This is a genomic window from Ensifer sp. NM-2, from assembly GCF_003024455.1.
Classification (GTDB): domain Bacteria; phylum Pseudomonadota; class Alphaproteobacteria; order Rhizobiales; family Rhizobiaceae; genus Ensifer; species Ensifer canadensis.
Map to the genome: position 1 here is coordinate 401576 of NZ_PVZR01000002.1, position 57671 is coordinate 459246.

Sequence of the window (57671 nt, forward strand, 5' to 3'; positions counted from 1 at the left end):
TCAGGGTGACCGGGCGTATCGATGAGGTTCACCACCGTGTCGCCGATCGTGAATGAAACAACGGCAGCTCGGATCGTGATCCCACGCTGCCGCTCCAGCGCGAGGCTATCTGTCTGTGTATTGCCTGCGTCGACGCTGCCTAGCTTGTCGATGACACTGGCGTCAAAAAGGAGTCGTTCGGTAAGGCTAGTTTTGCCTGCATCCACATGGGCCAGGACGCCCAGATTTAAGGTGCGCATGAATCCTCAACTTCTCAGAAATTCCAACGTGATTTTCGTGAGAAGGGACTCGGCGCATTGGGACCTCTAAGAGCTGATGCCGCATGTTTTGATCCTTGAATCGGATAGGATTTAAGGAACCATGCAGTAGGGTTTCCGCACAACTCTGCTGCTTTGCAGAGCCGCCAGCAAACTTAAAAGCCGTATCTGAATACATGTCAAGAACCGCCATACCTCCCGTTGTGTCGGCAATTCACAGACAACGGTTGATTATCCGAATGCCGGATGGATGCGCGCTTGCTGTGTTGTGCCGCCGGCGGCTTTGCGTAGTAGCGCCTCGGCGGTCCGTCGATCTGTTCGTCGTTGAAGACACCGCCTGATGGTGCACTGGTTACTTGTGGGCCAAACACTCCACAAGGGCGACCTCGGGCTCGGTCAGGCGCATACGTCACCGTACGGATAGCGTCGGCCGGCCGGGCCAACAGGAAACGCCATAGCGGACGCACGTCGGCCCTAAGTAGCCAGCGTGCGTCAATTCATCGGCCCGCAGGACCCATTTTTCTACCGCTTTGGAAAAACGAACTCGACGCGCCGGTTGAGAGCGCGCCCTTGGGGATTGTCCGCTCCGTTTTTCGTATTGGGTTCGATCGGACGGCTATCACCTAGCCCTTCCACCGATAGCCGCGCTTTATCTGCTCCATGTTTCACAAGCCATTGCATGACGGCACTAGCTCGCTGAAGGGACAGTTCCTTATTGTACTGAGCCGACCCTTTGGAATCGGTATGACCCTCGATAATGATCGTGCCGGCGGGGACGGATGTGATGAGACGCGCGATGTCCATGAGTGTCGGTTCGGCGGCCGATTGGATGTCGGCCTTGTCGAAATCGAACAGCACATCGCCCGTCATGGACACCCTGACGGTCGTTGCGTCTTGTCTTACGGAAAGACCACCGTGCTGAGCGGTAAGCCCATCGGCTTTCGCAGACAGATCAAACACGGCGCTGTTTAGATCGGAGGGTAGCCCCTTCAAATCAAGAACCGTGGCCTTAAGATCACGTATTTCGCGATGGTAAGGTGACACCTGCGCATAAGAACCGCTGGCCGCTATCATGATCACGACCATCGCGAGGGAACATTTCGCTGCACCAGCCATGGCTATCGGTCGGTAAGTTTGATCGCGTCGAGTGTCTCGACGCCCGGGATCGTCAGTGACACCTCGGTGACGTCCTTTGGCGGAGCAGGGAACCTACCATGCCAGGAACCCGCGATCGGAGAATCCTTGTTAGCTTTGATAACGAGGTTTGGATTTGTCAGCGGCTTATCACTGCTGTCCGTAAGCAGCAGGTATTTCTTATTGCCAGCAAGAACGTAGAAGCTGTTTTCATATGCGTCCTGGCTAATCGAATCATATATTCGTTCCAGCTGGTTCGTCGCCAGCGGCTTGAAGCGGAGTTTGATTGTTAAAACGTCCCCGGCGCGGACAGCTTCGACGACCTGCGCTTCCGCGGCCCCGCCATCGGTCAAGCCTGTGGCTAAGGGTGCGACAGAAGTGGTTTCAGCCTGAGTTTGTGCGAAGGCCGTTTGAGCCAATCCAGTTGTTGTCAGGAGGGCACCAAGAGCACAGACAGTCGTGGCAATTCTGGTCACTTTTACCATATCAATCCTCGATTTTTCAAAATTGCAGGCAGTGCATACGAATCACAAAACAACCTCCAGTAACTTTCTCGCATGGGAGAAATGTGGCGAAGTCTTGAAATTCCCACATTTTCGCCCGCTTGCATTCGCTGCAGGACCGAGGGCCTGTTCTCTTTCACTGATGAACTGTTGCGATCCCACGCACAGTTTCCCTGCAATTCGGTGATGTCATCGCTGGTCTGTCAAACCGCTTACGGAATTGTGATCGGAACCATTACTTTTCCCTGCGGTTGGTCAATCAACCAAGGGAGTTGCGCAGAGTTCGTTCGTTGAAGTGCAGCGCTACTCTGTCCCGGTGTCAGGCTCACAGGCACCAGGTGAACGTATTGGCTATTCTCACAGCTGCGCACGCGACCCTGGCGCACAATGGAGACAAGCAATGTCCATAACCGCGATCCTGATCGGTGCTGCCCTCGTGATCGCCGGTGTACTCGATTTGTTTTGGGGTGCGCTCAGGCGTCGACCTCTCAGCGATCCTCACCGATCCATTTCAGATGCCAAGCCGACCCTGGAGCCCAGAGGACAAGGGCTTAGATTTCTTGGTTTGGTGAGGAACTGGCTCGGTATAGGCATGATCGCGATCGGCATGGCAATATTGATCGCCTACGCATAGGATTTGACCTGCAACGGAGAGTTTCCTCCGAAATGAGCCGGCCCATAGAAGGACGGATCGATAAAAGAATAGAGGTTTACGGCAGAGCAGATCGTTGCGGGTTAAAGTAGCTCGATCCAAACCGGCGCGTGGTCACTCGTGTGATCCCAACCTCGCACTGACTTGTCCACCTTGGCCCGCTTGAGATCGCCAGCAAGCGCCGGGCTTAACAGGAAATGATCGATGCGAAGCCCGGCGTCTCGGGCAAATGCGTTTCGGAAATACTTCCAGAATGTATAGATCCGCTCATTCGGATGGAGATGCCTCACCGCATCCGTCCAGCCCTGATCAAGAAGTGCGGCGTAGGCCGCCTTCACCTCCGGTCTGAAGAGCGCATCGTCTCGCCACCGCTCCGGCTTGTAAACATCCAGATCGGTTGGCATGACATTGAAGTCGCCAGCCAAGACAACCGGGATCTCCAGGTCTATCAGTTGCGCCGCATAGTGCTGTAGCCGGTCAAACCAACGCAGCTTGTAGTCAAACCTGGGTCCAGGGGCGGGATTGCCATTCGGCAGATAAAGGCATCCGACGATTATTCCCTCGATTGCCGCCTCGATGTAGCGGCTGTGGCTGTCATCAGGATCGCCCGGCAAACCGCGACGCGTCTCCATTGGGGTCCGTCCTCGAGCCAGGATGGCCACCCCATTCCATGATTTCTGTCCGTGCCAGATCGCGCCATAGCCGGCTTTCTCGATTTCCCGATGAGGAAACCTGCTGTCGGGCGCTTTCAGTTCCTGCAGGCACACGACGTCCGGCTGCCTCTCCTCGAGCCACCGCAGCAGCACGTCGAGGCGACCGTTGATGCCGTTGACATTGTAGGTGGCGAGTTTCACCAGAATGATCTGCGCTGCCGGCATGCGATGGGCAGCGACGACGAAGCTTCGTTGCCCTTCTTGGCCTCGCGATCCTCCTCGCGCCGCCGACGGCGTTCACCGCTGCCGGTATCGATTGGCTCGCGCATTCTCATGGCAGACCTCCCTTGTGATTTTCCCCTCCACAAACGGCGGCGCAAAAGATGCATTCGATTGAGACCGGTCGGGAACGAAACGCCGGCTGAGCGGTTGAGTTCCTTTGGCCGCGTCAGGAGAACTTGTATCATGGTTGCCCCAAGAGCGAATTGGAAAGGCTACATCAAGTTCGGCGAGGTGACCTGTCCCGTGGCGCTCTATACGGCGGCATCAACTTCTGACCGCATCGCCTTCAACACTCTCAATCGCAAGACGGGAAACCGAGTCAAACGCGAATTCGTCGATGGCGAGACGGGAGATGCGGTTGAGCGTGACGACCAGGTCAAAGGCTATGAGATGGAGAATGGCCAGTACGTCGTCCTGGAACCCGAGGAAATGGCCGAAGCCGTTCCCGACAGTGACAAGACCCTGAAGATAGAGGCCTTCATCCCCTGCTCCCAGATCGACACAATCTACTTCGACAAGCCCTATTATCTCGCTCCCGACAAGCTGGGCACCGATGCCTTCGTGCTGCTGCGCGACGGGATGAAACAGGAAAAGGTCGCCGCGATTGCGCGAACGGTGCTGTTCCGACGGGTGCGCACCGTCCTTATCCGAGTGCATGGCAATGGGCTGATCGCCTCCACGCTCAACTTTGATTACGAGGTCCGTTCGGCCGACAAGGCTTTCGAGGATCTCCCCGACCTCAAGATCGAAGGCGAGATGCTCGATCTTGCCGAACATATCATCGAAACCAAGAAGGGTAGCTTCGACGCCAGCAGCTTCGACGATCGATATGAGGCTGCCGTGGCCGAACTGGTCAAAGCCAAAATCGAAGGACGCTCGCTTCCCAAAAGGAAGGCGCCCGCTGCGTCGAAGCCTGGAGATCTGCTGCAGGCACTGCGCGAAAGTGCGGGCATGAGTGCGAAGAAAACAAAAGCAAAGCGCACCGCAGCGAATGTCAACAAGGGCGCCGCTCGCAAGCCAGCTGCAAAATCTGCAACTGCCAAATCCAAGCCCGCTACCGCGCAAAAACGGCGCGCCAGCTAGTCGGAGGACGCTTTCATGGCCGTTCGGCCCTACTGGAAAGGTTATCTCAAGCTGTCGCTGGTCACCTGCCCCGTGCAGATGATGCCGGCAACGTCCGACGAAGAAAAGGTCCGTTTTCATACGCTCAACCGCGCGACACAGAACCGCGTTATCAGCCACTACGTGGATGCGGTCACCGGGCACGAAGTCAAGGAGGACGACCAGGTCAAGGGCTATCAACGCGCCGAAGACGAGTACGTCATGCTCGAGGACGACGAACTCGAAAATGTCGCGCTGAACAGCACCAAAACCATCGACATATCCACCTTCGCACCCCGCGACAGCGTCGAATGGATCTGGTTCGATACTCCGTACTATCTCTCCCCGAACGACCCTGTCGGTCAGGAAGCCTTTTCCGTCATTCGTGAAGCGATGGAGGCCAAGCGGGTGGTTGGCATTTCGCGACTGGTCATCTCGCGTCGCGAACGCGCCGTCTTGCTGGAGCCGCGTGGTAAAGGCATCATCCTGTGGACTTTGCGCTACGGGGACGAGGTCAGGGACGAGAAAGCCTATTTTGAGGATATCGGCAACGAGAAAGCGGATTCCGACATGATGCCGCTCGTCCAGCAATTGATCGAAAAGAAGACCCAGGACTGGAACCCGAAGATGGTCGTCGACCCGGTCCAGGATCGGCTGCTCGACATCATCAACACGAGGAAGAAACAGGCGAAAAAACCCCAGAACGGCAAAGCGAAATCGCCAGCGTCGGAACCGAGCAATGTCATCAACATCATGGATGCGCTGCGCAAATCTGTGGCCGCCGAAACCCGACCCCGCAAATGAGCCGCGCACCATTGCCGAGGCTTCCGGTCCGCTACAGCCATCGCCCACGATCCATGTCCAGGTGAAAAGCATCCGCATTTTCGGCGGATGACTACGCCGCAGCCCTGTTCGTTTTGCTCAGGCGCTTGATTGCCTGCTCCAGCGAGCGCTGGCTTTCACAATAATCCTGCCAAGCGGTCCCCGCTCTCAGAAGCTCCGGCACGGTCCGGATCGTGAAGCGTTTGGGATCGAGACCCTTTTTGACCTGCGTCCAGTTGAGCGGCATCGACACCGGGGCGCCGGGGCGCGCCCGCGGCGACAGGGGCGCAACAGCGGTCGACATTCTGTCGTTGCGCAAGTAGTCGAGGAAGATGCGGCCCTCGCGCTGGTTCTTCGCCATCCTGATCAGGTAAAGATCTGGATTGTCGCGGGCCATCCGCTGACAGACATCATGGGCAAAAGCCTTCGCCTCTTCCCAACTCAATTTCTTCCGTCGCGACACGGCAAGCGGCGTCACGACGTGCAGTCCCTTGCCACCCGTCGTCTTGCAGAAGCTTACCAGCCCGAGTTCTGCCAACCGGTCGCGAATTTCCCGAGCCGCGTCAATGACGGTGGAAAACTCGACTTCGGGGCCCGGGTCCAGATCGAACACCAGGCGGCCGGGCACCTCCGGTCGCCCGGGCTCGCAATTCCAGGGATGCAGTTCGACACCACCGATCTGGGCGATCGCCGCAAGCCCCTCGACGCGGTCGATCTGCAGGTAAGGCTTCTTGTCCCCGAATACGGTGACCAGCTCGAGCAGGTTCGATGTTCCCGGCATGGCATGTCGCTGGAAGAATTGCTCGCCGCCAATGCCGTCGGGAGTGCGAATGATCGAACAGGGCCGACCTTTGATATGATCGATCAGCCAGGACCCGACCGCCTCATAATATTGGGCAAGCTCAACCTTGGTCACCGGCTTCCCATCGCCACCATCCGGCCATAGAGGTTTTTCCGGGCTGGAAATCAGCACGCCCATGACCTCGGCCTTCCCGCCCTTGCGGATACGATTTGGTACTGGCTTTACTGTCGATGGATCGGACACGGCAGCCTTTGAAGGTGACGCCGGTTTTTCCGCTTTCACCTCGCCCGCCGGTTTGTCTTCCCTCAAGCCCTTGAATGCCGCCTGCCGCACCTGGCCATCAGTCGTCCAGCCGGCGAACTCGATCTCGGCAACGAGATCCGGCTTGAGCCAAACGATATTCCGATCCTTCTTTGGCGCCCCGATCCCCGTAAAGGGTGACCGGGAGGCCTCGCGCTTTTGCAGCTTTGGCAACAGTGTTTCGACGGTCTTTGCGCCATAGCCTGTCCCGACCCGGCCGACATAGACGAAATGCTCGCCACGATTGACGCCAACAAGGAGAGATCGGAATTTGCCGTTGGTCGTTGCATAGGCGCCGATGACGACTTCATGACCTGCGCGGCATTTGGATTTCGCCCACGTGTCGGAGCGGCCGGACTGGTACGGCGCATCCGCTTTCTTGGAAACGATGCCCTCAAGCGAAAGACGGCGGGCCGATCGCAGCACGGCGTCACCGTCGGTTTCAAAATGCTCGGCGAAGCGCAGATGCGGATCGTCGCCCGCATCCTCCAGCATCGCTGCGAGCCGTTCTTTCCGCTCTGTCAGCGCAAGCTCTCGCAGGTCCTCATCGCCGGTAAACAGGAGATCGAATGCAAAGTAGACCAAGGCATCAGTCTCGCCTTCGGAAAGTGCTGCCTGAAGGGCGGCAAAATCAGGTGCTCCTTTTTCGTCAAGAGCACAGATCTCACCATCGATGATGGCATCAGGCAGAGCTGCTGCCGACTTGGCGATGGCGGCAAATTTGGCTGCCCAGTCGAGACCTTTGCGGGTTTTCAAAGTCGCCTTGCCATTCTCGACCCGCATCTGAATGCGATAGCCATCAAATTTGATCTCATGGATCCAGCCACCGCCGTTCGGAGGGCGGTCCAGTGTTTCGCATAACTGCGGTGGGATGAAATCAGGTATTCTGGATTTCGGGCGTCTGGCGGACACAGACTTTTTTCGGCTCCCCGCTCCCGCCTGGCGTTCCTCGGCGGCAAGACCGTGGTTGCTGTCCCACACCGCGTCGGCCCCAATAGCGCCGCCCTCCACCATGAAGGGCTTTGGCTTTCTGCCTTTGCCCGACGCGATCGCCTCCATCGAGCGTCCGGAGGCGACTGAGGTGTCGTTTTCCTCAAGGACAGCCGCTCCGTTCTCATCGACCGAAAAATCGTCACGATGTTTGATCAGGAGCCAATTCGTTCGTTTTCCACCATCGCGATCATGACGCATGCGCACGAGCACGAAACTGCCGTGGAGCCGTTTGCCCTCAAGTGTGAACTTGAAATCACCTTTGGCCAGCGCCTCTTCCGGCGTCCGATTTCCTTCCGGCTCCCAATAACCGCGATCCCACAGCATGACAGTGCCCCCGCCATACTGGCCTTTCGGAATGGTGCCTTCGAAATCGCCATAGTCGAGCGGGTGATCCTCGACCTCCACCGCAAGGCGCTTGTCTTGGGGATCGAGCGATGGCCCCTTGGTCACGGCCCAGGATTTGAAGACACCGTCGAGCTCCAAACGAAGATCGTAGTGCAGCTGGGTGGCGTCATGTTTCTGAATGACGAAGCGACGTCGATTGGAAGGGCTGAGCTTGCCCGCTCCGCTTGGTTCCTTGGTGACCTTGAAATCGCGCTTCTGTTTGTAGGTCGAAAGCTTGTCGCTGGCCATCGCTGTCCCCGGTACTCGTCCGCCATCCGCACCGACTTCCTTGAGTGTAGATCAGGTGCGTGCAGGCTCGCCTGCCAATTCGTTGCTCATGGCAACACAAGGATAACGCGCCCGTGTTCACCGTGCTGTCACGTGCTGGAACGGCTCGCATCCTCGCGAGACAAAACAATTTTCGGGTGCGTTTGGTTCCTCTCGCGGTTGATCGATGTCGGCGGGTGGGGGGAAGCTGCGGAGTTTCGATCTTCAGCAAGCCGCTACCCTGTCAGCCGGACTTTGCACACTGCCCGAACGTCAGACAGCAGGTCTGGATAACGATCAAGGTGCAGAGCAGCTTTACCAGTGGCACTGACGGCTTCGCCCTGCCTGCTTGTGGGTGGCCACTTTGGAGTTTCTTAAGCGTCCCGTCCGGCGACAGACGGTCATCCCAAGGATGTCGCGGAAACAGCCCTGGGATGACCCGTTCGCGCACGAGGCACGCCACGCCTCGGTACGAAAGATCGGAAATTGTTCACTGTTCTCGAAAGGCCCGGCTGAATTGGTCGGTAAGCGGCTTCGATAGGAACGACAGTGCTGTTCTTTGCTCCGTTGAAACGAAGACCTCCACCGGCATGCCGGGCAAGAGTTTATTGTCACCGAGCTTGGCCAACTCCACTTGGGCAACCCCGATATCCGCCAAGTAGTATGTCTCGCCGGAACTTGGGTCGTTGCTCGTTGCGGCCGACACATAGGTGACGTGTCCGGAGAGTTCGGGAGTAGTGCGCTGATTGAAAGCCGAAAAGCGAAGCTTGGCCACCTGACCGGAGAACACCTGATCGATATCGGTGGGAGAAAGCCGGGCCTGGATCTTAAGTGCAGCGTCGGTCGGGACAAGGGTGACCAGCTTTTCCGCCGGCGTGATCACCCCACCAATCGTGTGGACGAAAAGCTCGTTCACGGTTCCCGACAAAGGGGCGCGTATATCGGTGCGTTGCAATCGATCTTCGACAGCCACCTTTCGTTCACTCAACTCCGAGATCTTCTGTTCGACGGTCGTTAGATCACGCTGTGCTTCGGTCCGAGCGGCCTCGTCGATGGCGATGATCTGAAGCTCGATTTCGCTTGTTCGGGCCTTGGACCGCGCGATGTTGGCTTGTATCTCGCCGTACTCGCCGGTGATCTTCGCCATTTCGCGATCAATGATGTACTTGCGGGAGGTCTCGAGCAGGTTCTTGTCGGTGAGGCGCTTGATCTTCTTGTGCTCGGTTTTGATCAGCGCCAGTTCGTCCTGCTTTGCGGTGAGCTGAACCTTCAAGCCATTGACCTCCTCTTCCAATTGGGAAATTCCCAATTGGAGCTGTTGCTTCTGGCTTTCCCGGTTCTGGCGGTTCCCGTAGAAAAGCCGCGCCTCGCCCATGAAGACCGTAGGAACCACAGTCATTGCCTCACTGAGTTCTGCTCCAAACTGCAATTCCGCCGCGTTGTCCCGTTCGGCGACAAGCCTCGTTTTTCGCGCCGCCAGTTCGACGAGCTGGTTCTTGACGATGGACAGTTCCGCTCGGGTTTGCACGTCGTCAAGCCGCAGCATGATGTCGCCTTTTCTGACGGCGTCGCCTTCCTTGACCAGGATCTCGCTGACGATGCCGCCGTCACGATGCTGGATTGCCTTCAGGTTCTGATCGACCTTGACCATTCCCGCCGCAACGATCGCGCCCGTAAGCTGGGCCGTGGCAGCCCATCCGCCGGCGCCGGCAAAAAGCAGAACGCCAAGCATGGCGCCGACGATAACCCGGAAGGTTACCGGGAACGCGGCGTCTGCCTCATCGTCGCCGATGGCTGGAGGATTTCGTTGTGATTTGAGCATTTTGTTTCCCTCCCCAGATTATATTTGAGCGGTCTCGACGACCACCAACATGTGATGACCGCTCAAAGTGACAGCCACCTCGTATTCCTGGTCGTTGTCGGTATCGAATTCGATCCGCGTTACGCCATGTTCCTCTGTCCCCTCATGCCGCATCCTGATGGGAAGCGCGTCTTCATCGACATCTCCGCCATAGACAGCCTCGAAATGGTCCTCGAGGTTATCGACGATCTCCTCGAAGATCTGATACCTCGACATCTCGATGCGGTCCCCGACCATGAAATCGAGGATGTGATGGATGGCGTCGCTGGTCGACGAGCCGGCCGGCATATTGAAACGGAAGACGTCATCGCCGCTGCCTCCCTCAAGGATCAACGCGGTTTGACCGACGTGGAAGACATCCGCCTGGGCGCTGCCCACGATCTGTTCAAAGCTCGTGACAATGTCGGTTCCGATATCGACACCGGTCGCGATGCCGGTCTCAAGGTCGATGACAACCCCATGCGTTGCCGCAGAATAATCCAGGGTGTCCAGACCCGATTGGCCATCATAATGATCATCGGCGCTGTCGGCCGCGGCCATGACGGTATCGTTTCCCACTCCGGCCGAAACGACATCCGCGCCTGCTCCATCCTCAATCGTGTCGTCGCCGGCTCCGGTCACGATCGTCTCGGCGTGATCGCTGCCGATGACGCTGTCATCGCCTTGGCCGGTCAGGACCACCTCGAAATTCGCGACGGTGTCCTCGCCGATTTCTGCGCCCGAGGCTTGGCCTTCGCTGAGGTCGATCTCGATCGACCGTGACAAGCTGGAATAATCGAGCGTGTCGGTGCCATCTCCGCCATCGTAAAGATCGGGGAGAAGATCCCCTCCTGCATCTTTAACCGTATCGTCGCCGGCTCCGGTGGCGATTGTCTCGGCCCCAAGGCTGGCGGTCACGCTGTCATCCCCCTGACCGGTCATGACCACCTCAAAATTCGTGATGGTATCGTCGCCAATCTCTTCACCTGAGGCTTTGCCTTCGCTGAGGTCGATGGTGATCGATCGTGACACGCTGGAATAATCGAGCGTGTCCAAACCGTCGCCGCCGTCATATTGGTCCGATACGAGATCCCCTTCGCCCGCAATCGTGTCGTTACCAGCACCTCCCATGACGATATCCTTGTCGCCGCCCCCCACCAGAACATCCGCGCCTTCGTCCCCGACAAGATGATCCTTGCCCGCTTGCCCGAGCAAAGTATCGTTGCCGCTACCGCCGGACAGGCGATCGTCGCCGCTGCCGCCGTCGATGGCGTCGTTGCCTTCATCGCCGGCAACCAAATCGTTGCCGTCGCCGCCGAAGGCCAGATCGTCGTCAGCGCCTCCATGCAGGGCGTCGTCTCCTTCATCCCCAGACAGAATATCGCGCCCCTCCTCGCCAAACAGGCGGTCGTTGCCGCTGCCGCCATGGATCTGATCGTCACCGGTTCCGCCAAAGACGACATCGTTGCCGATCCCCGCGAAAATGACGTCGTTGCCCCCGCCCCCGACGATGTTGTCGTTGCCTTCGCCACCGTCCACGGTGTCGGCACCACCTCGGGCATCGATGCTGTCATCGCCTGCCCTGCCGTCGATAGCATCGCCGCAATTGGTGCCGAGCAACAGATCGTCACCCATAGTCCCGACGATCGGCGGGGCGTTGACCACGGAAAAAGACGCAGTCTGGGTAATCGAAAGCTGGCCATCCGTGACCTGGTAGGTAATCGTGACCGGACCAAGCTCTGTCCAGTCGTAAAGCCAACCTTCTGCGGTCGCCGTGATCGTGCCGGATGTCACCGTGATATCCCTGACGGAAAGCACGTTGCCGTCCGGATCGGATGCACCGCGCAATAGATCCGTAAGGCCGATGACGACCGCAGCACAACCGGAAACATCCTTCAGCGTGACTGAGCCGTTCACGCGCGGTGCGCGGTTAACAGGGTCGTTATCATCGTTGTCGTCATCATCGTCATCGTCGTCATCGCCCGGCTTGTCGTCTTCCCCATGCTTTACCGGGAAAGATTTGACGGGAGAGCCGGCAACAGACGGCGCCGACGCGACATTGTCGTTCGATGCCCTCAAGGTAGGCGACGGACTTTCCAGCTCCCACCGTTCAGACATCGAGGTCGAGAAATCGTCCGGTTGGAATGAGGGCGATCGAATATCGACGGCATCCATTTCTTCGTTCTGGCTATTGTAGTTTCGCATGGCGCCGCCAGCCTTCTTTTTGGCAGGCGCTTCCTCTTCCTTGACTTCTTCCGGCTTGTTCTCCGCCACCAACTGCGGAGGGGCTAGATCTTCCTGCGGCTCCCTCGCTTGCGGAGGCTCCTCCGCCGGCTCCGACGCCGTGCTGAAGGCGCTCTTCAGATAAAGCGCAAAGCCCGTCAACAACATCGCGATAACAGCCGGCGCTCTTGACGGCGCTTCCTCGTTCTTCAGGCTGTAGCGCTGGTGCGGGTCTTCCTCTTTGACCGTTTTTGTTCCCTTCGCCTCGATCATTCCGACACCTTTGACGTCATGCGCGCGGGCAGTGCGGGTCGGCCAACGGCGTCCCCGATCGCGGCTGGTTTCAGGATTTCGTTCTTGGGCCCAAACGCGACCAGCTTGCCGCCTTGAACCACGGCAATCAGGTCGCAGGCGGTAAGCGCGCTCGGGCGATGGGCAATGACAATGGCAATGCCATTGCGGGCGCGAACGGCTTGTATGGCCTGGGTCAGTGCGGACTCGCCCTCTCCGTCGAGATTGGAGTTGGGCTCGTCCATGACGACGATGAACGGATTGCGGTACAACGCCCGTGCAAGCGCGATCCGCTGCCTCTGACCGGCAGACAGGGATGCTCCCTGGGGACCAAGTGCGGTGCGGTAGCCGTCCGGCAAACGCACGATCATTTCGTGAATGCCGGTGGTTTGTGCCGCTTCCACGATTGCCCGAGCTTCGACATCAGGATCAAGGCGGGAAATGTTTTCCTCGACCGTGGCATCCAGGAGTGCCACGTCCTGCGGGAGATATCCGATGTGCTGTCCGAGACAGCTGTCTGACCATTGCGTCAGCTCAGCATCATCCAACCGAACACCACCGCGAAGCGGCGGCCAGATCCCGGTCAGCGCGCGCGCAAGTGTTGTCTTGCCGCCGCCGCTTGGACCGATAATGCCCAGCACCTGGCCGGCTTCGATCTCGAAACTGACGTCGCTCAGAAGAACGCGGCCGGAACCGGGGGCTGCGACCGTGAGCTTTTCGACCTTCAAGGTCTTGGCGGGCGCAGGAAGGTCCATTGGCGCAACGGTACTCGTCAATGCGACCACCGTTTCCTTGAGGCGAGCGAAGGCGGTTCGTGCCGTGACGAAGCTCTTCCAGTTGCCGACAGCTAGATCGACCGGGGCAAGAGCACGCGCCGAAGCAACGGATGCAGCGATGATGGCGCCGGCAGACATTTCCCCCTGGATCGTCAACCACGCCCCCAGCCCCAGAACCGCAGACTGCAACACCATCCGAAGCACCCGGGAAATCGCTCCAAAGGTGCCGCTGATGTCGTTTGTCCGGGTTTGAAGCGCCAGATGTTCCTTGTTGGCAACATTGAACCGGCTCACCGCACGCGGCGCAAAGCCCATGGCCTTCAACACCTCGGCATTGCGGGTGTTTGAATCGGCAATGGCATTTCGCTCAATACCGGCCTTGTGGGTGGCGGCGGCCCATCTGCGCGTCATCACCTCGGTCAGGATCGCGAGAATCGTGAGGACAAAGGCGCCGCCAAATGTCAGGGCGCCGAGATAGGGATGCAGCATGTAGACGAAGATCAGGTAGAGCGGCATCCAGGGAAGGTCGAAAAAGGCGATCGGCCCCTGGCTGCCGAGAAATCCCCTGACCGTATCAACGTCACGGCCGCGCTCGAGGGCCTCTGCCGTGGAGAAGCCGAAACGGGGCATGTCGATCGCAACTTCATGCGCCAGCGGGGCGATCTTTGCATCCAGCCTTGCGCCGACGCGCACCAGTATCTGTGAGCGGATGATGTCGAAGAGCCCTTGAAACAGATAGAGCCCGATCGCAAGGATCGAGAGCCCGAGCAGGGTCGGGATGCTGCCGCTGGTCAAAGCCCGGTCGTAGATCTGCAGCATGTAGAAGGAGCCGGTCAGCGCCAGAATGTTGATTATTCCGGAGGTGATGAAAAGAAAGAGGAATATTCCTTTAAATCTCTGCGTAAGCTTCTCAGCGTTCTTACGTTTCGTGCCAGTCAGTGGGGTCTTGCGCATGATACTCACCAATCCGCGTTTGATGGAGTAAGGCCGGCGCGCCTTGGTCGGCGCGCCGGAAAACGCTGGTTACAAGTTGAAGTCAGAACCGGTGAGGTTGTGGTTCCCCTTGATGTTCAGGCGGAACTCTGCGGCTCCGTCACTGTCGACGCTACCCGAGACGACGGTGTAATCGCCATCGGCCCTGGCTTCATGGGTCACGGCGAGTTGTGCCGGGCCACTTAAGCTCGATCCCGAGACCAGGGTGAAGGACTGGTTTCCCGCCACCCCGTTGTTGGCATCGGTGCCACTGAGATCGATCTTGTCACCGGCCTGGAAGCTGGTGATCGTATCGCCATCGGCATTGGCTTCCGAAGTGAACCGGAAGGTATCGTTGCCGGCCCCGCCTTCGATGACGTTGACGAAGGCATTGGCGACAATCGTGTCATTACCCGAACCGGTCACGACATTTTCGATCCCCCACAGGGTATCCTGCCCGGTCTGACTGCTGGACACGCTCCCCTGGTTCATGAACCCGGAGCCGATATCGACGGTCAGATTGGCGGTTATGGCCGACATGTCCAAAGTGTCGTTGCCGGCATCGCCGTAGTAGATGTCGTCACCATCATCCTTGGCGGCGACAATGATATCGTCGCCGGATCCCCCGGATACGAAGTCGCTGCCGGCACCGGTCTGGATCATGTCATTGCCGGCATCGGCAAAGATACGGTCCGATCCGGCATCGCCGTAGAGCATGTCGTTGCCCTCACCGCCGAGAATGTCGTCGTTGCCATCGCCGCCGAAGACCAGGTCGTTGCCGCCACCGGACGTGATGAAGTCGTTGCCGTCATCACCTCTGATGACGTCTGCACCCTCGCCACCGATGACGGTGTCATTGCCCCCAAGGGCAACGATCGTTTCGGCATTTGCCGTACCAAGCAGGACGTCTGCACTGGCTGTGCCGGCGATCGGCGATCCAGCGGACGGAGCAGGAGTGTTCGGCGTTTCACCGGTATCGTCGTCCGTCCCGGTAATCTGCGGTCCGCCGCCTTCGTATTTCTTGAACGTGACGGAGTTCGTGCCGTTGCTGACCGTGACGTTGCCGTTAGCCTCGGTGGTCACGAAGTCCGTCAGCGTGCCCCCGAGCTCGATCACGTCCTGCGGACGCAATTGGCCAACAAGCGTGTCGTTGCCACCGTTGGACCGGAAGACGATCCGGTGTTCGGAGCTCAGTCCGGTTATGTCGACCGTATCGTCGCCGGCGTTACCGTCGATGGTGATCGTGCTGAAGTTGAGGCTGGTGAACGGCGCATTGAAGTTGCCGATCACCTGGATGGTGTCACCAGAGAAAGGTCCCCCGCCGTCAGGCTGGTTTGGATTGTTGCCGTTGTTGGCGGTCGTATTGAATGCGTTGACCGTGATCTCTTCGATATTGTCGAGCTCGGCGATGACGGTGGTGTTCAGCCCGACCGTGCGGGTGATGATGATCTCGGCATCCGCCCCGGTGACAGGAACCCCGGCAGCGATTGCCGCGGCTCTTGCATAGATCCGGAAGGTTTCCGCATCAGTATTGCCCGTAAGCTGGAAGGTGTCGGTGCCGGCGCCGCCGTCAACCCGATCGAACCCTTCGGTGGAACTCATGTTGATGATGTCGTTGCCGGTCCCTGCGTTGATGATGTCACTGCCGGTGCCGCCATTGATGGTGTCACCACCGTCGCCGGCATCGATATTGTCATTGCCGCCGCCGCCGGTGATCGTCGTTCCCGCGGTATTGCCGATGATGATTTCAGCAGCCGCGCCGCCGGTGATGTTGCCGATCACGCGGTTGATGTTGACCTGGGCCGTATCCGTCAGGCCGCCGTCGGTTGCGGTGTAGACGAACGAGCCGCCTGCGCCGCCTGTGTCATTGAGGGTAAGGACGCCCGCCCCGATCACCGGAGTAGTGACGCCATCCGGGCTGCTGACGGCTGTGATCGTAAGGGCACCGCCTTCCGGGTCGGTATCGTTGGCGAGCAGGGCCGCGTGCGAGATGGTGAAGTTCACCCCTTGCGCAACGTTGGTGATGACGGTGTCGGTGTTGACGGACGGAGCATCGTTGATGGCGTTCACGCTAACGGTCGTGGTCGCGATTGCGCTGGTCAAAAGCCCGTCATTGACGGTGACCTGAATGCTGCGGGCGGCCGTGCTCGGGTTCTCCGAGGTGTTGGCGTAGCGCACCTGCTGGATCGCCGTGCGATAGTTTGCAATCGAGCTTGTGCCGGAGAGCGTCAGGGTAATCTGACCTGCAACGGAATTGTCTACCGCTGCGGTAATGCCTCCCGGCAAGCCGCCCTGCACCGTCAGGGCATCGCCGGCGCTGGCATTGGTCAGAACCACCCGGGCAGAAGCCAGGGTCGTACCATCGTCGGTAATGACAGGGCCAAGCGCAATGGCAACGGCAGGGGCATTTTCGGTATAGGTCGTCTGGTAGTTATTGCCGGGCGCGCCAGGCACAGGCGTGATCGTATCGACCTCGGTCTGGATATTGACGTTGTCGATGTAGAGGTTTTCACCGCCGTCGAAAGTCCCTGCGGCTCTGAAGCGGATTTGAGTATTCGCGCCGATCAAGCCTTGGGGGATTGGTGCCGTAAAGACATTCGTTTGATTGCCGCCGACGGTGCCAAGCTCCGTCCACGCGCCGTTGGTGGTGTTACGAACTTCGACCACGACATTCTCGCCGCCATCCAGTTCGTCTGCGACATAGTTGAAGCTTAGGGTCGCCCTGGTAATGCCTGTCAGATTGACAGCACGCGCAAGGGTCTCATTGCCATCGGTGCCTTCGATGAATTGCAGTCTGCCAGCGGCGAGACTGACACTGACATCACCCCCTGTGGCCCCGCCGGTATCGTTGCCTTCGACCCACGGGCCTCCCCAGTTCGAAGCGCCGTTGTTATTCGTATAGGCGGCGGCGGTGAACGTATCGCGATAGGCCTGCGCGACCGTCGCTGTCGTCGTGGTGGTCGAGGGGCCGTGCAGATCCAGCGTCGGCGCCTGCAGCGAGATATCCTGGTCGGTGAAATCCAGAAGCTCGACGTTTCGGATCGTGTCGGTGCCGTCGGTCGCCAACCCGCCGACATGGGCGACTGTGACCGTGCCGTTTGTGTTGAACGTAATGTCATATTCGGCACGGGCACCCGAGAACACGGCCGTGTCGATGTCGCCAATCCCGTCGCTATCCACCTGGTCGTTGCTGTCGCGGATTGTCCGCACGATTGCCAGCTGACCCGGATTGATGGTGCCGTTGAACATGGCGGCGGCAAGCGTCGTCATGCTGTTGTGCAGTACAGGCGTGCCCGTATGTTCAGGATCGTTGGCGGCATAGACGCCGATCTGCACGTCCAGCCATTTGTCGCCGTCGATGATGTCGTCACCGGCGTTGCCGATGATACGGTCGCTGCCGTCGCCGCCGAGGATGATGTCGCCGCCGTCGAAGGAGGTGACGCCGGCGCCAAGCAGCGCCTGCAGGCCATTGACAAGCGCAATGCCTTCAGCGTCGAGCACGCTGCCGAGATACCCTGTGGTCCCGCCTTGGGTCAGAGGCGCCCTATCGGCCGCCACGTCTTCGGTGCCGGCCAACACGTCGTTGAACCTCGTCCCGGAGAGACCTTCCATGGATTCGTATTCGTCGAGTGCAGCGTTCTCCGGCAGCACCGGAGCTTCGTCGAACACGATCGGGATCGACAGGTCGGCATTTACCCCACGGGCGTTGTCCTTGTAGGTCGCCCAGTCGAAGCCGGACATGCCCACCATTTTTCCGCGGCCGGCGCTGCCGACCATGATGTCGTCGCCACCTTCGCCGATGAACTCGTCAAAGCCGCCATCGCCGAGGAACACGTCATGTCCGTCAACGCCGTCATGGGCAAAGACTTCATCGAAGTTGTCGCCAGGCGCACCGTCGAATGTACCGGTTTCAATCCAGTCGTTGCCCTCGTTGCCGAGGATGCGTTCGGCGTTCTTGTTGCCGTAGATGAAGTCGTTGCCGGTTCCGGCGAAGACTTCCGATCCCATGTCGGTACCGAGGAAGATGAAGTCCTGGCCGTCATTGCCCATGACCAGGTCGAGGCCGGGTCCTGCATGGACGACGTCATTGCCGGCACCCGCCTTGATGTTGTCGTCACCGCCGGAGTCGACGATGATATCGTCGCCTGCGCCAGCATTGATGATATCGTTGCCGAACCCACCTTCCAGCCGGTCGTTGCCGCCGTCGCCATAAAGTGTGTCGTCACCGATCCCGGCGATCAGGATATCGTTCTGCTCAGTGCCGCCAAGGACCACGTGGTCGCCGCCGGTATATTTGAGATAGTTGGTATCCGCGCCCGGTGTCGCCGGGTTGTTGCGTTGGACGAGTGGTGTGAGAATACCACCGCCGAGAGGGTCATTGCCCAGATTGTCGGCACTTTCGTCGACGCCGGTCCCGGGATTGTCATCCATGATGCCGTCTGCACCGGCCGTTTCGCCGAGACCGGGATTATACTGCTTGGTCCGGTCGATCTCGAGAATGAGACCGGGTGTCGAGAAGACATCGGAAGGAAGATGCGTCGCATCGGTATTGCGCATGATCATGGCTGCGAAGGAGTTGTTCTCCATCTCGCCGAAGAGGTGCAGGCCATCGAGGCGCTGCAGGTAGTAGAACCGATCGCCGCTTTGCAGTTTCTCCATCTGGGTTTCGAAGACGAAGTTGAAGGTCGAGCCGAGCATGCCGCCGAACGGCATGATCTGTTCGGCAAGACCGCCGATCCACAGATCGACATCGTTGAGGCCACCGAGCGAGCCGCCGGCAAAGGCGCCGGTGGCATTGAGAAAGTCCTCGGCGTTCGCCTGCACCAGCAATCCGCCGAAGGACTGGTTGAAGATCAGGGTCATTGCGGCGTCGCGCTTGCCTTCGATCGTCGTCTGGCCGGTGATCAGCGGATGCGTGCCGTAGGCGGCGATGAAGTTGATGATCGAGGCTTCGTGTTTGAGATGGCTAGCGAAGTCGACCCAGCTCTCATAGGGCTTGAGCAGGGCATCCTGGTTTGTCGCCGCATAGAACTGAGCGCGCGCTTCATTCAAGGTCGGCACACCCGTGTCACGACCGCGAGCCAGGTTGATGGTCGCCAGATCGAGCGGCAGGCCCAAGAGATTGTTGCGAAGCGCGCTCGTGACGAACTCGTCGATCTCGTTGCCCACCTGCCGTGTCATGCCACGGATAATGGCGCCGGCGGCGACATCGGCATCAACCACACCGGCCGTACCATTGTTCTTGAACTGGATCGGATTGAGAAAGCCCTCGATCAAGCCGATATGGTCGGCATTGAAGCTTTCGTCGAAGCGGTCGATGGACTCAGTCAGCATCGAGTGACCGAAGCGATAGACCACGTGAGCGAACTCCGCCACGATCGACGGGTCGATGGTGACGTCGAAACCGTCCGGCACCAGGAACACGTTGATATTGGGCTGGATCTTGCGTGCAAATTCTTCAAAAACAAGATGCTGATACTGCATTTCGGTGCCGAACTTGGCAGCCTGGAATAGGCGTTCGCCGTCCCAGATGAGCCCGGTTGCGCTTGCCGGTACTTCTGTGACGTCGACAGCCAGCCATTCGTTCAGAAATGCAACGGCCTCCGCTTGCGAAGCACCATTGGTGAGCATGGCAGCGGCGTCGGCCAACACCACGTCCTTGGTGTGCTGCACCAGGCGATTGTGTTCGGAGTGGAAGACGTGGTGGACGGCCGTCAGACCGATATTCTCGTTTGCACGGCCGTCACCGGCGATAAAGTGGGCGTCAAGCAACTCGTTGTCATACTGACCATCGGTCGGCGTTTGGTCCGGATTGCCGAGCCCGATTTCTAGATCGCCGTCGGCAAGACCCGTGGGGACCGCATTGTGGGCGATGTCGGCCAGGAAAGCGTGGCCGGTCCGCACGGCCAGATGCTGTACATCGGGAAGCGTATCCGCGTCGGGACCGTCTACGACAAGATTAAACAGGCTGAGTGGAGCGGTTGGCGTGCCCGATTGCAGTGACTGCGGTGGCCCGGCCATGACAACCTGCGGGAAGCCCGTTGTCGGGTTGGGGATGAAGTTGCCATAGGCGTCGGTCGCCAGCAGCGGCAGGTTGCCGACATGAAAGTCGGTCAGTTCGATGCCGAGGATCGTTCTTGCCTGGGCCTTGACGTCGGCCCAGGTCGCCATCCCGCCATTGACGCCTTCAATCAGCCGTCCGGTTGCAACTGGCACACCATCCGCATTGAGCACATACTGGCGCAAAAATACCTGATGGGATGGATGCGAGGTATAGGTCTGGTTCTGGTCGACGAACGCGGTCGTGTTGTTGACCGGGCGGTCCGTATCGTCTGGGGTCCCCATCACGCCATCGGCGCCCGGTCCGGCCAAGGTCGCGCGGGTCAGCACCATGAAGTTGGTCGTGCTGCCTTCGACATAAAGCGGGTCGTCAGGCATCAGCGGTATGAACACGGTGCCATTGCCGCCTTTGGCGACGAGATCAAGACCGTGGTCGAAGAACTGGCCGAAGAGCGTGAACCAGGAGTTGAACGATGCAGATAGACCTTCGTCCGGCGCCAGGTTGGTGATTTTGACGTTCGCGCCTTCAAGTTCGATGCCGTTGTCTGTGAGAAGTGTCATCAGAGCATCGTCGACGGCATCAAGTGCTGCGCGTGCCGCGTTCAGCTCCACTAGCGCATCGGCTGCCGTCTGTTGCAGGGCGGCGTTGCCGGGACTGGCCGATGCCGCCGCCGCCGCTTCCGCATATTCGCGCTCTTCTGTTGCGACCGCTCTGAACTGCGGGATCAACGGTGCATAGGCCGCCGAAATCGCTGCCGTGACGGCCATCTGCTGGTCTGGGGGAACGATGCCTGCCCTCTGCAGGCCGGTCAAAATGGCCGACGGATTGCCAAGGGTCTGGTCGACGAGCAGGTTGGAAATGGTACGCACGTAGGGGTCGAACACGTCACCGGGGCCGGCTGTTCCGGGGCCGTCATTGTCGATGCCTGGCTGGTAGGTAACCGGAACCATCGGTGCCGGACCGGGACCGTCGGGGTCGACCATGATCGTGCGGAAATCGGTACCCAAAGGCTCTGGGAATTCATTGTCGGCCGCACCCCATTCCGGGTGAAGCGGGTTGTTATAGGTGCCGTCAACCGTTCGCAGGCCCCAAGAAACATTGTAGCTTGGAACCGAACCGTTCGGGCCGAACAGCGACTTGCCCTGCGTACCACCCGACTGCTCGAAGAGCGCGTGATCCTCTGCGATTTTGATCTGCTTCAAGATGAAATCGAGGTCAGAACGAATATAGGCAACCATTTCTACTCTCCCCTTGAAGCCGGCAAATGCGGCTTGGCGTGACCGGTGAAATATTATTGATGACGTCGATCGTCCGCTGCGCGGAGTGTTGCCCGCACATCGTCGACAGAAACATTCGTTTTATCTAATTTGCTTATAATCAACTGGTCCGATGCCTCTTGGCCAGTTGCCTAAGTCCAGTCATTTTTCAGACTTTGGTGCCTAAAGCGCGCATGACATTGGTCGCCTAACCCCCGGGACTAAGGTCTTAATCACAGGGCGCAGCATCATTGCTGTTCTGGAGGCAAACGGTTCAGGCGATGGTTTGCTAACAGACGGCTCCAGACCGTTGGGGCACTACAGATTTAGGCTTACCTACATAAGCGCATGGACAGGAAATGGGCGCAGGCGTATATCTCCGGTCAGAGGGTGGGAGATCAAATATGAGATCAATTGCGCTGGCTCTGGCCGATGATCATCCATTGATGCTCGCGGGTCTTGTAGATCTGTTTAGATCCAAGGAAGAGTTTGTAGTCGTCGCGACTGGGTCTTCCGCCGACGAAGTACTTGAGATCGGGTTACAAACAGCACCGGATGTTTTCATCGTCGACATTATGATGCCTGGCAACATCTTCAATACTATACTGGACCTGATGAAACGCGGTTGCAGGACGAGGTTCCTCGCATTTAGCGCCATGTCGAAATCTGACATCGCAGTCAATGCGCTCAAGGCCGGCGCCAGCGGCTACGTCGTCAAGGGGACCAGTCCACAGGAGCTCATCGATGCGGTTAAGGCCGTTCAGCGAGGTGAGATTTTCATAAGCCGGGATCTCGCCTGCAAGTTGATTGAACACCACAGAATGGCTTCGCTCCGCGCCGCAGCCGGGCCACCCGTCAAGTTCAGCCTCAGGGAAGGCCAAATCATCGCCATGCTGACGCGGGGATGCACCAACCGCCAGATCGCCGTGGAATTGAAGATTGGGGAAAAAACCGTTAAGAATCATATGACCGCGCTCATGCAAAAGTTAAATGTCCGCAATCGCCTCGAAGTGCTGATTGCGACACAGAAACTTGATCGGGATGAGCTGGCCGCGCCACGCCACTGATGGTGATCTCACAAGGCCTTGCCTGATCTGATACCCGCTGCCTGCCGTTAGGCGCCTCAATTAATAGCTGTATTTCGAAACGTTTCTGAGGCGCTAACTCGCTCTATCTCTCCAACGGATTCACCCGATCCGCAAAGACACCACGCTCACCGATTGCGCGCGCCGGAAGCGTCGGGTCTCACTCTGCCCTACCACTATTGACGAATGCCCAGTCAGAGCAGCTCACTGCAAGTCGCACACAGCAGCCGATCGTTTGAGGATTGTACCGCAAACGGACGGATTGCAGAGAATTGTGCGCAACAGCACGCTCAATTCAGACATTCGTCGCTGGAGGTGCAGTGCCATGCCAACACGCGTCAACACAACAGCTGCGCTTGCGGAAGAACTTGGCGAACGCCTACGGGCCGTGCGGCTTGATCACCGGTTCTCGCGGGATAGGCTTGCCGCCGCGCTTGGCGTCACGCTCCACCAAGTCCAGAAATATGAGAATGGCAAGAGTAATATCTCCGTGCCGATGCTTATTCTCATGTGCGAGGCGCTCGGCGCTCATCCAATGGAGTTGATCGGCACGATGGTTGAGGCACGAGTGACCGTTTGCAAGACACAGGATATCGCGCACGAGCGTCTCGTGATGGCCCAGCTGAAACTCGAGGAGATCTGCAGGGAGATCGCCGCGGGGATGTGATTGGTCGTTGATCGCTGCAACCGTTGTCAATGGAACCTGACCATGGCCCTAAGCGACGGGTTCGTTCGCCCAATGTCAAGGCTTTGCAGGATTGCTTAGATGACGCTGCGCCATCAGGGCCGCCTCGACCCGGTTTTTGGTTCCGAGCTTCACCAGCAGCCGACTGACATGGAACTTGATGGTCTTGATTTGAACGCCCATTTCGTCGGCAATCGCCCGATTGGTATAGCCGCGACCGAGCAGGCGAAATACGATTTCTTCCTTGGGCGAAAGCGCGTCGATCAGCTTCTCGACCTTGTGCTCTTGCGTTCTGTTGCGGATGACGCCGAACAATCGCATGCCGAGGTTGGGCGACATGTAGGAACGGCCCTCGGCGACGGCGACGATCGCCGCGACCAGCTCTGGTGCCGGCGTACCCTTCAGCACATAGCCGGCGGCCCCGGCGTCGAGTGCCTCAAGTACGTCGTCGTCTTCCTCCGAGACGGTCAGCATCACGACTTTGGTGCCGGGCCACCGGCTGGTAATATCGCGCGCGGCATCAATGCCGTTGCCGGGCATGGATATGTCAAGCAACGCCACATCGGGCGACAAGCGCTCGACAAGACCAAGCGCTTCCGCCTTCGAGCCGCCCTCGCCAATCACCGAGAGCCCCTCCTCCAGCCGCAAAGCCTGCAACACGCCCATGCGAAACAGGGAATGATCGTCGACGACGATGACTGAGGTTGTTTCACTCATCGAGCATGCCTCCTCCAAGATCCAACGTCATCGTCAATGTCGCGCCTTCCGCCCCGGGCTCGAATTGAAGCGTGCCGCCCAGGCTCTCGACCCTCTGGCGAAGCCCGTGAATGCCGAGCCCGCCCTCGTTCTTTCTGTCAGGGGTCGGTTCACCCGCGCGTCTGCCTCCATCACGTACACTGAGCGTCAACAGCGCACCATTGATACGACAGTTGATCTTTTGGTCATTGCCGTCGGCATGCCGGTGGGCATTGTTGAGGCCCTCCTGCACGAAACGATAGACACAGGTCTTGATGACGGTCGGAAGCGGAATTCGTGTGCTAATCGTTGTGACCCGTACGCTGGTTCCTGTGCGCGCTTCATGCAGTTTTACAGCGCGCGCAACCACCTGCTCCAGGTTGAGCCGATCGATGTCGGGCAGCAGCAGCGAGCGGGCGATCATCCGGATTTCGCACAGCGCCTCATCTAGCGTCCGGCCGATCGCTTCCAGCGATTGCTCGCGCTCGCTTTTGTTCTTGGCGCGACGCGCCGGTTCGAGCTGTAGGACTGCAAAGCCGATGAGCTGGGCCGGCCCATCATGAAGATCGGCGCCGATGCCCCGGGTCAGCTTCTCGTTGAAATCAGTCAACCGCATTGACGCCAAGCGCGATCGGTCGCGCAGGATGCGGATCTCTTCCGACACCCGCTCCGCCTCGTCAGCGCGCTGCTCAAGTCTCTGGCGCTGGCGCTCAATCGTGGCACTGCCCCGATGCACGATGCCGAACAGCCCAAGCATGATCAATACGGAGGCCCCAGCGACGGTGATCCAGCTGCTGACCCGCACCTCGAAGATCTCCCGATGCAGAAGCTCCGTATCCTCTTGCACTTCGGCGACGGCGACGATCGCCGCGCTGTCCGCTCGCCGGACCGGACTATAGATTTCCAGATAGCGTGTACTGAAATGGCGAAGGGTGTGCTCGCCGGCGTTCAGATCGGCATACTCGGAAGCGACCTCGCCGCTCAGCGCGCGAACGAGGCTCGCAGGTGGGTTGAACCGACGGCCGATCAATTGTCGCGACGTGGAATAAGCCACCGTACCGTCCGGTCGCCAAAGCTCGAAATAGGGAAAGCGGCTCCGGAAATGCTCGTCGCCGAAAAGATGGTCGAGCCTTGCAATCGTCGCCGGCGAGAGTTCCTTGGCCTCGTCCAACTCCTGGGCCATCGGTTCAAGGATGCTCTGCATGAAAAGCGCGGTGGATGCCGCCCGATCATGAGCGGCGTTCTTGGAAACCTCTTCTGATATCAGATAACCGGCAATCGCTGCGGCAAGAAGGATCAGGACGCTACTCGCCAGAAGAAACTGGACCGACAATGTCTGGCGGTGGAACCAAACTGCTGGCGACGACCACCATCCGCCTTGTGGCGGATCAAGGCGTTCGTCCAGTGCCGGAACATCTCCCGGTATGCCACCCATAAGATCAGTCAAATTGCGCCGGTCCCTCCTTCGGGCCACGCGCAAAATCGAAATTGCCCGCGGGCCGAACTCTAAGCGCTGCCTTGCCGCGTGATGATCGCAGTATTTTCATAAATTGAAAGAGCGTCCGCGAACAACATCTTTGGGTCAGACTATATCTGGACCTAAGTCCAGTATCCCTTGCGGTCCTATTCTCCCTGTCGCACCGACAGTGGTCGGATTGACCGTCCGACATTCGTCGGCAAATTCGTCCGACTTTGCGACGTTTCTTTCTTCGCTGTTTCCTCCGAACATCGAAGCATGAACAGAAGATCCTGATCGAGGGATCGGACAATCAGACGATGTTGCAGCCGACGGGTGCGGGCGATGCCTACCCGCCGGACGGTGAAACTTTGGCAAAAACCGGCGGGCGCCGCTGCGTTCCGGCCGACGGAGGGGAAAATGGTACAGCTCAACCGAAATGACCTCGACTTCATCCTGAAGCAGATCAAGATTGCAGAGGCCCACACAGCGGCCATCGAAAGTGGCGTCGACCCTCGGATCGCTCTCGAACAGCTGGTATCAAGCCCGCTACTTCCCTACGGCCTGCGCACGGTTGATGGCTCGTTCAACAACTTCCAGCCGAACATGACCCATTTTGGCTCTTCCGATCAGGTGATGAGCCGGCTCCTGACACCAAACTACGCTGCCGCCGAAACCAACATCCGCAACGGGTTGCCGACCAGCTACGCAGATCTCAGCGGCTCCGTCTACGACAGTCAGCCGCGCCTGATCTCGAACATCGTGGCAGACCAATCCCTGAACAACCCGGCCGCCATTTCCGGCGCACTTGCCTCCGTAGGCATCACCGGCTCGCAGGCGCTGCAGATCATTGGCGAGGTGATGCAGTTGCAGGCGGCAGCTCGCGCAGCGCACGAAGCGGTCGCCGATGCCGCAGCGGCTGCCGACGCAGCCGTGGCGGCAGCCAATGTCATCGTCGCGAATGCCGAGACAGCACAAACGACGGCGCAGACGGCCTACGACGCGGCTGCTGCCGGACAGGCTGGCGCGGTGCAAGGTCTCGATGCCGCCAACACGGCATTGGCGTCAGCCGTCGCGGCTCGCGATGCTCATGTATCGGTTGTCACGGCAGCTCAGTCTGCAGCAGCGGCGGCGCTCGTCGCCAGCCAGTCCGCAGCAACGGCAGCAGCTGCGGCCGAGGCAGCCAAGAATATCGCTTTTGCCAATCTGGGACTTGCTCAGCAGACCGAAGCGAATGCGCTCACCGCATTCCAGAGCGATCCGAACCCAGCAAATGCCGCCGCCTATGCGGCTGCCGTCGATGCTCGTGAGGAAGCACAGTTAGTGCATGCCCAGGCTGTCGAAGACCAGGAAGACGCGGTCACAGCCCTTAATGCGGCCCAGGCTCAGCATGCCGGTGCGATTTCGGCACTGCAGGATGTGGTCGCTGAGCAACAGGTATTGGCCGGCGCCGTGAGCTCGGCACAGGCAGAGGTGGCTGATGCGGCCCCGGTCCTGGCCAATGCCGATGCGGCATTGAGCGCCGCAAACACCGACCTCGCCCAGGCAACCGAGGCGCTCACCGATGCGGTCGAGGCCCGCGATGCCATTCCGACCGGGGGTGCGGCGACCGCGGCAGCGGTTGCAGCCGCTGCGGCTGCCGATGCAGCCGTGATTGCCGAGGTCACCTCGCATGGCGTAACGATGGATGGCGATAACGTCTTCATCAAGAACATTGCGGCCGACCTTGGCGACACTGCCTCCTTCAACGGGTTCATGACGATCTTCGGCCAGTTCTTCGATCACGGTCTCGATCTGACCGCCAAGGGCGGCAGCGGCAACGTCATCATTCCGCTGCAACCTGACGACCCGCTCTACGTGCCAGGAAGCCCGACCAATTTCATGGTGCTCACGCGCGCGACTAACGATGCCGTCCATCCCGGCGCCGACGGCCAGCTCGGAACGTCCGACGATATCCGCGATCACCGCAACGAAACCACGCCCTGGATCGACCTCAACCAGGTCTACACCTCGAACCCGTCACACCAGGTCTTCCTGCGGGCATATGTGTTGGTGGATGGCAAGCCTGTCGCAACGGGTCAAATGCTCGAAGGCGCCAATGGCGGCCCCCCGACCTGGGCGGACATCAAGGCTCAGGCAAGAGACCTGTTCGGTATCGACCTCAGCGATCTCAACGTGCATAGCGTTCCGCTTCTGGTCACGGATCTCTACGGCGAATTCGTGCGCGGAGATAATGGTCTGCCCTTGATGGTAACTGCCTCGGGGCCTGTCGAAGGCAATCTGCAGGTTCCGATCTCTGCCTTGACCAGCCTGAGCGCTGGCCGGGCCTTCCTCAACGATATCGCCCACAACGCTGTTCCAAGCGCACCGATCGACCACGACCGAAACCCAGCGACCGCACCGGTCGCCGTTCTCCCGGACACCGACGATGTTGTCGGCAACCCCACCATCCCGAACGAGTACGGCGTCAATGTCACTTACGACAACGAACTGCTGAACGCCCACTTCATTGTCGGCGACGGCCGCGGCAATGAGAACATCGCGCTGACAGCGACCCATTCGATCTTCCACAGTGAGCACAATCGCCAGGTGGATGCCATCAAAGCGACGCTTTTGGCCGAAGGCGATCTGGCACTGCTCAACGAGTGGCTCCTGGTCGATGTGGCAACGATGCCGACAGATCTGTCCGGTCTGGTCTGGGACGGCGAGCGCCTCTTCCAGGCAGCCCGTTTCTCGACGGAGATGGTCTACCAGCACCTCGTCTTCGAAGAATTTGTCCGCGCGGTCGCGCCACAGATCGATCCCTTTGTTTTCTCAAATTCGGTCGAGATCGACGCAGTGATCTACGAGGAGTTCGCTCAGGTCGTCTATCGCTTCGGCCATTCGATGCTTAACGAGAACGTCGAAATGCTGAAGCTCGCCAACAATGCGGCGAGCCCGGAAGAAGTCGGACTGATCGACGCCTTCCTCAACCCGGTCGTCTTCAACAGCGCAGGCGTGGATGCGCATGCCGCCTCCGGTGCCATTCTTCGCGGCATGACCCGGCAGGCAGGCAACGAGATCGACGAATTCGTGACCAGCGCGTTGCGCAATAACCTCGTTGGTCTGCCACTTGACTTGGCCGCATTGAACTTGGCTCGAGCCCGCGAAACCGGCGTGCCTTCTCTCAACGAAGCCCGGCGCCAGATCTACGAACAGACGAACGATACCTACCTCAAGCCCTATACCAGCTGGGCGGACTTCGCCCAGCACATCAAGAACCCACTTTCGATCGTCAACTTCATTGCGGCCTATGGCACCCATGATGCGATCACCGCAGCCACGACCGCGGAGACCAAGCGCGACGCCGCCTGGGATCTGGTCTTTGGGGTTGCCGGGGAGACGGCCGGGGAGCGTCAGGCGCGTCTAGATTATCTGAACTCGACTGGAAGCTGGGCCGCCCGGGAAACCGGCCTCAACAAGGTCGACTTCTGGATCGGCGGGCTTGCCGAAGCATTGATGCCCTTTGGCGGCATGCTTGGCTCGACCTTCACCTACGTGTTCGAACTGCAGATCCAGAATCTGCAGAATGGCGACCGCTTCTACTACCTGAGCCGCACACAGGGCCAGAACCTGCTGAACGAACTGGAAAGCGATAGCTTCGCCGATCTGATCCGGCGCAACACCGACACCGAAGACTCCGGCATGCATACCAATGGGGCTGCGTTCCAGACGGCCGACTACATCATCGAGATGGATCAGTCCAAGCAGTACAACAAGGGGCTCGGCAATACCGACCCGACAGGCGATGCCGACGTCATCTCCGCGATCACGGGCACCGCGTCCCTGGTTGTGCGCGCAGCCAACTACCTCAGATTTACCGGCGAAGAGCATGTCGTCCTTGGCGGCACGAACGCCTCCGAAACGCTCATCGGTGGCGATGGCGACGACACGATTTGGGGAGATGGAGGCGACGACCGCATCGAGGGAGGCTTTGGCGTCGACCATCTGCATGGCGGCGACGGCAACGACATCATCACCGATAGCGGTACGGATGTGGGCGCGGCCGATGTGATCAAGGGCGAAGGCGGCGACGACGTTATCAACGGCGGCATGGGTCTTGACCTCATCTTCGGCGGCGATGGCAATGACGTGCTCACAGGCGGCGAGGACCAGAAGGGTCTGTCCGGCGGCGAAGGCGACGACTTCATCCGATCGCCCACGGGCGGGGGCGCCATTCTCGGCAACGAGGGCAACGACTGGATGGAAGCCCAGGGCAATATGACCACCCTGACCGGCGACAACTCCGAACTGTTCTTCAATTCACGCATCATCGGCCATGACGTGATGATCGCCGGCGAGAACGACACGGATTTCGACGCTGAATCCGGCGACGATATCATGGTCCAGGGCATCGGCATCAACCGCAGCAACGGCATGGCTGGCTTCGACTGGACCACGTTCCAGAACAACCACTATGACGCCAACGCCAATATGAACATCAGCATCTTCGTCAACCAGCAGAACAATATCCTCAGAGACCGCTACGATCTGGTCGAAGGGCTCTCCGGCTGGAACCACAACGACCAGCTCATCGGCCGCGATGTGGTGATCGGCGGCTATGATGCTGATGGCAACGCCGCGCAGATCGATGCCGATGCGCCGTTGGATTCTTACTCGAACGCGCTGCTGGAAAAGAACCTCAACCTCGTCTCCGGGCTTGCGGCGCTGACGAACCACCTGACGCGCACGACGGTCACTGTGGCCGGGCGAACCGAGACCATCGTCATGGGCACGGGCGATGCCTCCGACATCCTGCTCGGCGGCGGCGGAAGCGACTTGATCGAGGGGATGGGCGGCAACGACATCATCGATGGCGACAAGTGGCTGAACGTGCGCATTAAAGTCTCGCCTGACCTTTCCCGCGGACAGATCTGGGCGCCCTTCAGCGTCGACTCGATCGCCGACATCCAGACACGCATGTTCTCCGGAGAAATCAAACCGGCTCAGTTGCAGGTCGTCCGCGAGATCGTCGCCACCGGCAGCAGCAGCGCGGATGTCGACACGGCCGCCTATTGGGACGTACGTGCCAACTATACGATCAACGCCAATGAGGATGGCAGCCTTACAGTCTCCCATACCACTGTCGGTGCGGCGATCGTCGATCCGACGACCGGGCGCAACCGCGAGGCCGACGGAACCGACCGTCTGTTCAACATCGAGCAGCTGAAGTTCGCCGACGGCATCTTCAACACGGCAAGCTTCTTCAACCAGCCGGCAACCGGTGCGCCTGTGATCAGCGACCTGACGCCGACGGAGGGACAAGCGCTGACCGTCAACGTCTCGTCAATCCAGGACGCCAACGGCCTTGGGCCGCTCTCCTACCAATGGCAGGCGCTCGTCGATGGCAGCTGGCAGAATGTCGCCGGCGCGACGGCGGCAACCTTTACGCCACAGGATCTCTCCGGTACTCAAATTGGTCCTCAGGCGGGGCTGCAGCTGCGGGTCGTCGTCAGCTTCGCCGATGGCAACGGCCATATCGAAACACTCGCCTCGCAGCCCACAGTGCCAGTTGGAGCCAACTGGAGCGCCGTGATCGGCAGTACATTTAATGGCACGGCCGGCGATGACATCGCGAATGGTGCAAGTGGCCTGTTCGGAATCGGCGGTGCTGACACCTTGAACGGGAATGCCGGAAACGACCTTCTCAACGGCAATGCCGGCAACGACACGCTGAATGGCGGTGCCGGTAATGACACACTGAACGGCGGCGCCAATACGGATACGGCCGTCTATGCCGGCGCGATCAGCAATTTCGCCATCACCAGCAACGGCACGAACATAACTGTTACCGACCTTAGCGGCGCCGAAGGCACCGACACGCTGAACGGCGTGGAGACAATGCGCGTTAATGGAACAGACTACGCCATCACGACAGGAACCGGCGGCAACAACACCCTCAGCGGTGGCAACGGTTCCCAAGCGATCTTCGGGCTCGGTGGCGTTGACAACATCGACGGCGGTGCGGGCAACGACTATATCGATGCGGGTGATGGCAACGATACCATCACCCAGGTCGGCGGCACAGGTGGACGCGACATCGTCAATGGTGGCGGCGGCGTCGATACCTATCAGCTGAACGGCAACGCAGCAGCAGAGAATTTCGCGGTCTATGCCAGAGCTGCAGCACTCTCGGCCCTTCCCGGGCTCATCCTCAACGGCAATACCGAAATCGTCATCACCCGCAACGGTGCTGTTATCGCCGAGCTCGACAATATCGAGGAGATCCGCGTCAACACCCTGCAGGTCACATCACCCGGCGGTGCCGGCGGCGGCAATAACGGCGGCGACACGATCCAGGTCATCGGCGATTTGACCGGCACCAGCCTCAACTTCTCGACCATCACCATCGATGGAACCGCAGGCGACGACGTGATCGACATCACCGGTCTGCAGTCGGCACATCGCATCGTCTTCCGCTCGAATGGCGGCAACGACACGCTTGTCGGGGCGCTTCGGCCACAGGACGTGATCGAGCTGATGGAGGGCGCGAGCCTTGAGGACTACGAGGCGAGTGAAGTTGGCGGCGTGACCACGCTTTCGAACGGCTCGCATACGATCTCGTTTGCCTCAGGCAGTGCGCCCGAGGTTAGGACCTGGTCGGGCGACGATCATCACGATGACGATGATGACGACGATGACGATGACACTTGCGGCTCTGGGGACGGCGACGGCAATGGCTCGGGCGATGGCGATGGTGGCCAGACACCGTTGCCGGTTGCGGCACGCACGCTGATCGGCACGTCTGCTGCGGATGTGCTTCTGGGTGGTGGTCTTGCCGACGTGTTTCTGGGCGGCGGCGGTGGCGACATCCTGTCGGGGGATGCGGGCAGCGACGTGCTGCGCGGCGAGGACGGCGAGGATGTGCTTTCCGGCGGTGACGGCGACGACGTTGCCTCGGGTGGGTCGGGCAATGACGAGATCCACGGCGGTGCCGGTGCCGACATGCTGTTCGGCAATGGCGGCGACGACCTGATCTACGGCGACGCCGGCAACGACGTCATCGAAGGTGGGGCGGGCTCGGACAAGGCCTGGGGCGGTGCCGGCGACGACATGGTGCTGGCCACCAAGGGCGACGGCGACGACAGCTACTGGGGCGACGGTGGCGTCGACACGCTCAACTACTCGACGGCGACCGGCAACCTGACGGTCGACATGGGCACCGGCTTCATGGGCCGCGGCCAGGTCTCAGGCGTCGAGGTGGGAACCGACACGGTCTACGGCTTCGAGAACTTCATCGGTGGTTCGGGCCATGACGTGATCACCGCGTCGAATGCCGTCAACGTCATCGACGGCGGCCTTGGCGAGGACGTCTTCCGCTTCACCTCGGGGGCCGCGGCCAACGGCGACACGATCTACAGCTTTACGCCGGGAGACCGGATCGACTTCTCCTCGATCGATGCCAACACCGGACAGGCGGGTGTGCAGGGCTTCACGCTTTCGGCCGGTACGACGCTTTCAGGCGCCGGCCAGATCGTGGTGACCCATGAGACACGCGACGGCGCCGACGTCACCGTGATCCACGGCAGTGTCGATGCGGACCCGGATGCCGACTTCGAACTTTCGATCGCAGGCACGCACAACCTCAAGGTCGCCGACTTCGACGGTGTCTCCTGAGCATGAACGGACTGTCCCGACCGGTCGGTGACCGGCCGGGACATCATGCGGGCGGACAAAAGGGGATCTCATCATGAGCAAGAAGAAAGAGCCGCAACACAAGATCGGCGGCATGCGCGGTATCCTGGTCTATCTCTTCGGCCTTTCCGGCCTGATCAACATTCTGGCGCTGACCGGCGCCTTCTACATGCTGCAGATCTACGATCGGGCGCTGACCAGCGGCAGCATCTCCACCCTGGTGGCGCTGTCGGTGCTGGCGGTCGGGCTCTATCTGTTCCAGGGACTGTTCGACATCATCCGCTCGCAGATCCTGGTCAGGCTCGGTTCAAGACTCGATGCCGAGCTGGCGCCGCTTACCCACAAGGTGGTGATCGAGATGCCGCGCTTCGGCTATTCGACGGCGGAGGCAACCGAACGCGGCCGCGACGTCGACACGCTGCGCGGGTTCCTGGCAAGCCAGGGACCGGTGGCGCTGTTCGACCTGCCGTGGATCCCGATCTATCTCGTCTTCGTCTGGCTGCTGCACCCGGTACTCGGTTACCTGACGCTTGGCGGCGCGCTGGTGCTGGCGGTGCTGACGATCATTGCCGAGGTGCTGACGCGGCGCCATTCGCACACGATGATCAAGGCCTTGGTGGCGCGCAGTTCGGTGGCCGAGAGCAATGCTCGCAACAGCGACGTGCTGCACGCCATGGGCATGACCGGCCGAGCGGTCGACCGCTTCGAGAAGGCCAATCGCCGTCACCTCGACTGTCAGACTAAGACGTCGGACATCGGCGGCACGCTGTCGGGCCTGTCGAAGGTGCTGCGCATGATCCTGCAGTCGGCGATCCTCGGGCTTGGCGCCTATCTGGCGATCCGCGGACAAATGTCGGCGGGCTCGATCATAGCCTCGTCGATTGTCACGGCAAGGGCGCTGGCGCCGGTCGACATGGCGATCGCGCAATGGAAGGGCGTGGTGGCGGCGAGACGCAGCTATCATCGCCTCAACGAGACGCTCGGTGTGCTCGACGAGCGCTCCGGCAGCCTCGATCTGCCGGTGCCGACGACAAGCCTCTCCCTCGACAAGGTGACAACGGTGGCGCCGTCGACCGGGGCGGTGCTGTTGAGCGAAGTGAGCCTGGAGCTCAAGGCCGGGCAGGCGCTGGGTCTGATCGGGCCATCCGGCGGCGGCAAGACGACGCTGGCACGCGCTATGCTCGGCATCTGGCCGGTGCTGCGCGGGGCTGTGCGCATCGACGGCGCCGATCTCAACCAATGGCCCGAGTCACTGTTCAACCAGCATATCGGCTACCTGCCGCAGGACGTGGCGCTGATGGACGGCACGGTGTCGGACAACATCTCGCGGTTTGCCGAGGCGCCGAATGCGCGCGCCATCATCCTCGCCGCCAAGGCCGCCGGCATCCACGAGATGATCGTGCACCTGCCGAACGGCTACCAGACCGAACTTGGTCCTCATGGAACCGCACTGTCCGCAGGCCAGCGGCAACGCATTGCCCTGGCGCGTGCTCTCTACGGGGACCCTTTTCTTGTGGTGCTCGACGAGCCGAACTCAAACCTCGACGCGGAAGGGGAAGAGGCGCTCTCTCAGGCCATCTTCCAAGTGCGCGAGCGCGGCGGCATCGTCGTCATCGTCGCCCATCGCCCAAGCGCACTGCAGGCGGTCGACATGATCGGCCTGGTGCAGGCCGGCCGGCTGGTCGCCTTCGGACCGAAGGAACAGATCCTGTCCTCGCAGAAGATGCGGCCGTTCGTGGTGGAGAAGAACCGCAGGCCAGATGCCGCCGGCAGGGCGGATCCCGGCGCGGGCCAGGGAATGGCTCACGGCATGGCACAGGCCATGGGCCAGCCGCAACGGGTGCCGGCGGAATAGCCGGCACATGTGAGGGTTTAGCCTGACGAGGAACTGAAGCCGCCCTTTTGCGGCGGATCAAAACAGACGCCAAGCGAGCGATACGAGGCTAGGCGCAACGAACTCCGCAAGAGGAGCCGGCGCCGGCCGAGGAGGATGTCATGGACGAGAAGCTCATCCTGAATCGACCCGACAGCCAGCAGGCGGTCGCGCCGATGAACCGTTACGAGATCACCGACAAGCCGGAGCGCAAGCGCGGCCAGATGCTTTTGTCGGCGCTTTTTCTCGGCGGTCTCGGCTCGGTGTTTGCCAGCCGCGACGAGGCCGGCGGCAAGGCTCCGGCGCATCAACAGGGGCTTGGCGACGGCGAGACGATGGCGCCCTCCGAAGAGCTGCAGGCCGGGCCAGATCTTGCCGGCGCGCTCGATGTCGTCAACGATGTCGCCGATTATTTCCGCGAACTGATAGCCGACTTCGCGCTGACGACCGGCGCGGTTGCAACCGTGACCGGCCGGCTGCGCGCATCGGTGCGGCTGTCCTTCGACGAAGGCCGTCCCGATACCAGCTTTGTCGACAGCCGGCCGTTCCAGCAGTCCATCCGTTCGGCCAACGACAACGACCTGCCGGACTTCGATTTTCCCCGGCTGTCGTCCTTCGGCAATCTGCCGTCGACCGGCGGCCCAAATGATGATGCGGATGATGACGACGACGATGACGGCAATGGCAACGGCGGTAACAACGGCGGCAATAACGGCGGCGGCAACAACGGTGGCGACGACGATGACGATGACGACGGCAGCACGCGCTCGAACCGGCTGCCGGTCGTCACCGGCCGCAACATCCTCGCCAACGGCGTCATGAACCTGTCGGCGATCATCCTGCTCGACGATCTCCTCGCCAACACGCGCGACCCCGACGGCGACCGGCTGACGGTCGCCAACCTGACCGTCTCTTCCGGTTGGGTGCGCGCCTATGCCGACGGCATGTGGCTCTATACGCCTGGCCGCGGCGAGATCGGCGAGGTCACCTTCAGCTATACCGTGTCGGATGGCACCGGCAGCGTTGCCAATGGCGCGCTTCTGGCGCTGCTCGACTGGCCGGCCCATGAGATCAGGGGCACCGAGAGAGCGGACGTTCTCGTCGGCACGCCGCGCCCCGACATCATCGCAGCCCTTGGCGGCGACGACATCGTCTATGGCCGCGAGGACGATGACCTGATCCTCGGCGGCGCCGGCAACGACACGCTTTTAGGCGGTGACGGCAACGACACTCTTCATGGTGAAGAGGGCAACGACCGGCTGTTCGGCGGCAATGGCAACGACATCCTGTTTGGCGGCGACGGCGACGACCAGCTCCATGGCGAGGCGGGCGACGATATCCTTATCGGCGAGGCCGGCCACGACACACTTTCGGGCGGCTTGGGCAACGACCAGCTGTTCGGTGAGGACGGCCGGGATGTTCTCGAGGGCGATGCCGGCGACGATCTCGTCGACGGCGGCGGCGAAGACGACCGGCTCACCGGGGGCACCGGCGACGACACGGTCCTGGCCGGCGGGGGCAACGACGTCATCGTCACCGGACCGACGAGCGAGGAGCTTCGCCGGGCAGAGGCAACACCGGCCGGAAACACCTCCGTCGCCCCCGAAGACGACGGCGGCGACCACTATTCCGGCGGCACCGGCTTCGACACGCTCGACGCCAGCACCGCCACAAAGACCATCGTCGTCGATCTCCAGCAGGGCACCGCCACCGGTGACGAGATCGGCACCGACACCCTCGACAGCATCGAGGCGGTCATTGCCGGCTCGGGCGACGACCAGCTCTCGGGAGACACCAAGGACAACACCCTCATCGGCAATGAGGGCAACGACACGATCGACGGTCGCGACGGCAACGACACCCTTGCAGGCGGAAACGGCAACGACATCGTTTCCGGCGGACACGGCAATGATACGGTCATTGTTCAGGTCGCCAGCGCGCAAGACTGTGATGATGATGTCGACGAACGCGACGACGACGATCAAGCGGATGACGACGATGGAAACGATACCTATTCCGGTGGCGAAGGCATCGACACGCTCGACATGTCGAGCCTTATCCAAACGGTGCTTGCAGACATCGAGGCGGGCATCGCCGAAGGCGAGGAGATCGGCGAAGATCGCATCGAGGGTTTCGAAGTCATCCTCGGCGGGCGGGGTGACGACAGGATTTCCGGCGGGCGTGGCGACGATCTTTTGGCCGGCGGCGGCGGCGATGACCGGCTGCGCGGCCGCGACGGCGACGACATTCTCGTCGGGGGAGCCGGGGACGATGAGCTGGAGGGCGATGACGGGAACGACACGTTCCTCGTCATCGTCGTCCCCGGTGCCGATGACGGCGACGACGAAATCGACGGAGACGATGGCTGCGATACCTATGACGCTTCGGCCGCAACACAGGCGGTGGTGATCGATCTCGATCGTGGCACGGCTGAGGGCACGGAGATCGGCTCGGACCTCCTGACCTCGATCGAGGCGGCGATCGGCGGCGATGGCGACGATGTGCTCATCGCCGGCAATGCCGTCAATTTCCTGGCCGGCGGCGATGGCGCCGATATCTTCGTGTTCCGCACGGTGGCATCGCTGGCCAATGTCGGCAGCGGTCGCGACGAGATCCGCGACTTCCAGGTCGGCGACCGCATCGACCTGTCGAAAATCGCCGAGGCCATCGGCGGTCTGGTCTTTGCCCAGTTCGCATCTGACGGCCAGACGGCGCCGGTGCACCAGATCACCTTCTATCACGAGGCCTTTGCCGACGGCGAACGCACCGTCGTTCGTGCCGTCGTCGACCTCGAACGCGACGAGGATCTCGAATTCCTCATCGCCGGCCGCCACGAGCTGACCGAACAGGATTTTATCCTGGCAGCCCTCGAAGGCCCGGCAGACCAGCCGAGAGACACCGTCTGAACAATCCGGAAATCAATTCGTCACGCGTTATGGGGAGAAGAAGACCATGAACACCACGGACAATTCCACAGCCGCCAGTGCCGCAATTGCCAGCAACTCGTCCGCCAAGCCGCAGTTCGGCATCACCTCGCGCATTGTCGTGTCTGCCGTGTTTGCCGCAACGCTGGTGTTCGGCGTCGGCGGCTGGGCCGCTCAGGCCAAGCTGTCGGGGGCCGTCATCACCCAGGGCCAGGTCGCCGTCTCCCAGCAGGTCAAGCTGATCCAGCACCGCGACGGCGGCATCGTCTCGGCGATCCCTGTCAGGAACGGCACCCACGTCAGGAAGGGCGACGTGCTCCTGCAGCTCGACGAGACCCAGACCCGGGTCGAGCTGACGATCGTGCGCGGCCAGCTGCAGCAGTTCTACGCCATGCGTGCCCGGTTGACGGCCGAACGCGATGGCGAGGCCACCGTCTCCTTCGATGGCCTCGATGTGCCGGAGATCCTCAAAGTGAGCGAGCTCAAGCTGTTTGAGGCCAATCGCCGGATGATCACCAGCCAGGAAGAGCAGATGCGGCTGCAGATCGGCCAGTTCGAGGAGCAGATCCGCGGACTGAAGGCCCAGACCGGTTCCAGCGACAAGGAAAAGGCGATCGTCGAGAAGGAGATCGTCAAGCTCGACACGCTTTTGAAGAGCGGCCTGGTGCCGGTCTCCGAACATCGCGATCTGTTGCGCCAGATGGCCCGTATCGACGGCTCCAAGGGCGAGCTGCTCGCGCGCATCGCCGAGGCACTCGGCCAGATCAGCGAACTGCGCATCAAGCTGATGTCGATCGACCAGAACAACCGCAAGGAAACCCAAGGGCAGATCGTCGGCCTCGAGGCCAAGATCGCCGAACTGACCGAGCGCGCGATCGCGGCAAAGGATCGGCTGTCGCGCATGGAAGTGCGCGCCCCCGTCGACGGTCTCGTCTACGACCTGCAGATCCACACCATCGGCGGCATCATCGCCCCCGGCGCCACCGCCATGTCGATCGTGCCCGAGGGCGAGGATCTGACGGTCGAGATTCGCATCCCGCCGGCCGACATCGACCGCATCGCGCCCGGCCAGCAGAGCCGCATGCGCTTTACCGTCTTCAACCAGAGAACGACGCCGGAACTCGACGGCCGCATCGACGTCGTTGCCGCCGCCACCACTCTCGACCGCAACACCGGACAGCCCTTCTATCTCGCAACCGTCGACATCACCTCACCGCTCGACAAGCTCGGCGGCCGCAAGCTCATGCCCGGCATGCCCGTCGAAGTCTTCGTCCAGACCGACGAGAGAACCGCCATCTCCTACCTCACAAAACCATTCACCGACCAAATGCTCAGAGCATTCAGAGAGGAGTGAGAGGGAGACTGTAGCTTGTCGCTTCACCAATCTGTGACAGACTCTCGATGTTGCGCGACAAATCGTTTGGCGAGGCAGTGGGGCAGTATCGCTGCCGCCAGCACGGATTCCCTGGGGCAAGCTTGGAGGCCCACGCTGTTAAACCCGAAAGCCCGCAAGGCTTTCACGACAACGCCGTGCTGCAAGCCGGAGACAATGGGCGCCGCCTTGACGGACGGTGATGCTCCACGCGCCCGTACATCTGTGTGCGATCTCGCGTGCCTGATCGCAACGCTATCCACAGAAACTCCGTGGCTGCTGGGCGAGCATCACCTATGCGCATCAGCGCAATATACCACTCCGGCCCGCTCAGCACGCCAGCAACTAACCGCCTCGCGAACTCTGCCAGGCGAAGATGTCTACGTCTTTGTTTCCGTCGATTCCATTGATGCCGTTCGATACTGCGGACGCCCGGTGGGACGGTAGGCTTGGATGATCACCCCGCCGGGAGTGGACCGCGATGCGACCAGTTCGAGTGCCCTATCCGGGCCGGTCTCGGGAAAGAGCCGCATACCCTGGCCGAGGATCAACGGGTAGGTGAAAAGGTTGATCTCATCGACCAGGTCGTTGTCGAGCAGCCAGCGGATGAAAGTGGTGCCGCCATGCACTTGCAACTCGCCGCCCGGCTTGGCCTTCAGGTCGCGGATCGCGGTCGCGACGTCGCCCGAAAGGACAGTGGTATTCCTCCATTTCGGGTCCCTGAGCGTATTCGATGCCACGTATTTGGGCCGTGTGTTCAAGGCGAGTGCGACGGGGTTGTCACGCGGGATCTCTTTGACCGCCCCCCAGGAGCCGGCAAAGACCTCGTACGTCCACCGGCCGAACAGAAACGCGTCGGCGCGCGCGTAGATCTGGCCCAATGCGGCCCCCGCCTCTTCGTCGAAGAGCGGCGCAATCCATCCGCCGCGCTCGAAGCAGCCGCGACGGTCCTCGTCGGCCGAACCGAGCCCTTGCATGACTCCATCAAGGGAGACATTCGTCATGGTAATCAATTTCATGATCTCGTTCCTTCCGGTTGGTCACCGTTTGATCGGGCCAGTTGCACGCGCCTTCGCTGCATAGACGAACGGCTGATCCGGAATTCGACAAACAATTCAAGAAATCTATTCGGCCGCCGTCAATCTTGCCCGCCGCCAGGCCGACGGGTCAGGCTTGCAGGAAGGTGCGTGCAAAGCCGGGTTCCGTTACCTCGATCGAGCCTTCCGGAAGCTTCAAAAAACGCTCGATCGCGGTGCCATAGGTTCGCATCCAGCTGTCCAGCATCGCCGCTGCCCCGTCGAGATCACCGGCCTCCAAAAGTTGCAACGCCTTGTGCATCATCTTGGCGACGCTCAATCGCAATTGCAGAAGCATCATCGCGGCAGTTTCCGGATCAGGTGCGTCCAGCGCTCCCTGCGCATGACCGCGCCGCAGTATCTCCGTGATGATCGGCAGGCTGGCTGCTTGGAGAGCCTCGTCGATGCGGTGATACAGCACGACGTTTTCCGGTTTGAACAGGGCGTTGAAGGTATTCTTCAGCTGCGGCGCCATTTCAAGCTTTAGTCGCCGCGAGCCGGCGAAAAGCGCATTCAACTGTCCAATGGCATCAAGCGAAGGGTCTTCGGCGAGGGGCTGCAGTGCCTCGAGATTCCTCTTCGCCAATCGGGTCGCTACCGCCTCCAGGAGCGCCTCCTTCGAAACGAAGTAGTGATAGAAAGCACCCTTCGAGACACCGGCCTCACGGATGACGTCGTTGACCGTCGTATTCTCGTATCCATGCTGAAAGAATAGCCGTTCGGCGCAATCGATCAGCTCCTTCGATCGGACCTCGGGCGATTTCTTTATTCTAGCCATAAGTGCTCCGAGAACTGCGCCTTAGCACGGTTTGCAATGTGTTCCACGATAGGTAAGGTGGTGTCCGCCCTTGAAACAAACCGACCGTCGGTCTATTTTTACTGCATCGATTGGAAGGTTTCAAGGAGCGTTTCGTGCGGCTAGCTCGATATGCCATCGCAGCTGCCACCATAGCCGGCATCGGCGCGGTGGCCTCCTGGTATTTGTTTCGTGCAGTTCCCGTCTCCGTTGTTGCCCCCAAGCGTGGCGATGCGGCAGAGATCGTATACGCGGACGGTGTCGTGGAGCCGCGCACCTGGGCGAAGGTCACACCGACCGTGGCCGAGCGGATCGTCGAACAATGCGATTGTGAAGGCGAGCGCGTCGCCAAGGGACAGGTGCTCGCCCGCCTCGACGACACGGAGGCGCGCGCAGCACTCAGCGAACTCCAGGCGCGCCTGACGCTGGCGCAGGAAGAATATCGGCGTAAGCTGACGCTGGCCGGAAAGCGTACGATCAGCGAACAGGAGGTCGACCAAGCGCGCAGCGAACTGGGCCAGCTCGAGGCCTTGGTAGCGGGTCGGCAGGCGCGGCTTGCGACCTACGTGTTGCGAGCACCGAGCGACGGCCAGGTCTTGCGGCAGGATGGCGAGATCGGCGAAGTCGCCGGACTCGGCACGGTGCTCTTTTGGGTCGGGGAACCGAAACCGCTGATCATCACGGCCGACGTCAACGAAGAGGACATTTCGCGCGTCGACGTCGGGCAGCGGGCGCTATTGAGATCGGATGCTTTTCCCGATCGCAAGCTCGAGGCGACCGTCGACAGCATCACGCCAAAAGGCGACCCGGTGACAAAGACCTATCGTGTCCGCTTCCGCCTGCCCGACGACACACCGCTGCGCATCGGCATGTCGACGGACGTCAACGTCATCGTGCGCGTATCGCATGGCGCTTTGATCATTCCAACCGTGGCTCTTGAAGGGACAAAGGTCGCCCTGCTCGACGGCGGGCGTCTCAAGATACAAGCCCTGAAGACGGGCATACGTGGCGCCGAAGGCGTCGAGATCCTGTCGGGTCTCGAAGACGACGCCCGTATCGTCTCGCCGTTCCCGACCGACCTTGCCGACGGTGCTCGCGTCAAGGCCGCGGCCGAGCCGGAGAAATGAGTTCGCCATGCGCCTCATCCTCGACATCGCGCTGACCCACATTTCCGGCCGGGGACGGCAGACGGTCGTCGCGATGCTGGGAGTTGCCGTTGGCGTCGGCTTTTCCATTGCCATGGCGGCCCTGATGCAGGGCGGCCAGGATGATTTCGTCCGTCAGCTCGTCGACACCATGCCGCATGTGCAGGTGACCGACGAGCAGCGCACGGCCCGGCGGCAACCGGCAGAGGACCAGTTCGATGCCGCCGCCATTTTCGGGCTCAGGCCGCGAGACGACCGCCGCGGCATCATCAACCCAACCGCAGCCCTCGCCTGGCTCAACGCCTGGATCCCGGGGCGCATTGCAGCGACGCTGAATGCGCAAGGGGTCATTCGCTATTCCGGCCAGGAGGTCGGCGCCGCAGTCCTCGGTATCGACCCGCAAGCCGAGCCCCGCGTCTCACCGATCATCGAGGATTTCAAGGCGGGAAGCTTCGCGACCCTCGCCGCCGGCGGCAACAACGTGGTCATCGGCGATACCATGGCCTCACGGCTGGGCGCCGGCCTCGGCGATACGATTACCGCGGTCTCGTCGGAAGGGCTTAGCCGCCGCTTCAAAATCGTCGGGCTGTTCCATACGGGCACCACCGCGCGTGACGAAGGAGAAGCCTACGTGCTGCAGAAGAACGCACAAATCCTCTCCGCGCGGCCGAATGCGATCAACCAGATCAATATCAAACTCGACGACCCGAACGCCGCGCCCGCGGTGGCGCGCCGCGTCGAAGCGGAGCTTGGCTACAAGGCGATTGCCTGGCAGGAGGCGAACGAGTCGATCCTGGAAGCGCTCGTCGTTCGCAATGTCATCATGTACACCGTCGTCGCCGCGATCATGTTGGTTGCAGGTTTCGGCATCTTCAACATCATCTCTACGATCACGCACGAAAAGGCGCGAGACATCGCCATCATGAAGTCGTTGGGTTTCACCGAGTCCGACATGCGCATTCTCTTTGTGCTCGAAGGTGTGGCCATCGCCACGGCCGGCACGCTGCTCGGCTGGGCGCTCGGCTTTGCGATGGTTTATGCGCTTTCCCTGGTGCGCTTCGAGATATCCGCAACCGGGCAAGAAATGACCCGGCTGCCGATCGCCTGGAGCATGCTTCACTATCTCATCGCCGCCGCCTTCGCACTCGGCTCGGCAGCCGTAGCCGGCTACCTGCCCGCAAGGCGCGCGGCCCGCGCAAATCCGGTCGACATCATCAGGGGGGCGACATGAGTTCACTCATCGAGGCCAAGGATCTCACGCGCATCCTCCAGGAAACGGTGCCGGTCACGCTGGTCAAGGAGGTGTCAGTGACGATCGCCGAACGGGAATTCGTCGCGGTCACCGGCCCGTCCGGCTCTGGCAAGTCGTCGCTTCTCTATCTGCTTGGCCTGCTCGATCGGCCGACCAGCGGCACGCTCATGATCCGCGGCCGGGACACCGATCTCATGGATGAACAGGAGCGGGCCGCCACGCGCCTTGAGAATATCGGCTTCGTCTTCCAGTTTCACTTCCTGCTGCCGGAGTTCACTGCGCGCGAGAATGTCGAGATCCCGATGCGCAAGCTTGGCCGCCTCGCCCGAGATGAGATGCGCCAAAGAGCAAGCGGTCTGCTCGAGGCACTGGGCCTTTCCGATCATCTCGACAAGCGTCCCGATCAGCTTTCGGGCGGCCAGCGTCAGCGCGTGGCGGTGGCAAGGGCACTCGCCAACGATCCACCACTGATCCTCGCCGACGAGCCGACCGGCAGCCTCGACAGCAACAGTTCCGAACAAGTCTTCACCATCCTGGAGACGCTGGTGCGCAAGCAGGGCAAGACGGTGGTCGCCGTGACGCACGATCTAGACATGGCTGCGCGTATGGACCGGCGCGTCCAGCTTGTAGATGGACGACTGCATTGAGTGAACATCGCTTTGGTATTCCCGGCGCCGGACAGGTTCATAGCCAAAACGGCCGTTCATCGTCACTTTGGGAACAAGAACGTTACTGCCGCTCTGAAACCCCATCCTTGCGGCCCATTTTCAGGTGCCTGTGCCCAGTACCGCGCACCCGCTGTGAAGCTCACGGGCTGCTCACCGAATTTCACCAGCTTTGACACCTGAAAATTGACCGGAACCGACCACTCGTCCTGGATCCAGTCGTACGTGCTTTCAGTATTCAGCGAATAAGTCCATGCATCGGGCGTAGTATAGGAAACGAAAGGCTGCAGATACGTCGAACTGACATCCTCCCGGTCACTCTGGCCGGCGAAAGACCAGATGTGGTTGGCCAGTATCCCGTATGTCCAAGGTCCTTCCTGTTTCAAGGCGACAGCCGTAGGACCAGCTCCCCATTTTCCACTCCCAAGTAGCTCATCGGTCGCTGTTGGGATCAGGAAGACCGGCCCAGCGCCCCAGATGATCCCGCCTGGGCCAGGTTGCTTGGGGGAAACGAAAAGGCTCTGAGTGATATCGCCGAGACCGAACTGGTGGCCGGATTGCCCGGCTATGTCATTTTGCGAGATCACGGGCAGGATTGTGCGCGAGATGATGTTCCAGTCTTCGTTCAGCGAGATTGGGATGACTGGTTGGATGTTGAGGACTTCGCGATTGCCATTCTCCGGGCCGTAACCGCGATCATAGTTGAACTGAAAGGGCACGCTGATGAGCGAAGCAATCGGATTGCTGAGCTTCTTGGCGAGCTCAGCACCGGACTCTTGAGCAACGGCTGACCCGGCGGTGGCCATCAAAGAGACAGTCAAACAAATAACTCTGTAGTGCGGCTTCATAGTGTCACCTCGGCCCCTGGATTCGAAGGTTTTCTGTGCTGCTTTAACTCAAGACGGCAGTGGTGCAGCTCGCGTAACGGCGCAGTGAGCGGACACGATCGGTCCGCTCGTTGTCTATAGACGTCCGCTAAACGTGGCGAACGGCACATGAGCATCCTAAAACCGTACGACCAAGCCTAGGATGGGCCCCTGCTGAACGGTGTCGAACACGAACCCATCATCGCTGTAGTCGACGCCCAAAGCGCGGTAGCCGGCAACTGCCGAAATCGTGTCGCTAAACCGGTAGCCTATCGTCGCAGCGACGTCCCAGTCGAGATCGGCACCACCTGCCCCAATGAACCCCCACCCTGTCAGATAGATTTCGGGAGTGAGCGAATAGGTGCCGCGAAGTCCGGCTAAACCGTCCACCCACGTTGCACCATCGCTTTTGGAACGCCCATCGAGAATGCCACCGCTGAAGGAAAGCTCGCTTTCGACGGACCAGACGCGCAGACCGCCGACGATTTCGAGCCGCGCGGCGCTGTCCTCAAAAACCGCATACCCCGCACCGAGCATCCCCGCGAAAGTCTCGGATTTGAGCTCGGCGTCTGTGGCAAGGATGCCTCTTGGCGTGCCGGCCTGCCCCGAAATCTTGGTATACATGACATCGCCGAAGATGCTGTAAGGTCCATTACGGGCCTCGCCCATCGCCATGGCGCCGAAATCGAGGTGATCGAAGATGTCGCTGAAACTGGCGTCGACGTCCACGGCAGGCAAGCCGAATTGCCCGAGTTCCCCCGACAAACCAGCTGCCCAGAAATAAGGCGCAAAAGTAAAGGTCCAGCCACTCTCCGTGGTCGTCTGCCGAGCCTCTGGCGTCATCGGCGAATAGATGTCCGCAGCCATTGCTCCATTACTAACGAGACATGTTCCGATCGCCGCCAGAGCGCGAAGTAGGTATAATTTCATGCTAGCCCCTAAAAGCGGCCGCCGATGCGGCCAAACTCGATTTGCGTCCGCGATTCAGACCCAGACGGAGATCGCGGTTTAAGCCGTTGCTGTTTTCGTGAAGGTCGGTCTCGTTCGACACGACGCGCGGGTGTCTAATAAGACACGCGGCGCTGTAGAAGGATACTTGGCGCAGCCCAATGGCAAACGCCCAGCGAGAACGCACCGCCTATGCAAATGCCGGCTGCTGCCTACTGTCCTCGGTCAGAGGACCACAAGAAGCAGAGGCGCCAGCCGAGCATCAGCACAATGGGGGGAGAACTATTCGGCCACAGTGATGCCGGGCGGCTGCCACGTCCCTTCGCCCGCCGGCAAGATCGAAGGCGCTTCCGTCTTCGGCCAGTACAGGCGCATCACGAGGTAGATTTTGTCATCCGGCGCCGGAAGCCAATTGGATTCCTTGTCCGCACCGGGGCTGTCCTTTTGGAGGTACAGCGTCAGCGAGCCGTCCGCATCCTTCTTCATCTCCGGCAACATCGGAGAGTTGATCAGGTAGCGATTGATCGGATTCTTGACCAGGAGCTGGCTCTTGCCGTCGTACATGGTAACGGACCAGAACGCATTTACTGGTGGCAACTGGCCGGCCGGGAAGGTCAGCGTGTAGTTGTGCTTGCTGCCGTCGAGCGGCGCACCGGCCGCGTCCGTTCGGGTATAGGGGTACATGGCTTCGACGGCATCATTGCCCAAGAGACCGCCCTTAGCGGCGCCTGCCCGCATCACCCAATCGCCATTGTAAAAGGCCTCGTCGCCAAAGAACGAGCCAACGTTCCAGCCGTTGATGTCCTTATTTCCGCTGGCCAGCCATTTGTCGACTTTGTCATTTCCCTGCTTCATGGCCACCAGGATTTCGGCTTTATGTTCGAGCGATAGTTCCTTGAAGTCGAAGGTCTTGCCGGGACCGATGCCAATCCTCGCAAGTTTCGCGCGAATCTCCTTGTCCCTTGCCGTCTCAGGGACGAACTGCAGGGCTGCGTCGAGATATTGGAAGAAGTTGTCCTTGATCCCGGCGGTGGTGGCAGGAAGGAACTCGATCGTGGCCGCGGCTGGCGGGGCCGGAGTTTTAAGAAAACCGGATAGCGGCTGGGCCTTGTAGCCGGCCTGAATATTCTCGACGTTCGGCATGTCGTCGGGGTTGAAGAGCTGCGTGCGGATAAGCGCGAGCGTGAACGGCGTCGTCGATTGGAAGACCTTCTTGATCCCCGAGGGCGTTTCACCCTTCCAGTCTGGGCCAACGACCAGATAATCGCCCGGCTCGGTCCCCGTGGCGCGCGTGCTGATGTAGCCGTAATTGTAGGTGTTGCAATCGATCAATTGGACCGAGTAGTAGCGGTCCTTTTCGATCACCGGCACCGAGATGACCATCGGCTCAGCGCGCAAATCCAGCCAGATGAACGAGTAAGGCGTGTCGCTGTTCGGCGTAATGACTGCCGTGTCAGCCGGGCTGGCGACATGGTGCATGTTGTTGATTTCGTTGAACGGCGCCTTGAATTGCCCCGAGTTTTTGTCAACGGCGAACTCTTGCATAACCGCATAAATCATCACCAGCGGCAGGCCGTAGATGAAGCCTTCCTCGGCGATGTCTTTTGCCTCGATAATGCCCGGGTAGCTTTGCGCCATCAGGAGGCTTGGCCTCGCAATCGCGGCGCTAGCGGCAATCACCGCGGTGGATCGAAGTAGATCTCTCTTCGTCAACATTTACCGTACTCCTTGATTATCGATGAGTTATCGAAACGGCGCGGGCTGTGGAGCAGCTCGGGAACCTTGGACGCAATCGTCCGGTTGCATTGGCTGGTGAGGTATTCGCGAGAGCTGAAGCGGGCTGCAGTCGGGGTCACACCGAGCCGCAACCGGCAGGTGCTAGTACAGAAATGCCCGCCGGTAGCCGCGCCTGGCCACGCCCGCATAGGAGAGCGGCGTCAACGGCATGCCGATGATGTCGATGAACACAGAGACCTCGGAGCCCTTCTCCGGCATTTCGCCGCCAACAACCTTGACCGTGTAAGTCAAGTTATCGTCGTTCAGCTCGGGATTCTCCAGGACGACGACGACCTGCTTGAGCTTGTCCCCTTCGAGGATCGACAGGTCGGCATTCGGCGGATCGGAAAGGAAGCTGTCCTTGCCCTTGCTCCAGAACGGCACGAAAGCGGCCGTCTCCATGTTCCCGGCAATGCGCTCGGGGCGGTCAGAGAAAAACAACGTCGCGCCGCCAACACCTTCGAGCGTCAGCTTGCTCGACGCCTTGTCGAATTTCATAGCACTTGCGGTTTGAACGAACAGGAAGTCGGCGACTTCTTCGGTTGCCTGCGCCAGTCGCGGCATGAACGGCACTGTCGTCGCCGCCGCGACAGAGGCTGCCAGCAGTAGGTTCCGTCTGGTTGTCATAGTCGCACCCCTCCTATAGGTCGCAAGACATGTGGGTCTCTACTTGTGCTACTCACATGTTTTACGGCACTAAACAGTATTCGCAATACGAAACCACTCATTTTGCGCCACGGTTGTCTTATTTCTGGAGTGTTGCATACATGGCTGAAATCCCGGTCATTTCCAATCGCATCCTGTCTGGCATGCCGGCCTTCATACGGCGTGAAATGGGGCAAAAGGCGCTGCTGCAGGCCAATCGTGCCATCGGCTTCGATCTCGAACTGACCGAGGGAGAGAACTGCTTCATCCCGCACGCGGCGGTAATCGGCTTCGTCGAGGCGGCTGCACGCGTCGCCGGTGAGGCCAACTTCGGAATTCTGATCACGCCGATGATGAACGTCGCCAACTATGGCAGCTTCGGACACTATGTGTTTGGCGCCGACACCCTGGGGCAGGCCATCGAGCGCAGCATTGCTGGCCTTCGTTATCATAGTACGGTCGATAGGATGTCAGCCGCAGTGGTTGGCGACGAGGTACGGTACAGCTATGTGTTCGCTTTGGCCGGCCACTCAGGATATGCCAGTATTGTCTGTGCCGCCGCGGGTGTCCTGCTCAGCCTCTTCAAGGCTTATCTGCCCCCTGACTGGCGACCGCTGCGCGTCGAGCTTGACACCGACAGACCGCGCCAGACAGGCCTTATTGAAGACGTCTTCCAGTGTCCGGTTCTTTTCAACGCACCCGCGACGAGCATCGTCACGGATCGCCATCATCTTTCCGCTGCTCCGAGGCCCGCTTCCTGGCCAATGGTCACCATCGAGGATGTGGCGCGAGACCGGCGAGGCGGCGCTCCACGAGATTTGCTCGAAGTCATCATGGAGCAGGTCCGGGTCCAAGTTCTCACCGGCAGCGTGTCGATCGATGGTGCCGCTCAATCGTTGGACACCAGCGTCCGGACCCTGCAACGGGAGCTGAACAGGGCCGGCACCGATTTTCGCGGGCTGGCGGGCGCCGCAAGGGTTCAACGAGCCATTGAACTGCTGTGGCACACGAACGGCTCGATCACGCGCGTGTCGGCGGAGTTGGGGTATTCGTCTCCAGCCAATTTCGCCCGGGCCTTCCGAAAGGCAACCGGCAACGGACCACGGGAGTTTCGCTCGAATATCTCGCGTTGAAGGTACGGCCGTTTGCCGTTCAGCAGCGCGAACGGCGACCAAGATGAGAAGTACCTGGTCAGTCTTGCTCCATGGGAAATTGGTCCATTCGTATTTGCCGCAACAAGTTCCGTCCGGCGATCAGCAATTCAGACAAGAATGCGACAAGCGATCCGATGAGCGAGACTATGGCACCACCAAAAAACCAGAAGAGATTTTCTTGGCGCAGTCCGATGGCAAGTGCACCAGCAAGTAGATTTAGGATTGCGCCGCCCGTGCAAATGCCGGCCATTACCCCAAGCACGACCGCAACTTCCAGAGCAAGTGCCCTTCGCCGCAGATACGCGAGCTGCATGCGAAACAATTTGCCCTGCTTACCCCTTTCCGCGACCTCGTTCAGCCGGTCCGATACTCTCCCGAGGCGAGTGGTGTAGATACTGACAAAGCCTGCGGTACCAGCCAACAAAAACACCGGCGCAAGGGATGTTTGTATGACAGAGGCAAGGTCGTTGACGATCGGCGGTGTGTCCATAATTCCTCTTAGTGCATTTCCAGGAAAAGCGCGAAGCGGTTTTCCGTCGGTAAATGCGCAAAAACAAAGAGATAGAGCGTTTCCCGGCTCCGTTTAAACCGGAAACGCTCTTAAGAAGCTGGCCCATTCGGTCCCGGTGGAGCAGTGGTGCCTTGAAGTTGCCGCGTGGCGTGAGCCGCAGCAGCTGAACCTTTGTCATCTCCGCTCACCTGGACGACAGGCTGAGCGAAATCGATCCCGTTGTCGCCAAACACCTGCATGAGCATCGTATATGCCTTGCGGCGGATCGCGGTTTGATCGCCAGGCTTACAGGTGAAGCCAACGCCGAGTTCGATGCCGTACTCGCCAATTTGCTCGACGCCCTTGAGCTTGAGTGGCTCGATGAATGACGAGCCGAGCTCCGGATCGGCCTGCAATTCCCCGCCGATTGCCTTGATGAGCTTGCGGACCTTGTCAAGATCGGTTTTGAAGGGGACACGGATGCGGAACTTATCAACCGACCAGTCACGGCTCAAGTTCTTGATGGCGCCAAGCGAACCGAAGGGCACCGTGAATATCGGTCCGCGATGGTGCCGCAGCCGGACCGATCGCAAACTGAAGGACTCGACTGTGCCTGTGTAACTTCCCGCCTCAATATACTCCCCGACGCGAAACGCATCGTCTAAAAGATAAAAAACACCGCTGACGATGTCCTTGACGAGCGTCTGTGAGCCGAACCCGATGGCCACGCCGACCACACCCGCACCGGCGATGAGCGGGCCTATCTGAACCCCCATCTGCGAGAGAACCGTAAGCGCGGCCACACTAAGAAGCCCCGCGGCCAACGCGTTGCGGAATACAGGCAGCAAGGTGCGAAGCCGGCCTTGGCGGGCGATCTCATTCGGTGTGAGTGCTCTTCCATCGCCAACGCGGCCGAGCTGACGGCCAATGTAAGCATTCCCCAACTGCCAAACGAGGTCGATGACCAGCAAGATGACGACGCTGTTGAAGGCGCCGGTTATGATTGTCTTGGCGAGCGCCAGCTGACCAGTAATGGGCTGGAAATTGTGACGCCAAACGAATGCGATCCAATCCACTGCGATGATGATGATGATCGCTCGCGCGCCTCGTACAAGCAGCACTGTCTTCGGATCCGTCGCATCACCGTCATTCCAGCGTGAAGCCGCAAACGCGTGGGTCAACTTGTCAGCGATTGACAGGACACGGGGCACAACGACAAACATAATGCCGAGCCAAAATAGCGCCAGGAAACCACCGCACCAGAGCAGCCAGAGCGTTACGGCGCCGGCAATGCCGGTTGTCCGAGGCACGCGTCGGCCCAAAAGCTGTGCATCATCGCTGGAGCGGTTGCGGCCGATAGCTTCGATCGCGATCAGAAGAAGCAGGCCCGAAAATCCAATGGCAATCAAGGAACAGACGTCCTCGGCAACGGCGAGCCGCTCGCATATGGCCGAGAATGCCATCGCCGCTGCTAGCACCGCGACGAACAGCCGGACACGGGGATATGCCTTAGCCATCGGCACGGAAACGGTCATCGCCAGCCGGCAAAGCGCCAGCACGCTTCGGTAGGCGACTGTCGCGACGAGCGAATAAAGCACGACCACACGCATGAGCGGCGGCCAAGGAAAGATGAGAAAGACGAAGGCAACCGTCGCCGTGAAAATCAAGAGTGGCGCAAACTCCGTCTGCATCTGCGACAAGAGTTGATTGGGCAAGGTCACGGCTGGCACTGAACGACGAAGGAACCATTCCGTGCAAAAGCCAATGCCCGCGATGATGCCAATCATCAGGATCCCGGGGGCAAATCCACTATCGTGCGCCTCTTGCCGGACCGACGAGGCTGCGCGGTAGACTTCGCTGCCTACACGTGGCACGGCAGACAAAAGGACGTTGAGGCGGGTACGCGAGCGGGCCTCTAAGTCGTCGATGACCCGCGCTACCTCGGCGGCCCCTTTTTCGGGAACTGCTGCCTGCCTTTGCGCCAGCCATGTCTTCACGTCCGCGTCTTCGAGAAGACGCAGCAGCTCGGCCACCTTTGGCGGTTCTGCTGTGCTCGTTGCCGGCGCCTGCGCCTGCGCGTGCGACAGGGAAACAACCGACAGGCAGATGAGCAGGCTCAGTAACAGGAAGCGAATGATGAACATGTAACCCCGTCGCAGCCACCGCGCTGACCGTTCTCAAATACGGCGGTAAATAACCCCGAACTGATGCTGATCCGACAGAATCAGTCGGATCAGCTTGGCAGGCGGAACCAACCGGAAAACACCTTTGTTGCGATCAGTCCATCGAAAATATTCTGTATTCACTCGGCCAGCCCGACTTCACCTGGCTTCCAGGACTTATCGAACCACGGCTCGAGCGGCCTGCAGGCGCAGAAGGAAATTCCACCCTTTGCAGGCAACTGGCCGTGCCCAGTCGGCGCTACTGTCGCTCGGAACATCGCGGGCGACGCACGAAGTGGGAAAAAGGGTGAAAGATTTAAATCGAACTGGTGCAAACAAGCTCTGGCATCAGTCGATGTAGACCACGACGTAGCGCCCACCATAGGGCTGGTAATAGACCCCGCCGCAGCGCCAGATCACAACGCCGTTGACGCTGGTCCTGACACAGCCCGTGGGCAGCGCGGCGACGTAGACAGTGGAGCGGCGGATTACGCGGCGGGTGGTGCGACGCGCAACACCTGCAACGCTGCCCGGGGTCGCGGGGTGCCCAACGACCGCCTGGGCCTCCGATACGAACGAGCCGAACGGCATCGGTACAAGATGGTCGCCTACGAGCAGGGCGAGGCCGACGACTGTGGCGCAAAGGATCTTTCCGTACATCTTGCGCATCTTCATTCTCCCACCTCCAGCGATATGTCGCCGGTGACGTCTGCATGTATCTGTTCGAGTTTCCTGGCGTTCGCTGGCGGCGTGAATTTAAACTGAGCGCCGCCGATGGCGCCTGCCTTCCAGTCGCTGAGCCTGAGCGAGTATTCCGGCGCTCCGGTTACCCATTTGGTCGTGATGACATATTTGAGCGGCAACGGCTTGTTGCCCTTGCTGACCCAGATCTGCCAGTCGACGATATCTGTTCTGAAGGCGAGGTGATCGCACTCGACCCCACCAATGAATGCCGACCCCACGTGAGTACCCTTGGTAACCCCGTCTGTAAGGACGGTATAGGGGTCGCTTGCGAGCAGATCGGCTCCCGGTGCATCGAGACCGGTAGCGGCGCGAAGTTCGTCTGCTGCCTCCTCAACACTTGGTCCCGGACTTTGCAGCTGCGCGTAGACGTTCATGCCTTTGCTGTGGAGCGAGATCGTGCTGCCGTCGAACACTACCTCCGCATCGGCGAATGGCCCTTGCCGCGTCAACAGGAAACCCTTGGTGCGATCGAGCGCAATGGTACCCGATGCGCTGTACTGGATCTTCTGTCCCTCAAGGTCGACGATTTCCTGGTCTGCGTCATAGGCGACTCTAAGAGACGGCATCGATTTAAGATTGTCGCTCATCGCAGCGAGAATCTTGGCAGCTTCGGGTTCTATCGCGTCCTGGGCCGAAGCGGACCATGCCGCCGCACAGGCGGTGGCCGCTATGATCAACGTGTACGGGCGCCAGGTTGCACCCGGCCATTTCAGTTTCAATTTTCTCATCCGCTATCCTCAGACCCCGCTCTCCGACTTGGCACGTCCACCAACGGCCCTTTCGGTCTTGCTTCCAAAACGCCTTCCAATCAAAAGCATTCCAAATCAATAATATACTGCTATAGTAACGCCGCTTACGTCTTGCCTTTTCACGCCAATTTAGCGTTGTGAGTGTTGAATACTGCACCTTCGATCAGGATCAGGACGTTCTTGGCCATCGCGCCGTATCTGGCGAAGCACGATGTCTCGGCGATTGAGTTCTGCAAACGCCTCGGCATTTCGCCAAACGTATTCCAGAATGCCGATGGCTGGCTTGCGCGCGCCCAGTGCTTTCGCTTGGGCAATGAGCTGGCGGCGGTCGCGGGGGACCCGTTCGCTGGCGCGCATATCGGCTCCTCGACCGACCTGCGTGAGTTCGGCGGGTGGGGACAGCGTTCTGGCAGCGAGGGACGTTGCCCACGCTTGCGCGCTCGCGTCCGCCAATGTGTCCTCGATCCACCGCGGTTCAGATGTACGCTTCCTGGTGGAGGGCAAAACCGCGCGAATCGTCTTTCGCTTCACGGACCGTTGCGAATTCGATCCCAGGCAGTTCATCTTCGGCAGTCTCGCGGTTTTGCGAAAAGTGCCGCTTTTGGCGGGCGAAGCGTCCGGAATAAGGGTTCGACTGACCGCGACAAAAACACGAGGGGCCGAGGCACTCGAAGAGTGCTGGGGTCCCAATATCGAATTGGGGTGCGAGCACGACATGATCGAAATTGATCGGGAGTTGCTCGATCTGCCTCTCAAAACGCAGGAAACCGGACCCTCAAAGGCGACGGCGGCCCTGATCTCGACGGTGGAGGTGGCGCGACTGCTCAGCGACAGACTCTCCTACGAGCGTGAACTTAGCTTGAAGGCCGTGGCAGCAAGAGTTCGGATGTCCGCCCGCACCCTGCAGAGGCGCCTGAAATACTGCGGCGTCGAGTTCGAGGAACTGCTTGATGAGACTCGAAGAAGCGAGGCCATCCGGCTGATCCGCGAAGGAGGTCACAGCATGACCGAGATCGCCTATAGGGTAGGTTACAGCGATCCCGCTCATTTCACGCGCGCGTTTAGACGTTGGACAGGGATGGCGCCATCTCGATTTCCTCCAGACCATCAATGAGATAGATAAAGGGAAGTCGTGCAAATACTGGCTTCCCTCCTTGCATGATTGTTTTATGGACTTAGGCGGATCCGTCGGGATGCGAGCCACGACACTCCTCCCAGAGGACGAGCAAGGCGACACCTGGCTTCTTGAGCTCGACAGCAAGATCGGCCCAGTTCGGCTCGACGCGTCTTCAGGTGAGATCCAGCGCCGAAGCTGATTCCCGTCGCAGTAATTCAAAGTGCTACAGCGGTCTGTGCGCGTCTAATAAGACGCGCTGCGTTGTAGGACCTTAGTCCGAGACGGACCGGCAAAGGTCGTAGGTGCGTTGCCGAATCTCACTCCCCATGCATACTCGGGCAGGCAAAGCGCCCACGGAACAACGGCCCGCCCCGCCGCCGTGAGCGCGAGTGGTCCCAGAGCGAAGGCCCCCAAGCCCGATACCGCAGCGCTCTGGGACCCGCCTTCTGGCGCAACTGCCCGCCCTCTCACATCACTTTCAGGTCTCCGACTGCTGACTACGATCGGGGCTTTCTGGCGCTGAAGATTGGTTGCGGCGACAGGATTCGAACCTGCGACCTCCAATTTATGAGGCTGGCGACCTACCGGGCTCCACGCCGTGGACCGGTCAGATGACCGTTCCACGACTCGCTATCACGCATGTGCCCCCTATTGGAGCCGGCTTTTCTGTTTGCAAACAGCCCCGCGGAAACGTGCTGTCGCTAGCCAGGGAGTATGCCGCGCTGGCGCACTACGCGGGAAGCCCAGTCTTTTCGTCGTAAAGCGCTTGTGTTGGGCGACGGCTCAGCGGTCATCCGCATCGGATTTCGCCTTCTCGATATGAGTGAGGCATTGCCGCGAATTGTTGTCGGATTCATCCACCTCTCCGGCGGAAGGCAAAGGTCGCCATTACCAATAGTGTTGGATCAGAAATAGGTGGCCACTTTCAAGCGACAACTCAAGCGCGCGAACGAGCCGCGAACATCCACAGGACGAAGAGTGTCCACCTACCCCGAGATTAACCTGCTTGCAGTAGGAACAAATAGTGAAAGGCGATCACCTACCGCATAGCCGGCGGTCATTGAGGTTTGGAGCCGATGACCGCCGCCCAACGGCAGCGCTGATCAATAGTATGGCGACACGCACTCCTGGCGCGGCCCATAATACGGCTGGAAGGTATTGTCGTAGGCGCTGTATGAACGATAGCGGTCATAACACCATTCGACATGGGCTGAGGGCGCGTTCGAATAGGCTCGGCGGGGCGGCGACGCGATCGCACCACCGATAACGACGCCTGCTCCAAATGCAGCAAGAGGATACCACCAGCCGTCACTGTGCCGACGATACCCGTCCCGCCGGTAACGGTAGCCGTTATAGCCGTTATAGTAGCCGTATCGAGGCCCCGAATTGTAACGGTACCCGTTGTACCCGCGCGAATGCGGCGGGCCACCGTAGTGACCTGGCTTGTGGTGGATCAGTTCCACAGCTTGGGAGTTCGGCTGCGCTACTGACACAGGAGATACAGGCAGAGCCTGTGCCGGTACCGTCGTTAGGGCCGTGGCAACTGCGACGAACACCGCACCTATTCTTTTCATGACATCATCCGATCGTTCTTTACCGGATCATTTTCCGGCACCTGCCATGAACGCAGGATGAACGCGGGTGGTTTGGCACAGCATCGAGCGTTAAAGCTCCAGTCACCGGGCTCGCTGGATTTCATCCAGGAGCCATTCCTTGAACGCGCGAATCTTGCGGGAATTCTCCCGTTCCTCCGGATAGACAAGCCAAAGGCTGGTTCCGTTGCGGGCGATGACATTGAAAAGCTGCACCAAACGTCCGGCCTTGATGTCCGGCGCGAAGAAGGCTGGCGTAAGCAGTGCAACACCTTGTCCGGCGAGCGCGGCCTGGCTGACCACTATCTGCGTGTTGAAAAAGACCGCCGAGGATATTTTTGGCTCGGAATCCGCAAATCCTGCCGCCTTGAACCAAGCTCGCCACCAGTCATCATCTCTTAGCAACGGCAGCGTAAGGAGATCAGAAGGTGCCGATATGTTGCCAGCCCCTGCCAAGAAATCTGGGCTGCAGAATGGAGCGAACTCCTCGGCCATTAGCTCATGGGATATCAGACCTGGCCAGCGACCGTTACCCGCGCGAATACCGACATCGAACGGCTCGCGCGCAAAATCGACCACGCGGCTCATAACTTCCAGTCTCAATTCAAGATCGCGATGGGCGGTCTGGAACGCCCCGAGGCGCGGTGCCAGCCAATTGGTCGCGAAGGTGTGGATCGCGGTAATCGAGAGCAAGTTCTCGGATGTCCGTGGTATGGACACGCGAAAAGCATGTATGGGCCTGGCTATGTTCTTTAGCCTTTGAGGTCCAATATCCACGTATGGCAGAGGCAGCTTTCGTTCGACATGTTCATAGACACTGCTGGACAGGCAGACTCCGCCTGGTTCTGCCACTCCCTCCAGACGCACGGCGATGTTGACACCGTCTCCGAAGAGATTGCCGCCATCGGACAGGACGTCACCGAGATTGATGCCGATGCGAAATCTCATCTTGTTGTTCTCGGGAAGATCAAGAGAGCGCTCAGCCAGATCGTTCTGAATATCGACCGCAGCCCGCACTGCCTCGACCGCACTGGCGAATTCCGCCAGCACGCTGTCGCCTGCCCCTGCGAATATCCGACCGCGATGTTTGGAGACTAGCTCAGCGATAACAGCCTGGCAGA

39 protein-coding genes (1 of these 39 cut by a window edge) are annotated in these 57671 nt (G+C 60.1%); 14 read left to right on the top strand and 25 right to left on the bottom strand.

The features are described 5' to 3' along the window. From C6558_RS07055 to C6558_RS07065, 3 genes are all read right to left on the bottom strand, one after another. A protein-coding gene (locus C6558_RS07055) for a translation factor GTPase family protein (protein WP_107027067.1) crosses the window boundary here: on the bottom strand, positions 1 to 239 show its start. 1735 nt of this gene lie to the left of the window's left edge; only the first 239 of its 1974 coding nucleotides appear in the window; it begins with the start codon at positions 237 to 239; its stop codon lies beyond the left edge, outside the window. A 540-nt stretch (positions 240 to 779) separates the two neighbouring features. Then, positions 780 to 1373 carry an OmpA family protein gene (locus C6558_RS07060; protein WP_107027068.1) on the bottom strand — a complete coding sequence of 198 codons (594 nt, stop codon included), beginning with the start codon at positions 1371 to 1373 and terminating at the stop codon, positions 780 to 782. A gap of 2 nt (positions 1374 to 1375) precedes the next feature. Then, positions 1376 to 1876: a hypothetical protein gene (locus C6558_RS07065; RefSeq protein WP_245449138.1), complete on the bottom strand. Its 501-nt coding sequence runs from the start codon at positions 1874 to 1876 to the stop codon at positions 1376 to 1378. Between the two features lie 424 nt (positions 1877 to 2300). Here C6558_RS07065 and C6558_RS07070 point away from each other — a divergent pair, with 424 nt between their 5' ends. Beyond that, a complete protein-coding gene (locus C6558_RS07070; RefSeq protein ID WP_057207312.1) occupies positions 2301 to 2528 on the top strand; it encodes a hypothetical protein in 228 nt (75 codons plus the stop codon). A gap of 101 nt (positions 2529 to 2629) precedes the next feature. Here C6558_RS07070 and xth read toward each other — a convergent pair whose 3' ends face one another. Then, entirely contained in the window at positions 2630 to 3400 is a 771-nt protein-coding gene (gene xth, locus C6558_RS07075) for an exodeoxyribonuclease III (protein WP_107027128.1), read from the bottom strand. Next, positions 3397 to 3528, bottom strand: a complete 132-nt coding sequence (locus C6558_RS41380; protein WP_256371967.1) for a hypothetical protein — start codon at positions 3526 to 3528, stop codon at positions 3397 to 3399. The genes xth and C6558_RS41380 overlap by 4 nt, the downstream gene beginning before the upstream one ends. A 136-nt stretch (positions 3529 to 3664) precedes the next feature. On the opposite strand from C6558_RS41380, the gene C6558_RS07080 reads away from it, so the two are divergent. Both C6558_RS07080 and C6558_RS07085 read left to right on the top strand, forming a co-directional pair. After that, on the top strand, positions 3665 to 4564 hold the full coding sequence (locus tag C6558_RS07080; RefSeq protein WP_107027069.1) for a Ku protein: 900 nt from the start codon (positions 3665 to 3667) through the stop codon (positions 4562 to 4564). Between the two features lie 15 nt (positions 4565 to 4579). Beyond that, positions 4580 to 5386 carry a Ku protein gene (locus C6558_RS07085; protein ID WP_107027070.1) on the top strand — a complete coding sequence of 269 codons (807 nt, stop codon included), beginning with the start codon at positions 4580 to 4582 and terminating at the stop codon, positions 5384 to 5386. Positions 5387 to 5477: 91 nt separating this feature from the next. Here the strand turns inward: C6558_RS07085 and ligD are convergent, their stop codons facing one another. The 5 genes from ligD to C6558_RS07110 form a co-directional block, all read right to left on the bottom strand. Beyond that, positions 5478 to 8132: a DNA ligase D gene (ligD, locus tag C6558_RS07090; RefSeq protein WP_107027071.1), complete on the bottom strand. Its 2655-nt coding sequence runs from the start codon at positions 8130 to 8132 to the stop codon at positions 5478 to 5480. 508 nt (positions 8133 to 8640) lie between these two features. Next, positions 8641 to 9972, bottom strand: coding sequence for an HlyD family type I secretion periplasmic adaptor subunit (locus tag C6558_RS07095; RefSeq protein WP_107027072.1), 1332 nt, complete (start codon positions 9970 to 9972; stop codon positions 8641 to 8643). A gap of 18 nt (positions 9973 to 9990) precedes the next feature. After that, the gene (locus tag C6558_RS07100) at positions 9991 to 12486 is read right to left on the bottom strand and encodes a cadherin-like domain-containing protein (RefSeq protein ID WP_107027073.1); all 2496 of its coding nucleotides are present in this window, start codon (positions 12484 to 12486) and stop codon (positions 9991 to 9993) included. Next, on the bottom strand, positions 12483 to 14234 hold the full coding sequence (locus C6558_RS07105) for a type I secretion system permease/ATPase (protein ID WP_107027074.1): 1752 nt from the start codon (positions 14232 to 14234) through the stop codon (positions 12483 to 12485). Before C6558_RS07105 ends, C6558_RS07100 begins: the two co-directional genes overlap by 4 nt. Positions 14235 to 14303: 69 nt before the next feature. Further along, complete coding sequence (locus C6558_RS07110; protein ID WP_107027075.1) at positions 14304 to 21551, bottom strand: peroxidase family protein; 7248 nt, start codon at positions 21549 to 21551, stop codon at positions 14304 to 14306. 422 nt (positions 21552 to 21973) lie between these two features. Between C6558_RS07110 and C6558_RS07115 the strand changes: the two genes are divergently transcribed. After that, on the top strand, positions 21974 to 22636 hold the full coding sequence (locus tag C6558_RS07115; RefSeq protein WP_107027076.1) for a response regulator transcription factor: 663 nt from the start codon (positions 21974 to 21976) through the stop codon (positions 22634 to 22636). 343 nt (positions 22637 to 22979) lie between these two features. Further along, on the top strand, positions 22980 to 23321 hold the full coding sequence (locus tag C6558_RS07120; RefSeq protein WP_107027077.1) for a helix-turn-helix domain-containing protein: 342 nt from the start codon (positions 22980 to 22982) through the stop codon (positions 23319 to 23321). A gap of 75 nt (positions 23322 to 23396) precedes the next feature. Here C6558_RS07120 and C6558_RS07125 read toward each other — a convergent pair whose 3' ends face one another. Both C6558_RS07125 and C6558_RS07130 read right to left on the bottom strand, forming a co-directional pair. After that, positions 23397 to 24056: a response regulator transcription factor gene (locus C6558_RS07125; RefSeq protein ID WP_107027078.1), complete on the bottom strand. Its 660-nt coding sequence runs from the start codon at positions 24054 to 24056 to the stop codon at positions 23397 to 23399. Then, complete coding sequence (locus C6558_RS07130) at positions 24049 to 25521, bottom strand: sensor histidine kinase (protein ID WP_146160874.1); 1473 nt, start codon at positions 25519 to 25521, stop codon at positions 24049 to 24051. Before C6558_RS07130 ends, C6558_RS07125 begins: the two co-directional genes overlap by 8 nt. A 429-nt stretch (positions 25522 to 25950) precedes the next feature. On the opposite strand from C6558_RS07130, the gene C6558_RS07135 reads away from it, so the two are divergent. From C6558_RS07135 to C6558_RS07150, 4 genes are all read left to right on the top strand, one after another. Beyond that, the gene (locus tag C6558_RS07135; protein ID WP_107027080.1) at positions 25951 to 33186 is read left to right on the top strand and encodes a peroxidase family protein; all 7236 of its coding nucleotides are present in this window, start codon (positions 25951 to 25953) and stop codon (positions 33184 to 33186) included. A 73-nt stretch (positions 33187 to 33259) separates the two neighbouring features. Beyond that, on the top strand, positions 33260 to 35059 hold the full coding sequence (locus C6558_RS07140) for a type I secretion system permease/ATPase (protein ID WP_107027081.1): 1800 nt from the start codon (positions 33260 to 33262) through the stop codon (positions 35057 to 35059). A 140-nt stretch (positions 35060 to 35199) separates the two neighbouring features. Next, entirely contained in the window at positions 35200 to 37983 is a 2784-nt protein-coding gene (locus C6558_RS07145; protein ID WP_107027082.1) for a calcium-binding protein, read from the top strand. A gap of 46 nt (positions 37984 to 38029) precedes the next feature. Then, entirely contained in the window at positions 38030 to 39355 is a 1326-nt protein-coding gene (locus C6558_RS07150) for an HlyD family type I secretion periplasmic adaptor subunit (protein ID WP_107027083.1), read from the top strand. 398 nt (positions 39356 to 39753) lie between these two features. Here C6558_RS07150 and C6558_RS07155 read toward each other — a convergent pair whose 3' ends face one another. Beyond that, on the bottom strand, positions 39754 to 40392 hold the full coding sequence (locus C6558_RS07155; RefSeq protein WP_107027084.1) for a dihydrofolate reductase family protein: 639 nt from the start codon (positions 40390 to 40392) through the stop codon (positions 39754 to 39756). A gap of 148 nt (positions 40393 to 40540) precedes the next feature. Beyond that, on the bottom strand, positions 40541 to 41227 hold the full coding sequence (locus C6558_RS07160; protein ID WP_107027085.1) for a TetR/AcrR family transcriptional regulator: 687 nt from the start codon (positions 41225 to 41227) through the stop codon (positions 40541 to 40543). A 134-nt stretch (positions 41228 to 41361) separates the two neighbouring features. On the opposite strand from C6558_RS07160, the gene C6558_RS07165 reads away from it, so the two are divergent. Genes C6558_RS07165 through C6558_RS07175 form a run of 3 tightly spaced genes read left to right on the top strand, consistent with a single transcriptional unit; the run spans position 41362 to position 44289 of the window. Next, positions 41362 to 42372, top strand: a complete 1011-nt coding sequence (locus tag C6558_RS07165) for an efflux RND transporter periplasmic adaptor subunit (protein WP_107027129.1) — start codon at positions 41362 to 41364, stop codon at positions 42370 to 42372. A gap of 7 nt (positions 42373 to 42379) precedes the next feature. Next, complete coding sequence (locus C6558_RS07170; protein WP_025430462.1) at positions 42380 to 43621, top strand: ABC transporter permease; 1242 nt, start codon at positions 42380 to 42382, stop codon at positions 43619 to 43621. Continuing rightward, positions 43618 to 44289 carry an ABC transporter ATP-binding protein gene (locus C6558_RS07175; RefSeq protein ID WP_025430463.1) on the top strand — a complete coding sequence of 224 codons (672 nt, stop codon included), beginning with the start codon at positions 43618 to 43620 and terminating at the stop codon, positions 44287 to 44289. Before C6558_RS07170 ends, C6558_RS07175 begins: the two co-directional genes overlap by 4 nt. Positions 44290 to 44351: 62 nt before the next feature. Here C6558_RS07175 and C6558_RS07180 read toward each other — a convergent pair whose 3' ends face one another. From C6558_RS07180 to C6558_RS07195, 4 genes are all read right to left on the bottom strand, one after another. Next, the gene (locus tag C6558_RS07180; RefSeq protein ID WP_025430464.1) at positions 44352 to 45155 is read right to left on the bottom strand and encodes a hypothetical protein; all 804 of its coding nucleotides are present in this window, start codon (positions 45153 to 45155) and stop codon (positions 44352 to 44354) included. Between the two features lie 156 nt (positions 45156 to 45311). Continuing rightward, positions 45312 to 46103 carry a hypothetical protein gene (locus tag C6558_RS07185; protein WP_057206967.1) on the bottom strand — a complete coding sequence of 264 codons (792 nt, stop codon included), beginning with the start codon at positions 46101 to 46103 and terminating at the stop codon, positions 45312 to 45314. Between the two features lie 300 nt (positions 46104 to 46403). After that, positions 46404 to 47837, bottom strand: a complete 1434-nt coding sequence (locus tag C6558_RS07190) for a DUF1254 domain-containing protein (RefSeq protein WP_107027086.1) — start codon at positions 47835 to 47837, stop codon at positions 46404 to 46406. A gap of 162 nt (positions 47838 to 47999) precedes the next feature. After that, on the bottom strand, positions 48000 to 48524 hold the full coding sequence (locus C6558_RS07195) for a hypothetical protein (protein ID WP_199196985.1): 525 nt from the start codon (positions 48522 to 48524) through the stop codon (positions 48000 to 48002). Positions 48525 to 48664: 140 nt separating this feature from the next. On the opposite strand from C6558_RS07195, the gene C6558_RS07200 reads away from it, so the two are divergent. Beyond that, the gene (locus C6558_RS07200; RefSeq protein WP_107027087.1) at positions 48665 to 49675 is read left to right on the top strand and encodes an AraC family transcriptional regulator; all 1011 of its coding nucleotides are present in this window, start codon (positions 48665 to 48667) and stop codon (positions 49673 to 49675) included. A 58-nt stretch (positions 49676 to 49733) separates the two neighbouring features. Here the strand turns inward: C6558_RS07200 and C6558_RS07205 are convergent, their stop codons facing one another. The 5 genes from C6558_RS07205 to C6558_RS40615 form a co-directional block, all read right to left on the bottom strand. Next, positions 49734 to 50186, bottom strand: coding sequence for a DUF2721 domain-containing protein (locus tag C6558_RS07205; RefSeq protein ID WP_025430469.1), 453 nt, complete (start codon positions 50184 to 50186; stop codon positions 49734 to 49736). Between the two features lie 110 nt (positions 50187 to 50296). Continuing rightward, complete coding sequence (locus C6558_RS07210) at positions 50297 to 52330, bottom strand: mechanosensitive ion channel family protein (RefSeq protein WP_107027088.1); 2034 nt, start codon at positions 52328 to 52330, stop codon at positions 50297 to 50299. A 366-nt stretch (positions 52331 to 52696) separates the two neighbouring features. Next, positions 52697 to 53023: a hypothetical protein gene (locus C6558_RS07215; RefSeq protein WP_057206957.1), complete on the bottom strand. Its 327-nt coding sequence runs from the start codon at positions 53021 to 53023 to the stop codon at positions 52697 to 52699. Beyond that, positions 53020 to 53820, bottom strand: coding sequence for a DUF2092 domain-containing protein (locus tag C6558_RS07220; RefSeq protein ID WP_107027089.1), 801 nt, complete (start codon positions 53818 to 53820; stop codon positions 53020 to 53022). Before C6558_RS07220 ends, C6558_RS07215 begins: the two co-directional genes overlap by 4 nt. A gap of 150 nt (positions 53821 to 53970) precedes the next feature. Next, positions 53971 to 54198, bottom strand: coding sequence for a hypothetical protein (locus C6558_RS40615; protein ID WP_245449139.1), 228 nt, complete (start codon positions 54196 to 54198; stop codon positions 53971 to 53973). A gap of 97 nt (positions 54199 to 54295) precedes the next feature. On the opposite strand from C6558_RS40615, the gene C6558_RS07225 reads away from it, so the two are divergent. Then, a complete protein-coding gene (locus tag C6558_RS07225) occupies positions 54296 to 54955 on the top strand; it encodes a helix-turn-helix transcriptional regulator (protein ID WP_245449140.1) in 660 nt (219 codons plus the stop codon). 1106 nt (positions 54956 to 56061) lie between these two features. Here the strand turns inward: C6558_RS07225 and C6558_RS07235 are convergent. Further along, positions 56062 to 56532, bottom strand: coding sequence for a BA14K family protein (locus tag C6558_RS07235; protein ID WP_082557384.1), 471 nt, complete (start codon positions 56530 to 56532; stop codon positions 56062 to 56064). A gap of 102 nt (positions 56533 to 56634) precedes the next feature. Further along, on the bottom strand, positions 56635 to 57600 hold the full coding sequence (locus C6558_RS07240) for a LysR substrate-binding domain-containing protein (protein WP_371412239.1): 966 nt from the start codon (positions 57598 to 57600) through the stop codon (positions 56635 to 56637). Positions 57601 to 57671 lie beyond the last annotated feature (71 nt).

Excerpts from the sequence above, each read along its gene's own strand:
- C6558_RS07060 (WP_107027068.1), bottom strand. The coding sequence starts at position 1,373 with ATGGCTGGTGCAGCGAAATGTTCCCTCGCGATGGTCGTGATCATGATA.
- C6558_RS07205 (WP_025430469.1), bottom strand. The coding sequence starts at position 50,186 with ATGGACACACCGCCGATCGTCAACGACCTTGCCTCTGTCATACAAACA.
- C6558_RS07210 (WP_107027088.1), bottom strand. The coding sequence starts at position 52,330 with ATGTTCATCATTCGCTTCCTGTTACTGAGCCTGCTCATCTGCCTGTCG.
- C6558_RS07190 (WP_107027086.1), bottom strand. The coding sequence starts at position 47,837 with ATGTTGACGAAGAGAGATCTACTTCGATCCACCGCGGTGATTGCCGCT.
- C6558_RS07110 (WP_107027075.1), bottom strand. The coding sequence starts at position 21,551 with ATGGTTGCCTATATTCGTTCTGACCTCGATTTCATCTTGAAGCAGATC.
- C6558_RS40615 (WP_245449139.1), bottom strand. The coding sequence starts at position 54,198 with ATGCGCGCCAGCGAACGGGTCCCCCGCGACCGCCGCCAGCTCATTGCC.
- C6558_RS07175 (WP_025430463.1), top strand. The coding sequence starts at position 43,618 with ATGAGTTCACTCATCGAGGCCAAGGATCTCACGCGCATCCTCCAGGAA.
- C6558_RS07235 (WP_082557384.1), bottom strand. The coding sequence starts at position 56,532 with ATGAAAAGAATAGGTGCGGTGTTCGTCGCAGTTGCCACGGCCCTAACG.
- C6558_RS07085 (WP_107027070.1), top strand. The coding sequence starts at position 4,580 with ATGGCCGTTCGGCCCTACTGGAAAGGTTATCTCAAGCTGTCGCTGGTC.
- C6558_RS07080 (WP_107027069.1), top strand. The coding sequence starts at position 3,665 with ATGGTTGCCCCAAGAGCGAATTGGAAAGGCTACATCAAGTTCGGCGAG.
- C6558_RS07180 (WP_025430464.1), bottom strand. The coding sequence starts at position 45,155 with ATGAAGCCGCACTACAGAGTTATTTGTTTGACTGTCTCTTTGATGGCC.
- C6558_RS07145 (WP_107027082.1), top strand. The coding sequence starts at position 35,200 with ATGGACGAGAAGCTCATCCTGAATCGACCCGACAGCCAGCAGGCGGTC.
- ligD (WP_107027071.1), bottom strand. The coding sequence starts at position 8,132 with ATGGCCAGCGACAAGCTTTCGACCTACAAACAGAAGCGCGATTTCAAG.
- C6558_RS07135 (WP_107027080.1), top strand. The coding sequence starts at position 25,951 with ATGGTACAGCTCAACCGAAATGACCTCGACTTCATCCTGAAGCAGATC.
- C6558_RS07120 (WP_107027077.1), top strand. The coding sequence starts at position 22,980 with ATGCCAACACGCGTCAACACAACAGCTGCGCTTGCGGAAGAACTTGGC.
- C6558_RS07200 (WP_107027087.1), top strand. The coding sequence starts at position 48,665 with ATGGCTGAAATCCCGGTCATTTCCAATCGCATCCTGTCTGGCATGCCG.
- C6558_RS41380 (WP_256371967.1), bottom strand. The coding sequence starts at position 3,528 with ATGCGCGAGCCAATCGATACCGGCAGCGGTGAACGCCGTCGGCGGCGC.
- C6558_RS07215 (WP_057206957.1), bottom strand. The coding sequence starts at position 53,023 with ATGAAGATGCGCAAGATGTACGGAAAGATCCTTTGCGCCACAGTCGTC.
- C6558_RS07150 (WP_107027083.1), top strand. The coding sequence starts at position 38,030 with ATGAACACCACGGACAATTCCACAGCCGCCAGTGCCGCAATTGCCAGC.
- C6558_RS07185 (WP_057206967.1), bottom strand. The coding sequence starts at position 46,103 with ATGAAATTATACCTACTTCGCGCTCTGGCGGCGATCGGAACATGTCTC.
- C6558_RS07195 (WP_199196985.1), bottom strand. The coding sequence starts at position 48,524 with ATGACAACCAGACGGAACCTACTGCTGGCAGCCTCTGTCGCGGCGGCG.
- C6558_RS07140 (WP_107027081.1), top strand. The coding sequence starts at position 33,260 with ATGAGCAAGAAGAAAGAGCCGCAACACAAGATCGGCGGCATGCGCGGT.
- C6558_RS07155 (WP_107027084.1), bottom strand. The coding sequence starts at position 40,392 with ATGAAATTGATTACCATGACGAATGTCTCCCTTGATGGAGTCATGCAA.
- C6558_RS07125 (WP_107027078.1), bottom strand. The coding sequence starts at position 24,056 with ATGAGTGAAACAACCTCAGTCATCGTCGTCGACGATCATTCCCTGTTT.
- C6558_RS07095 (WP_107027072.1), bottom strand. The coding sequence starts at position 9,972 with ATGCTCAAATCACAACGAAATCCTCCAGCCATCGGCGACGATGAGGCA.
- C6558_RS07115 (WP_107027076.1), top strand. The coding sequence starts at position 21,974 with ATGAGATCAATTGCGCTGGCTCTGGCCGATGATCATCCATTGATGCTC.
- C6558_RS07220 (WP_107027089.1), bottom strand. The coding sequence starts at position 53,820 with ATGAGAAAATTGAAACTGAAATGGCCGGGTGCAACCTGGCGCCCGTAC.
- C6558_RS07160 (WP_107027085.1), bottom strand. The coding sequence starts at position 41,227 with ATGGCTAGAATAAAGAAATCGCCCGAGGTCCGATCGAAGGAGCTGATC.
- C6558_RS07105 (WP_107027074.1), bottom strand. The coding sequence starts at position 14,234 with ATGCGCAAGACCCCACTGACTGGCACGAAACGTAAGAACGCTGAGAAG.
- C6558_RS07065 (WP_245449138.1), bottom strand. The coding sequence starts at position 1,876 with ATGGTAAAAGTGACCAGAATTGCCACGACTGTCTGTGCTCTTGGTGCC.
- C6558_RS07100 (WP_107027073.1), bottom strand. The coding sequence starts at position 12,486 with ATGATCGAGGCGAAGGGAACAAAAACGGTCAAAGAGGAAGACCCGCAC.
- C6558_RS07170 (WP_025430462.1), top strand. The coding sequence starts at position 42,380 with ATGCGCCTCATCCTCGACATCGCGCTGACCCACATTTCCGGCCGGGGA.